The organism is Micromonospora humi (assembly GCF_900090105.1).
In the GTDB taxonomy this organism is placed as follows: domain Bacteria; phylum Actinomycetota; class Actinomycetes; order Mycobacteriales; family Micromonosporaceae; genus Micromonospora; species Micromonospora humi.
Genome location: NZ_FMDM01000005.1, coordinates 279,189 through 334,608, shown reverse-complemented (window position 1 = coordinate 334,608; position 55,420 = coordinate 279,189). Strand labels below are relative to the sequence as shown.

Here is a 55,420-nt window from a genome sequence, read left to right as displayed (position 1 = left end):
TGACGCCACCGACCTTTCTCACCTCCTCCAGTTCGAAGCCCCGCCCGGCACGCCGGGCGGGGCTTCGGCGTTCCGCGTCGTTCGGCACCGGGATTCCACCTCGCCGCACCGCCCGGTACGGTTGGCACGGTCGCCAACCGGCTGCCTCCGGCCCGACGCGGGAAAGCGAAACCCATCGACGTCGACCGGTGACTTTCGGTGACGGCCGAGGCTCCCCCGAGCGCCCCCGGGCGACCACCGGATACGGTGCGGGGAGCCCGCACGGCCGGTACCCGCCGGCGACGCCGGCAGCCATGCCGACGGTCCCCGACCGGCATCGGCGGCCGACCTGTGATGGAGGAGGCGCACCCATGACGTCCGAGGCTCCGCACCGCCCCGGCCAGGAGCCGGGCGAGGTGTCGCCGGGCACCGGCGGACCGGTGCCGTACGGCGATCAGCCGGCGCAGCAGGACAACGGGTATCCCGGCACGCCCGACCTCGGCTGGGCCCCACCCCCGCCGGCCGGCCGGCCCGCCCCGTCGGCTCCGGCCTGGGCCGCGGCCGACGACCAACCCCCCGCCTGGGCTCCGCCCGCGGGTCAGCAGGTCACCGGCCGGGCCAGCGCCCAGGTGCCCCCGCCCGCCGACTCCGGCGGCCGCGGCCAGCAGCCCGCCTGGGGCGCCCCCGAGTCGGGCGCACCCGCCTGGGCCACCCCCGGCCAGGGCGCACCCGCGTGGGCCGCCGAGCAGGCCGGCCCGGAGCGGACCGGTCCGACGCCGCCGTCCTGGGCCGCCGCACCGCCGAACAGCCCCGCCGAGCCGGCGCCACCCGCCTGGGCCGCCGAGCAGAACCGGCCCGCCTGGGGCGGCGGCCAGGCCGGCGAGCAACCCGCCTGGGAGCAGTCCGGGGACGCGGGCACGCGGGGCACCGGTTACGTCCCCGCGCCGGCCACCGTGCCGAACGAGACCTGGGTCACCCCGGTCGCTGCGGACCCCGGTGGATCCGCTCGCGCCGGGCAGCACGGCGACGACGTGAGCCACTCCGGCGGCTGGGCCGTCGGGGCCGGCGCGCAGACGGACGACCCCCACCGCTCCGGCGGCTGGACACCCCGCGACGAGCAGGCCGACGACCCCCACCGTTCCGGCGGCTGGACACCCCGCGACACGCAGCCGGCCTGGGCCCCGCCCGGCCAGCAGAGCGGCGCCACCTGGCCACCGGCCGAGCCGACCGCCCGGGCCGCCGCCAAGGCCTCCGTGCCCGGTGCCGTCCGCCACCCGGAGCAGGCGTGGTCCACTGCGGAGCAGTCCGACCAGGACGGTCGCTCCGAGGACGACCCGCAGCGCTCCGGCGGGTGGAGCCCGGCCGGTGGGCCGCAGCAGGACGACCCGGCGCGCTCCGGCGGCTGGCCGGCCCCGCAGACCGAGAATCGGGCCGGCGGCTGGGACGAGTCCACCCGGGACGACGATCCCGACCGGTCCGGTGGCTGGTCGGCGGGCGGCCGGGCGGCGGCTTCCGCCGAGGCGCCGCAGGCCAACGCCTGGGGCGAGCCGGAGCAGCACCGAGCCACCGGCTGGAACGGCGCCGCGGCGCCGCAGCAGCGCCAGGGCGACGAGCAGGCCGGCGGCTGGAACGCGGCCGGAGCGCTGCCCCGACGTGACTCCGACGAGCAGGCGGGCAACTGGCACGGCGGCGGTGCCGTGCCGTCCCAGCGGGAGCCCGAACGACGGGCGGACGAGCCGGCGCAGCCCGGTTGGGGCGCCACCGGGACGCCGGCCCGGGCCAGCGCGTCCGTACCGACTCCCGACGCGCCGTCCGGCTGGGGCGGCAACCCCGAAGAACGGGCGCCCGAGCGCCCGTCCGTGCCGGACGCCGAGCCGTGGTCCCCCGCCGAGGCGTGGGGTCGGTCCGACGAGGCCGAGTCGGCACCGTCGCGCGGCTGGCAGCCGGCCGAGGACGGCCCGGCCTACCAGCCCGCACCCGCGCCGGGCATCGCCCCCGGCAACGCGGTGCCGCTGCCCGCGCAGGGACAGCGTGTGCCGGGCGCCGCCCTGGCCGCCTCGCCGCCCGCCGACCACCCGGCCGCGCAGTTCGGGCCGGACGAGCGGGAACCCCAGGCGTACGAGTCGGACCGCGGTGACGCCGGCTGGGGCACCGCCCGGTCCGGCCACGAGGAGCCGCAGTCGCCGGCCGGCCCGGTCGTTCCCGGCCCGCGTACCACGCCCGAGGCGGGGGCGGTGTCGGCCAGCGCGTCGGTGCCGGTGGCCAGCCGCGTCGCCCCGCCGTCGGACCAGCCGGTGCACCCGACCGGCACTCCGGCGCCACAGCCCCGGGTGTACGGCCGGCCGGCACGACCGGAGCCCGAGGAGACCGACGACCCGGACGACGCGCCCGGCTATCCCGGCCAGGACGGCCCGGCCGCCTTCGGTGGGCCGCAGTCCCGGCCCGACGACGCGCACGGCTACGACGGGTCCCCGTCCCGGCCGGACGACGGGCACGGCTACGACGGGTCCCCGTCCCGGCCGGACGACGGGCACGGCTACGCCCGGTCGCAGTCCCGGCCGGACGACGGACGTGACCGCCCCGGGCCGCCGTCCCACCCGGACCACGGACGTGACTATCCCGGGCCGCAGTCCCACCCGGACCACGGCGGACATGGCTATCCCGGTCACGACGGCCCGGCCGGCTTCGGTGGGCCGCAGTCGCGGCACGACGACGAGCCGCGGGGATACGCCGAGCCGTCGTCACCGGCCGGCCCGCCCCCGTTCCCGGTCGGCGTGCCCTCCTTCGTCGACCCGCCCGGCAACAACCGGCCGGCCAACGGGGTGCACCCGCACGACGCGGAGCAGTCCGGTGGGCCGCGCGACCCGTTCGGCACGCCGGGCGGCCAGCAGAACCCGTACGGTGGCCCCGGCGGTCACCAGGACGCGTTCCACGGGCCCGCCGGCCGGTCCGACCCGTTCGGTGGCCCCGGTGGTCAGCCGGACCCGTACGGTCCGCCGGCCGGTGGGCGCGCCTCGGTCGCCGTACCCGGTCAGGGTCCGGCGGGTGAGCCGGGCGGCTTCCCGCCCGCGTTCCCGCCGCCGCCGCAGCAGGCGCCGCCGGCCTGGTCGTCCGACGGCCCGTCGGGCGACTCGGACCAGGGCCGCTTCGACGCGTTCAAGCCGGACGCCGAGCCGCAGACCGAGGCGCCCACGCCGAAGGTGCGCAACGGCCGGGTGCTCGCCGCCGTGCTGGTCGCGGCCGTGCTCATCCTCGCCGTTCCGCTCGGCCTGCTGACGCTGCTGGGCAAGATCAACGGCGACGACAAGCCGGCGGGCTTCGACCCGGCGGTCGGCTCGTGCATCAAGCAGTCCGGCACGACCGCCGTGGCCACGAACTGCAACGAGCAGGGCGCGTTCAGCATCGTGTCGAAGGTGGACAACAAGGACAAGTGCGCCGACCTGTCCCAGCCCACTGTCGTCCTCCAGGGTGGTGGCACCAACCGGGTCCTCTGCCTGAAGCCGGCCGGCCAGTAGCACCTCCGCGGAAGCGCCCGTCCCCACCCGGGGCGGGCGCTCCGCGCTGCGGGTGTGCGGCTCTTCACCCGACGGTCCCCGAACCGTGCGACGGGAGGTGCGGCACGATGGGGGGATGAGCGCACGAGTACGGGCACCTGAGCTGCGAGGTCGCGGCTGGCTGAACACCGGCGGCCGGGCCGTCACACTGGCCGACCTGCGCGGCAAGATCGTCTTGCTGGACTTCTGGACCTTCTGCTGCATCAACTGCCTGCACGTGCTCGACGAGCTGCGCCCGCTCGAGGAGAAGTACGGCGACGTGCTGGTGGTGATCGGCGTGCACTCGCCGAAGTTCGAGCACGAGAAGGACCCGGACGCGCTGGCCGCAGCCGTCGAGCGCTACGGCGTGCACCACCCGGTGCTCGACGACCCCGAGATGGACATGTGGCAGCAGTACGCGGCGAAGGCCTGGCCGACGCTCTCGGTCGTCGACCCCGAGGGGTACGTGGTCGCCACCATGGCCGGCGAGGGTCACGCCGAAGGGCTGGCCCGGCTGGTCGACGACCTGATCGCCACGCACGAGGCGAAGGGCACCCTGCACCGGGGCGAGGGCCCGTACGTGCCGCCGCCCGAGCCCGGGACGCCGCTGCGCTTCCCCGGCAAGGCCGTCGCGCTCGACGGCGGCAACCTGCTGGTCTCCGACTCGGCCCGGCACTCCCTGGTCGAGCTGGCCCCGGACGGGGAGACGGTGCTCCGCCGGATCGGTGCGGGCGGGCGTGGCCGGACGGACGGCCCGGCGACCGCCGCCACCTTCGCCGAGCCGCAGGGGCTCTGCCTGCTGCCTCCGCACGTGGCCGAGGTGGCCGGTTACGACGTCGTGGTCGCGGACACGGTCAACCACCTGCTGCGCGGCGTACGGCTGTCCTCCGGCGAGGTGGTCACGGTGGCCGGCACCGGGCGGCAGTGGCGCTCGACCGTCGACGACCACGCGCACGACGCCCGCGCGGTCGACCTCTCCTCCCCCTGGGACGTGGCCTGGTACGACGACCGGGTGGTGGTGGCGATGGCCGGCATCCACCAGCTCTGGTGGTTCGACCCGATCAAGCGGACCGCCGGCATGTACGCCGGCACCACGGTCGAGGCGCTGCGGGACGGTCCGCTGCCGGACGTCTGGATGGCCCAGCCCTCCGGGCTGTCGGTGTCGGCCGACGGTTCCCGGCTCTGGGTGGCCGACAGCGAGACCAGCGCGATCCGGTGGGTCGCCGGCGGCGAGATGCACACCGCCGTCGGGCAGGGCCTGTTCGACTTCGGCCACGTCGACGGTCCGGCCGACCAGGCGTTGCTCCAGCACCCGCTGGGCGTGTGCGCGCTGCCCGACGGCTCGGTGCTGATCGCGGACACGTACAACGGCGCGGTGCGCCGATTCGATCCGGAGACCGGCCAGGTCGGGACCGTGGCCGACGGGTTGGCCGAGCCGAGCGACCTGGTGGTCACCGCCGAGGGTGAGGTGCTGGTGGTCGAGTCGGCCGCGCACCGGCTGACCCGCCTGGCACCGGGCGCGCTGACCGCGGCCGGCGCGAACACGGTGGCCGGGCCGAGGCATCGCCTGGAGCGCAAGCCGACCGACGTGACGGCCGGCGAGCTGACGCTCGATGTGATCTTCACGCCGGCACCGGGGCAGAAGCTGGACGAGACGTACGGGCCGTCGACCCGGCTGGTGGTCTCGGCGTCCCCGCCGGAGCTGCTGGTGGAGGGGGCGGGCACGACCACCGACCTGTCCCGCCGGCTGGTGGTCAGCGGCGACGTGGCGCAGGGCGTGCTCCAGGTGACCGCCCAGGCGGCCACCTGCGACGCCGACGTGGAGCACGCCGCCTGCCACCTGACCCGCCAGGACTGGGGCGTACCGGTCCGGGTGGTCACCGGCGGCGCCACCCGCCTCCCCCTGGTGCTGCGCGGCCTGGACGAGTGATAAGAGGGGCCCCCTGCTATGCAGAATGCGTTAAGCGGGGGCCCCTCCTTTCACGCGAACGGAGTGAGCGTGACCCCCGCGTCGACGAGCGCCGCGCGCACCAGCTCGGCACAGCGCACCGCCCCCGGCGTGTCCCCGTGCAGGCAGATCGACTCCACCGGGCACGGGACCACGCTGCCGTCAACGGCGACCACGGTCCGCGAGACGGCCATCCGGACCGCCCGCACGGCGACCTGGTCCGGGTCGGTGACCAGCGCGTTCGCGGCGCTGCGGGGCATCAGCGTGCCGTTGGGCAGATAGTTGCGGTCGGCGAAGCCCTCGGCGACCACCCGCAGCCCGGCGCCGGCCGCGAGCTGCGCGAGCACGGTGCCGGGCTGGCAGAGCACCGGCAGCTCGTGGTCGTAGCCGCTGATCGCCGCCACCAGCGCGGCCGCCTGCGCCTCGTCGCACGCGGCGGCGTGGTAGAGCGCACCGTGCGGCTTCAGGTAGCGCACCCGGGTGCGGTAGAGCCGGCAGAACGCGTCGAGCGCCCCGAGCTGGTAGATCGTCTCGTCGCGCAGCTCGGCGAAGTCGTAGGCGATGTGCCGGCGGCCGAAGCCGGCGAGGTCCCGGTAGCCGACCTGGGCGCCGACCGCGACGCCGCGCTCGGCGGCGCCGGCACAGACCCGGTGCATGGTGGCCGCGTCACCGGCGTGGAAGCCGCAGGCCACGTTGGCGGAGCTGATCAGCCCGAGCAGCGCCTCGTCGTCGCCGAGCCGCCAGCTGCCGAATCCCTCGCCGAGGTCAGCGTTGAGGTCCATGGAACCTCACCGTAGTCCCCGGGCGGGCCTGGGCGAGCGGCGTCACGTCGTCGACCACCCCGATGACCGGGTAGCCGCCGGTGGTGGGGTGGTCGGCCAGGAAGACCAGCGGCTGGCCGTCCGGCGGCACCTGCACCGCGCCGAGCACCAGGCCCTCGCTCGGCAGTTCGCCGGCCACCGCGCGGGGCAGGGCGGCGCCGGCGAGCCGCGCGCCGACCCGGTTGCTGTCCGTGCCGACGGTGTACGCGGCGCGGCGCAGCCGGTCGAACGCGTCCGGGGCGAACCAGTCCCGCCGGGGGCCGGGTCGCACGACCAGCCGCAGGTCGGTCGGTACCGGCCGGGCGATGACGAGGTCCACCGGCGGCGGGCCGGTCGGGGGGCCCAGGGGCAGCCGATCCCCGTCGCGCAGCGGTGGCGGGCCCAGGCCGGAGAGCGTGTCGGTGGAGCGGCTGCCGAGCACCGGCTCGACCGCGATCCCGCCGCTGACGGCCAGCCAGGTCCGCACCCCGACGTGGGCCGGCCCGATCCGCAGTACCGCTCCGGCCGGCAGCGACAGCGGTCGCCCCACGTCCCCGGGCCGCCGGACGCGCCCGCTGGCTGTCGAGCCTGTGCGGGGTGGATGCTCGACGCGCACGTCGGCCGGGGCGCCGGTGAGCGCGACGGTGACCGCCCGGGTGAGACGCAGCACGCAGCCGGTCACCGTGATCTCCAGCCCGGCGGCGTGCTCCGGGTTGCCGACGAGCCGGTTGGCCAGGCGCAGCGCGGCCGGGTCGAGAGCGCCGGAGCGGGGGACGCCGAGGTGGGCCCAGCCGGGCCGGCCCTGGTCCTGCACGGTGGTGAGCGCGCCGGCCCGCAGCACCTCGATCACGACGCCGGCACCAGCCGGACCCGGGTGCCGGGGGTGAGCCGGGCCGGCGGGTCGGCCCGCACGTCGAAGAGGGTCATCCCGGTCCGCCCGACCAGCAGCCAGCCGCCGGGCGATACGGCGGGGTAGATGCCCGCGTACGGGCCGGCCAGCGCGACCGAGCCGGCCGGCACCCGGGTACGCGGGGTGGTGAGCCGCGGCACGGCCAGCTCCGGCGGCAGCCCGGCGAGGTACGCGAACCCGGGCGCGAAGCCGCAGAACGCGACCCGGAACTCGGTGCGTCGCAGCCGGTCGACCACGGTCGGCACGTCCACGCCCCAGTGGCCGGCGACGGTCGGCAGGTCCGCACCGTCGTACTCGGTGGGCACCCGGACCTCGGCGGTGTCGGCGGTGGCGTCGGTGTCCCCCGGCTGCCAGCCGGCGATCCGGGCGGCGGTCGGCTCCGGGTCGGGCACGCCGTCGAGCAGCACGGTGACCGCGGCCGGGACGATGTCGACGGCGGCCAGGTCGCCGGCCGCGCGGCGGCGCCACAGCTCGGCGCGCCACGCCTCGACCTGGTCGGCGTCGTCGCAGTCGAGCAGCAGGGCGTGCGCCCCGACGGGTCGGATCCGCATCCGGCCATCCTCGCGCCGCGAAGCGTGACGGTCCACACTACTTGCAAGTAACCTACGGTGTCGTAACCTGATGAGGTGACCACCTCCGCACCGCTCCGGCTCCGGCCGGTCGACATCGGAAAGCCGCGCATGCGCGGCTGGCTCCACGCGTACGCGTTCTTCGTCGCGCTCGTCTGCGGCATCGTGCTGTGCTCGATCGCCGCCACCCGACCGGGGTGGGCGCCACTGGTGAGCTGCCTTGTCTACAGCTTCACCGTGTGCGGGCTCTTCGGCACCAGCGCGCTCTACCACCGGCGGGTCTGGTCCGAGCGCGGCTACCAGATCATGCGCCGGATGGACCACTCGATGATCTTCGTGTTCATCGCCGGCACCTACACGCCGTTCTGCGCGCTGCTGCTGGACACCCGGCACGCCACGATCATGCTCGGCCTGGTCTGGGGCGGCGCGCTGGCAGGCGTCGCGGTCAAGATGATCTGGCCGCACGCGCCGCGCTGGGTCTCCGCGCCGCTCTACCTGGCGCTCGGCTGGGTGGCGGTGGCGATGCTGCCGCAGATCCTGCACTCCGGCGGCGTCACCGCGCTGGTGCTGCTGAGCGTCGGCGGCGCGATCTACAGCGTGGGCGCGGTGTTCTACGCCCTCCGCCGGCCGAACCCGTGGCCGACCGTCTTCGGCCACCACGAGTTCTTCCACGCGTGCACGCTGGTCGCGGCGATCTGCCACCACATCGCGATCTACTTCGCGTTGTTCGCCTGACCGCCTCGGCGCCGATCCGACCCCGGACGTGCGCGAGGGCCCCGCGCCGTTGCGGGGCCCTCGGGTCCGGGGGTGGGTCAGGCCGGGTAGCCCGAGCCCGGGCGGCGCACCTCGCGGTACTCCTCGCGCACGACCCGGTCGCCCTGCACCGGCACCACCGGCTCCGCGACGACCTGCTCGCGCACCGGCGCGGCGACCACGCGGCGACGGCTGTTCCAGAAGTAGAGCGTGGTGAGCAGGCCGGCGAGCCCGGCGAGCATGAGCACCCAGCCCACCACGTTGAGGTTCAGCCATCCCAGGTTGGCGTCGACGGCGAACGCGAAGATCGCGCCGACCGCGATGAGGAAGATGCTGGCACCGATGCCCATGACGTCGCCTCCTTGGCGTCCTGCTGGCGTTTCCTGCCCGCCGCGGCCATGGATGAGGTAGCGGCACGCATCGACATACCCAGGCGCTCTGATCGTCAATCAGGCAAGCTGGGCGCATGACGGACGGCAGGAACGGGCAGCGGACGTTGGTGCTGCTGCGACACGCCAAGGCCGAGCAGTCCCGGGAGGGATCCGACGCGGAGCGGCCGCTGACCGCCCGTGGTCACGCCGACGCCGCCGCGGCGGGTGCCTGGCTGGCCCGGCACGAGCTGCTGCCCGACGTGGTGCTCTGCTCGCCGGCCCGGCGTACCCGGCAGACCTGGCACGGCGTGGCGTTGGGCATGACCGGCTCCCCGGCGGAGGGCGGCCCGGCCGGCTCGAAACCGGCCGTGCGCTACGAGCCGACCGCGTACGAGGCGCACCCGGACGAGCTGCTGGAGCTGATCCGGGCCGTCGACCCGGCGGCCGGCACGGTGCTGCTGATCGCCCACAACCCGGGCATCTCGCTGCTCTCGGCGCTGCTCGCCCCGGATCAGGCGGATCCCGACGGCCTGCGCACCACGGACATCGTGGTGCACCACCCCACCACCCCTTGGCCCACCCTCACCCGCGCCCCCCTCACCACCCGCCACACCGCCCGCGGCTGAGGTGCAAGGAGGGGCCCCCGCTTAACGCCTCCGGTAGAGGCGGGGCCCCTTCTTAACACCCACGCGCGGGTACGGCAGCCACCTGCGGGCGGTGTCAGGAGGGTGGGGCCGTGGGCGGGGGCGGGTCGGGTGGCGGCGGCATCATCGCGGTCGGGTGCGAGAGCCGGTTCTCCTCCACGATGAGGGTGCGGGCCCGCTTGCGACGGTCCTGCCAGAACCACAGCGTGGTCAGCAGGACGCCCAGCCCGGCCAGGATGAAGACCCAGCCGACCGCGCGCAGGTCGATCCACCAGACGTTGGCCCGGATGGCGAAGGTCATGATCGCGCCGAGCGCGATGAGAAAGATGGCGCTGCCAATGCCCATGTGCGCTGCACTCCCCCGTGCGGTGGCCCTTGGGCGTGCCCTGTCCTAGCTCCGACCGCCGCTTACCCACCTGCGGCCCGCCTACCCGCCCGGCGTCCCGGGCAGGCAACGCGGGTGAATCCTCGCCATGATGTCGACACCGCCCAACGGCGGGGCCGTGACCGTCAGCGCGAGGCCAGCACCACCGTTCGCACCCCGTCGTGGGTCGCGTCGAGGTCCGGTCGCCGGACCAGGCCAGCCGCCTGCGCCGTCCGGATGGACGGGAGGTTGTCCGCCGTGGTGCGAGCCAGTACGGGCGGGCCGGGCACATGCGTGGCGGCCCACTCGACGGCGTGTCGTGCCGCCTCGGTGGCGTAGCCCCAACCCCAGTGCGGCGGGGCGAAGCGGTAGTACAGGTTGAGCATGGGACGACCGATCCACTGCCCGTGCCGGACGCCGGCGAAGCCGAGCACCTCACCGCTCGACGCGGACTGCACCGCCCAGTAACCGAAGCCGTGCCGGCGCCAGTGGTCGAGCCACTCGTCGAGCAGTTCCCCGCTGGCGTCCACGCCGGTGTGCGGCCCCGCCGGGTTGAACTGGTTGGTCCGGGGATCGCCGTGGATCCGGAAGACGTCCGCCAGGTCGGCGGCCGTGGGCGCGCGCAGCAGCAGCCGCCCGCTGACGGTGTGCTGGGCGCCGGTGGCCGGTGCGGTTGCGCTGTCGTCCACCTGTGGCTCCTACCGCCCGGACCCGGGCGAGCTGTCGACGGCGGCCGGCGAGCGGGTGCTCGCCGGCCGCCGTCGGGGTCGGAACGGGATCAGAAGGCCTCTTCCGGAAGGTCCATGATCTCCAGGTCGGCGCCCTCGATGATCCGCCGGTCCGCGCCGATGCGGGGCAGCACCTCGCGGGCGAAGAACCGGGCGGCGGCCACCTTGCCGGTGTAGAACGCCTTGTCGGTGGCGGAGACCTCGCCGCCCAGCGCCTTCAGGGCCACGTCCGCCTGCTTCTGCAGCAGCCAGCCGACCACCAGGTCGCCGATCGCGAGCAGGAACCGGCGGCTGCTCAGGCCGACCTTGTAGAGCGCGCGGGCGTCGCCGGCCTGGGCCTCGCCCAGCCAGCCGGTCATCACGCCGAGGATGTTCTGGATCTCGGCGAGCGCCTTGCCGAGCGCCTGGCGCTCCTCCTTGAGCTGGCCGTTGCCGGCCTCGGAGGTGATGTGCTCCTGGATCTCGCCGGCGACCGCCATCAGGGCCTTGCCGTTGTCCCGGACGATCTTCCGGAAGATCAGGTCGAGGCTCTGGATGGCCGTGGTGCCCTCGTAGAGGGTGTCGATCTTGGCGTCCCGGACGTACTGCTCCAGCGGGTAGTCCTGGAGGAAGCCGGAGCCGCCGTACGTCTGGAGCGACTCGTGGCCGAGCAGCTCGTACGCCCGCTCCGAGCCGACGCCCTTGACCAGCGGCAGGAGCAGGTCGTTGACCCGCTTGGCCAGCTTGGTGGCCTTCTCGTCACCGGCCGCCTCGGCGATCGCGACCTTGTCCTGCCAGCCGGCGGTGTAGCAGACCAGCGCGCGCAGGCCCTCGGCGTACGACTTCTGCATGAGCAGCGAGCGGCGCACGTCCGGGTGGTGGGTGATGGTGACCCGGGGGGCGGTCTTGTCGGCCTGCTGGACGAGGTCGGCGCCCTGCACCCGGTTCTTGGCGTACTCCAGCGCGTTCAGGTAACCGGTGGAGAGCGTGGCGATGGCCTTGGTGCCAACCATCATCCGGGCGTACTCGATGATCATGAACATCTGGCGGATGCCGTCGTGCTTGTCGCCCAGCAGCCAACCCTTGGCCGGTACGCCGTGCTCGCCGAAGGTCACCTCGCAGGTGTTGGAGACCTTCAGGCCCATCTTGTGCTCGACGTTGGTGGCGTAGACGCCGTTGCGCTCGCCCAGCTCGCCGGTCTCGGCGTCGAAGTGGAACTTCGGCACGACGAAGAGGGACAGGCCCTTGGTGCCGGGGCCGCCGACGCCCTCCACGCCGACCGGGCGGGCCAGCACGTAGTGGACGATGTTGTCGCTGAGGTTGTGCTCACCGGAGGTGATGAAGCGCTTGACGCCCTCGATGTGCCAGGTGCCGTCCGGCTGCTGGACGGCCCGGGTGCGGCCGGCGCCCACGTCCGAGCCGGCGTCCGGCTCGGTCAGCACCATGGTCGAGCCCCACTGCTTCTCGATGAACAGTCGGGCCCACTTCTTCTGCTCCTCGTTGCCCTCGACGTGCAGCACGTGGGCGAAGGACGGGCCGGAGGCGTACATCCAGACCGGGGCGTTGGCGCCGAGCACCAGCTCGGCCAGCGACCACCAGAGGGCGCGCGGGGCGTTCGTGCCGCCGAGCGCCTCGGGCAGGTCGAGGCGCCAGAACTCGGAGTCCATGAACGCCTGGTACGACTTCTTGAACGACTCCGGCAGGGGCGCGGTGTGCGTCGCCGGGTCGAAGACCGGCGGGTTGCGGTCGCTGTCCGTGTAGCTGGCGGCCAGGTCCTCGCGGGACAGGCGGTCGACCTCGGAGAGGAAGCTGCGGGCGGTGTCGACGTCCAGATCCGTGTACGGCTCCTGGCCGAACGTCCGGTCCGCCCCGAATACCTCGAACAGGTTGAACTCGAGGTCCCGAAGGTTGCTCTTGTAGTGGGTCATGCTCGCTGGCCCCGCTTCCGGACAGGTGTTACCGATCAGTAACTCCAGACTGTATTACTCGCCGGTAGGCAACGACAAGCCGATCTCGGAAGTGACAGCGATTACACACTTCCGGTTCACCCGTCGGCGGCGCCGACCTCCCAGCTCGGCACCGGGGCCGCCGCGGCGTTCCGAGGGCCGGCGTACTCCATCAGGACCAGGGCGATGTCGTCGTCGAGGCGACCGTGCACCCACTCGACGAGCGCGGTCTCCAGCGAGGCGAGCCCGTCGCCGACGGTGCCGTGGCCGAGCAGGCGCCAGGCCCGGTCGGCGGTCGGGAAGAACTCCCCGTCCCGCCGGGCCTCGCCCAGCCCGTCGGTGAACAGCAGCAGCCGGTCTCCCGGCTCCAACCGCTCCACCCGGGGCCGGACCACCGGCATGAAGCCGAGCGGCGGCGCGGGTGCCGGCGGCTCCAGCGGGATCACCTGACCGCGGCGCAGCAGCAGCGGCGGCGGATGCCCGCAGTTGACGATGGTGAGCGTGCCGCCGCGCTCCTCGACCAGCGCGGCGGTGACGAAGTCCTCGTCGCCGACGTTGCGGGCCACCGCCCGGTCCAGGTCGGTCACCACCGCGCGCAGGTCGGCCCGTTCGTAGGCCACGTGGCGGTAGGAGCCGAGCACGATGCTGGCGAGCCGGACCGCGTCCAGGCCCTTGCCGCGTACGTCACCGATGATCATGCGGACGCCGTACGGGGTGTCCATCACCTCGTACAGGTCACCGCCGATCTCGGCGGTCGCGGTGGAGGAGATGTAGCGCGCGGCCACCGCCAGCGTGCCGACCTGTGGGCCGAGTGGACGCAGCACCGCCTGCTGGGCCACCGAGGCGAGCCGGGACAGCTCCACGATCCGTTCCGCCTGACGCTGCCGCACCGCGGCCGTGGCGGCGGCGATCACGGTGACCAGCGCGATCGCGGCCACGTTGACCGCGGTCACCAGCGAGGCGCCCCGCTCGCACATCGCGAAGGCGATGCCGGCCGAGGTGGCCAGCGCCCCCACCGCGAGCACCACCCGCCAGTCGGCCAACGCGGCGGCCACGACCGGCGCGGCGGCCATCAGCGCGAGGTAGTGCGCCGGTCGACCGTCGCCGGCCTCCACGGCCGAGACGATCGCGAGCAGCGCGAGGGCCGCGCCGAGGCCGGCGCGGGATCCGGGGCTCAGCGGGCCGTGGCCCGGCTGGAAGGGTCGAGTGCGTACATCGGACAGCATGCCTGATGGATGTGAGACGGAGAATGAACCTGGCCCGTCCGTCGCGGAAGTTCTGCCTGACGGGCCGGTCAGCCGAGCACCTCGTAGCGGACGTCCACCTCACCGAGGCCGGTCGAGGCGATGGCCGCGAACGCGGCGCGGGACAGGTCGATGCACCGGCCGTCGATGTACGGACCGCGGTCGTTGATCCGGACCACCACGGACTTGCCGTTGGCCGGGTTGGTGACCCGGACCTTCGTGTTGAACGGCAGGGTCTTGTGCGCGGCGGTCAGCGCGTCCGGGTTGAACGTCTCCCCGTTCGCGGTCATCTGGCCCTCGTCGTAGAAGGACGCGCCGCAGGAGCCGCTGTCCACCACCTTCGGGGCGGCGGTCTTCTTCTTCGTGGCGGTCGGCTTCGGCGCCGCGGTCCGGGCCTTGCCGCGCGACGCCGGCTGGGTGCGGGTGGGCTTCGCGCTCGGCGTGGCCTTCGGCGACGGACTGAGGGTCGGCGAGGCGGACGCGCTCGGCGACGGCGCGGCCGGGGTGGGGGCGAGCGTGCTGGGCAGCGCCTCGACGGCGGCCGGCCCGGCCGGGGGCTCGGCGGAGGTGAGCTGCACCGCGCCGACGGTGCCGCCGACGGCGAGCGCCACGCCGACCGCCGCGGTGGCGGCGATGCCGGCGGGCGAGGAGAACAACGAACGGGTACGAAGGTGCCTAGCAGCCACCGGGTCGGTCCTCTCGTCAACTCAACAAACCGGCCCGGACCGTAACGAGAGAAGCACTTCCGAAGTCAACGTGATCATGGTGGTATGCCCGCATTTACCCTGGTACGTGTAGCCGATCACGCCATCCTCGCTGGGCCGAACGGTGGAAGGCGTGCAGGATGGAACGCGTGCTGAGCCGTCGCCTGGTCGAGTTGTTCCGCTGGACCGACCCCGGGCCGGCCAGCAGCCACCTGGTCAGCGACCTCTCCGGCTGGTGGCGCGACCCCGACGTGCTCGCCGAGGTCGGGCCCGCGCTGGCCGGCCTGCACCCCGACGCGCGGCCCACCGTGGTGATCGCCCCAGAGGTGACCGGCCTGCTGCTCGGACCGCTGGTCGCGACCGCCGTCGGCGCGGGCTTCCTGCCCGCGTACAAGGCGGGCGGTGAACGGCGGCGGGTCGGGCCGACACGGTGGGCGGAGACCCCGCCCGACCACCGTGGGCAGCGGCTGCGCATCGGCGTGGACGGCCGACGCCTCGGCCCGGCCGACCGGGTGCTGCTGGTGGACGACTGGGTCGACACCGGCGCACAGCTCGACGCGCTGCACCGGCTGGTCCGGGACGCCGCCGCCGAGCCGGTCGGCGCCGTCGCGCTGGTGTCCACCTGCCCGCCCGCCGTGTCCGGACGGCTGCGGCTGCGCGCCCTGCTCACCGGCGACCAACTCCCCGACGCTTGACCTCAAGCAAGCTTGAACCCGGACGATCGACGGATGGACGACATCCTGGACGAGGCGTACCACCGACTGCACCGCACCGGACCCGAGTTCGAAGGCTGGCTCTCCAACCACGGGCCGATGGCCGCCGAGGCGCTGGTCCGGCACGGGCAGGGCGCCGGCGTGCACCGCTGGCTCGACGGCTACCTGCGCCGACTCGACGAGCTGCCCCGCGGGCTGCGGCCGATCGACGACTGGCGCGCCGCGCTCGGTGACCCGAAACGGACCGGCGACTGGCTCCACCACTTCGATCGCGACCTGCGGGAGCGGCCGTGGCGGGACGTCCTCGGCGAGTGGTGGCCCCGGCTGCTGCCCGGCATCGCGGCCGGCGCCACCCACGGTGTGATCCGGGTCGGCCACGCGGTGCGGGTGCTGCGTGTCGACGGGGAGACCCCGGAGCGTCGCACCGAGCTGGGTCAGGCGCTCGGCTACTGGGCGGCCCGCTGGCAGCCGGTGCCCGGCGCCGGCCCGCTCACCGGCCGCTCCGACGTCGCGTCCGCGCTGGCCGGGGTGCCCCGGATCGCCGAGCGGACCGGCGGCATCCGGGAACGGCTGGGTCGGCTGACCGGCGTACCCGGATGGCCCGGCGCGGTGACCGCGCTGCGCGCGCCGGCCGACCCGGAGGAGGCCGCCCGCACGCTCGGCGAGATGGTGCACCGGGCCGCGCTGGACTACCTGCGGTTCGGGCACGGCGAGCCGGTCATGCTGGTGCACGCGGTCACCGCGCCGACCGCGGTGCTGCGTACCCTGCCGGCCCTGGACCCGGCGCTGCGGGCCCCGAGCGTCGCCGCGGCCTGGTCCGCGACGGCGGCCGTGACCTCGGTGTACGCGGCACCGACGCCGGCCGCCTCGGCGCCGGTCGGCGGATCCGCCGATCCGGACGAGGTGTTCGCCCGGGCGGCCCGGCACGGCGACGAACACGTGGTGAAGCTCGCCGACGCGGTGCTGGAGGCCTACGCGACGACAGGTGACCAGCGGGTACTGGCCGCACCCGCCCACGCCGGCCGGCTGATCTGAGTAGCCTCGGCAGGATGTGGCCCCGCATCGGTGGACTGCGCGCGCTCGCCCTCGGCACCCCCGGCGGGCTGCGCGCCGACCTGAACAACCTCGTGCTCGCCGGCGTGAAGACCGCCACCGCCGGTCTGATCGGCGAGTACGCCGAGGAGAACGAGGAACTGGAACACGTCGGCGAACGGCTGGCCCTGGTCGACGACCACGACGCGCTGGTCGGCGTCGTCGAGATCACCGGCGTCGAGGTGGTGCGCTTCGCCGACGTGCCGTGGGAGTTCGCCCGCGCCGAGGGCGAGGGCGACCGGTCGATCGAGGAGTGGCGGGCCGGCCACGGCGCGTACTGGGCCCGGCAGGGCACGCCGGTCACCGACGACAGCCGGATCGTCTGCCTCCGATTCCGGCTCGTCTCCGCCGAGGGCAGCGTCGGCACCTGAGGTGTTAAGCAGGGGCCCCGCCTATGCAGAATGCGTTAAGCGGGGCCCCCTCCTTACACCTGGCGCAACTCCGGCAGCAGCGCGGCCGCCTCGGCCAGCACCGCCTCGTCGCCGGCGTACCAGCTGCTGGCCCGGGGCCAGTGCGTCACCACGTCGGTGAAGCCCAGCCGGGCCGCCCGGGCCACCTGCTCCGCGAACAGGTCGGCGCTGGTCAGCGAGAAGACCGGGGCCGAGTCCAGCGAGAGATAGCGGTCGAGCGTGGCCGGATCGCGGCCCGCCTCCTCCAGCGTCCGGGTCATCCGGTCGGACAGCTCCGCCACGGTGCCCCACCAGGCCTCCAGGTCGTCGCCGTCGAGACCGGTGGTGACCCAGCCCTGCCCGAACCGGGCGACCAGGCGCATCGAGCGCGGCCCGTTCGCGGCCATCACGAACGGCACCCGGGGCCGCTGGACGCAGCCGGGGTTGTTGCGGGCGTCCACCGCGGCGAACCACTCCCCGCGCCAGGTCGTGCCGTCCTCGCGCAGGATCAGGTCGAGCAGCTCGGTGAACTCGGCGAACCGGTCCACCCGCTGCCGGGGCGGCAGCGTCTCCCCGCCGAGCACCGCCGAGTCGAAGCCGATGCCGCCCGCACCGAGCCCGAGCAGCACCCGGCCGTCGGAGACGTCGTCGAGCGCGGTGACCTGGCGGGCGAACGCCGCCGGGTGGCGGAAGTTCGGCGAGGCGACGAGCGTGCCCAGGCGGACCCGGGAGGTGACCGTCGCCGCCGCCGTCAACGTCGTCCACGAGTCGAACCAGGGCCCGTCCACCAGGTCACGCCAGCCCAGGTGGTCGTAGGTCCACGCGTGGTCGAAACCCCACTCGTCCGCCTGCGCCCACCGCCGGCGCGCCTGCGACCAGCGCTGGTCCGGCAGGATCACGATGCCAATTCGCATGATCGCCAGGGTACGACCCGGGCCGGACATGCCGGCCCGGGTCGGTCGATCAGGCCGGCACGTCGGCCACCACGCAGGCGACGTTGTCCGGCGCGCCGGCCGCGTACGCCAGGTCGACCAGCCGCCCGACGGCGGTCTCCGGGTCGTCCGCCTCCGCCAACGCGGTGTGCAGCGCGCCCGGCTCGACCACCGCGGAGAGGCCGTCCGAGCAGAGCAGGTAGCGGTCGCCGGGCAGCGCCGTGCGCAACGCCAGGTCCGCCTCCACCTCGCCGCCCGCGCCCAGCGCCCGGGCCAGCAGCGCCCGCTCCGGGTGCGCACCGGCCTCGGCCAACGTGAGCCGCCCCTGGTCGACGAGCGTCTGGACGTACGTGTGGTCCTGGGTGAGCCGGGACAGCTCGCCGCCGCGCAGCAGGTAGGCCCGGGTGTCGCCGACGTGCACCAGGGCGAGCCGGGTGCCCCGCCGGACGATCGCGGTGAGCGTGCTCGCCGGCCGGTCGTCGCCGGTGCCCTGGGCGCGTACCGCCCGGTCGGCGCGGGAGACCGCGTCGGCGAGCGCGGCGAGCAGGTCGGCGGCCGGTCCGTCGGCCCGTTCCAGCGACCGCAGCGCGTCCACCGCGGCGGCGCTCGCGGCGGCGCCACCCGGCCCGCGTACGCCGTCGGCGACCGCGAGCAGCGTGTCGCTCGCGTACGCGGTGTCCTCGTTGGAGTCCCGGACGGCGCCGGTCTCGCGGCGCGCCGCGTACCGGAAGGTGGTGTTCCCGGACATGGTGGTGCCCCTCTCGGTGAGCTGGTCGACGAGGAGCGCGACGGTCCGGCCGCGGGCCAGGGTGTCCGCGCTGACCCGCCGCCACCAGGCGTCGAGCGCCTCGGCGGCGGCGTCCGGCGGCAGCCCGCACACGGCCCGGATCTCCGCCAGCGGCATGCCGGCCCGGCGCAGCGCGGCGATCAGCCGCGCCCGGTCGAGCTGCTCCGGCGCGTAGTAGCGGTAGCCGGAGTGCGGGTCCACGGCGGCCGGCGGCAGCAGCCCGCAGTCGTCGTACACCCGCAGCGCCTTGGCGGTCAGGCGGGCCGCCCGGGCGAACGCCCCGATGGTCAGCAGCCGCATGTCGCCCTCCTCCTCGCGCCGGCCCCGATGGCCGGCAGGGACCACGCTGGGCCTTGCCGCAGGGTCCGGGTCAAGACGTGGACGCCTCCGGGGGCGGGTTGGCGTCGACCGCCGCGCGGACGAACTCGCGTACCCGGGTGGTGGTGTTGCCGGCCAGCCAGACCGGGCCGCGCCGGATCGGCGGGGCGTCGTGGATCGGCACGTAGGCCAGGTCGGGCCGGGCGTGGTACTGCCGGGTCTGCTCGCCCACCGGCAGCACCCCGCGCCCGAGCGCGACCAGCGCGAGCATCTCGGAGAAGCTGCCGCCCACCGGGCCCTTCGGCACCGGGCGCCCCGCCGGCGTCCGGTCGGGCGTGCGGTCCCGCTTGAACGCCTCCGACGTGACCGCCGGGTACTGGATCACCGGATGGTCGCCGAGCACCTCCAGCGACACCGACTCCGCGCCGGCCAGCGGATGGTCCGCGGCCACCGCGAGCAGCCGGCGTTCGTGCAGCAGCGCCGGGCCGTTCGCCATCCCGTCGAACGGGTACGAGGCGATCAGCACGTCGATCGAACCGTCCACCAGGCTCGACCGGGTGGTGGCCAGCGGGGCCTCGTGGACGTGCACCTCGCACTCCGGGTGGCGTTCGGTGAACCGGGCCACCGCCCGCAGCAGCACCGGCGCGGTCGACTCACCGACGTACGCCACCCGCAGCTCGCCGGTGAGCCCGCGCCCGGCGTCCACGGCCCGGCGGACCGCGTCCTCGATGCCGGCCACCAGCGGGCGCATCTCCTCGGCCAGGCGCTCACCGATCGGGGTGAGCCGGACCACCCGGCTGGTCCGCTCGAACAGCGGCGCGCCGATCCGCCGTTCCAGCTTGCGCACCACGTGACTGATCCGCCCGGTGGTCACCCGCAGCCGCTCGGCGGTGCGCCCGAAGTGCAGCTCCTCGGCCAGGGTCAGGAACGCCTCGATCTCGTACCGCTCCAGCAACCGGCGCTCCCGTCGTTGACTTCCGGTCAACGATGGTAGAGCGATCGCGGCTTGGTCCGACCTCCGCCTCCGACCAGGGTTGACGGTGTTCCCAACCTGGTCAGGAGGACCTGATGACGATGCGTGTGACCGGTTTCGACCACCTGGTGCTGGCGGTGGGCGACGTCGAACGCTCCCTCGACTTCTACTGCGGCACGCTCGGCCTCGCCCCGGTGCGGGTCGACCGCTGGCGCGCCGGCGAGGTGCCGTTCCCGTCGGTACGCGTCGACGCCGGCACCATCATCGACCTGGTGGTGGGCGAGCGGGACGGATCCACCGTGGACCATTTCTGCCTGGTGGTGGCACCCGTCGACTGGCCGTCCGTGGTCGAATCCGGGCGGTTCACGGTGCTGACCGGGCCGGTGCCGCGCTTCGGCGCCCGGGGCACCGGCACCTCGATCTACGTCAGCGACCCGGACGGGAACACGGTGGAACTCCGCACCTACGACTCACTAGCCTGACGCGGTGCCGCACCTCGAACGCCTCGCCGCCCATCACGCGCCCGCGCTGCTGCAGTTCGAGCGGGAGAACCGGGCCTACTTCACCCGGTTCGTCGCCGACCGGGGCGACGCGTACTTCGCCGGGTTCGCGGACCGGCACGCGGCCCTGCTCGACGAGCAGGAGCGCGGCATCTGCCACTTCCACGTGCTGGTGGACGACGACGGGAGTGTGCTCGGCCGGTTCAACCTCTTCGACGTGGCCGACGGCAGCGCCGAACTGGGCTACCGGGTGGCCGAGCACGCCACCGGGCGCGGCGTGGCCCGGCGCGGCGTGCGCGCCGTCTGCGACCTGGCCCGCACCGAGTACGGCCTGCGCCGGCTGGTCGCCTCGGCGGCGCTGGCGAACCCGGCGTCGCTGGCGGTGCTGCGGCGCGCCGGCTTCGTACCGGACGGCGAGGTGGAGCTGGGCGGGAAGCCGGCCGTGCGGCACGTCCTCGACCTGACCGCTCAGACCTCCACCGGCGGCTCCGCCTCGTAGGCCCCGTGCAGTGTGGCCAGGAACGCTGCCGCCTCCGGCATGCGTACCGGACCGATCCGGGACACCGGCACCCCCGGCGTGCGCGAGTTCAGCACCGCCGCCCCGGTGTATCCGGGCAGATCGTCGATCGTGACCGGCCGGGTGCGCTGCGGCACGCCGAGCCGCGCCAGCTGCCGCCGGAGGACACCCATGGTGGTGCCGACCAGCATCGGCGCCTCCGGCCAGACGATCGAGTCACCGTCGGCGAACACCAGGTTCCAGATGGACGCCTCGGTGAGCCGGCCGTTTCGGTCGACGAACGCGGCGTCGTCGAAGCCGTCCCGGACCGCCCGTCGGGCGAGGTGGCTCTTCGCCAGCTCACCGACGTGCTTCACCGCCGGCAGGAACCGCTCGTACTCGTACGCCGCCAGCGCCAGCGGCCCGCCCGGCGGTGATGCGGCGGCCCGGGTCCGGACCAGCAGATCCGGTTCGTCGCCGGGCCCCGGGTACATGGTGGCGGTCAGCGTGACGTCCGGCGGGCCGGCCTCGACCGCCACCCGCATCGCGGCACGCACCCGGTCGTCGGGCAGCGCGACGTCGAACAGTTCCTGGGAGGCTGCACGCAGGCGGGCCAGGTGCAGATCGAGGCCGCGTACCCGGCCGTCGCGCACCTGCATGGCGGTGAAGTGGGCGTTCCCGGCGAAGGCGAGCGGCGCCAGGTCGTCGGCGGTCGCCGGCCGGCCGTTGCGGTGCACGGCGAAGAAGGCCATACCGGAACTCTAGGACGACCTCGCCGGTCACGCGGAAGGCAGAAGGCCCCGACCGGGACTCGCGTCCTGGGCAGGGCCTTCGCGTCGGAGCGGGTGACGGGAATCGAACCCGCACTGTCAGCTTGGGAAGCTGATGTTCTGCCATTGAACTACACCCGCAGGCGGCACCACTGTACCTGAGGTCACCACGCCCGTGCACCCAGGTACCACCGCCGGAGCGGACGAGCCCGTTGATCAAGCAATGTTGCACGCCGGCAACATATGGCCGTTCTCAAATCCGTCGATGGGATGTAACGTCTGCTCCACGTTTCCGACCCGGCGTGACACACCCCCGGTCACGCCGTCAGAAAGAGGTGGGCCCATGGGACTCCGTCCCAACCTGCTGACCCGGCGTACCGCCGGTGTCGCGACGTCGACCCTCGCGCTGCTGGTCAGCACCGCGGCCGTCGGCGTCGTCCCCGCTGCTTCGGCCTTCTCGGCCGCCCCGGCCGGCGTCTGCGCCGAGCCGGCCGACACCCACGCCGACGCCCGCGTCGCCAAGGGCGGCCACGCCAAGCTCGACCCGAACCACCTGACCGCCAAGCAGGTACGCGAGCGCGAGGCCGACCTCGCCACCGCGCAGCGCGAGCGGGCCAACTTCCGGACCGGCGCCGTCGCCCCGCTGGCGACCGTCACCATCCCGGTCGTCGTGCACGTCATCCAGGAGAACAGCACCCGGGCCGGCGGCAACATCCCGGACTCGCTGATCAACCAGCAGATCACCGTGCTCAACCAGGCGTACGCGGGCTCGACCGGCGGCGCGGCGACCGCGTTCTCGTTCCAGCTCACGAAGATCAACCGGGTGACCAACGCGTCGTGGTACCCGATCGTGCAGGGCTCCTCGGCGGAGCGGTCGATGAAGACCTCGCTGCGCACGGGCGGCAAGAACACGCTCAACATGTACCTCGGTGAGCTGAGCGACGGCCTGCTCGGCTGGGCGACGTTCCCGAAGCGGACGCTGGACAAGATGGACGGCGTGGTCGTGCTCAACGAGTCGCTGCCCGGCGGCACGGCGACCAACTACAACCAGGGCGACACCGGCACCCACGAGATCGGCCACTGGCTGAACCTCTACCACACCTTCCAGGGCGGCTGCTCCGGCTCGGGCGACAGCGTCTCGGACACCCCGGCCGAGGCCTCCCCGGCGTACGAGTGCCCGACCGGCCGGGACACCTGCTCCACCGCCGGCAAGGACCCGATCACCAACTTCATGGACTACACCTACGACTCCTGCATGTACCAGTTCACCGCCGGCCAGGCGAGCCGCATGCTCACCGCGTGGAACGCCTACCGCGCGGCCTGACCTGCCGCACCGCGAAACCGGCGCCGGCCCCGTCCATGCGGACAGGGCCGGCGCCGGTCGTTCGCGGGCCCGGCCGAGCCACCGCGACGACCCCGGTCGTCGCCGGGTCAGGCGGCCGGCCGGCGGGTGTCGAACCCGTGCCGGCCGCGCCGAGCCTCCGGGACGGGCGGGTCGCCACGGCGAGCCGGCGCGGCCCTCAGCGGGTCGAGCGGTTCGTGCCGGGAAGCCGGCCCGGATCCACGCGGGTCGAGCCAGAGCCGCACCTGCGGCCCTCCGCCGCCGGACCGGGCCACCGGATCGCGCCGGGTCAACATGGCCACGTCGACAGTGAACTCGAACAGCCGCCAGTCGCCCTGCGGCGTCGCCCGCCCGAGCCGGGCCAGCCGGGCCACCGCGGCCGGGTCGGACACCGGGCGGGCCCGCCCCGCCACGTAGGCCTCGTCGTCGCTCTCCTCCGGCGGGAACGAGTGCAACGCGTAGCGGCCGTCGCGTTCGAGGTCGCGCCGTTTCGGCGAGTCGATGACGAAGCACCAGAGGCCGTCGTCGGTGATCAGCGGGGACACCGGGTGCACCCGGGGGCCGCCGTCGGCGCGGACCGTGGCGAGGTAGCCGAAGCCCGGCCCGTACTGCTGGATCAGAAGGCGGATCTCGGCGGCGAGGCGGGGCTCGTCGGCGGCGAATTCGGACCAGGAAGCCATGCCGACATTCTATCGAACACATGTACGAGAGTGCAGTCCGACACGCAGGTCACCCGTACCGGTCGCTATGGTGTTCCGATGCTGCTCTCCGACCGCGACCTGGTCTCCGAGATCAAGGCGGGCACGCTCGCGCTGGAGCCCTTCGAGCCCACGCTGGTGCAGCCGTCCAGCATCGACGTACGCCTGGACCGGCTGTTCCGGGTCTTCAACAACCATCTCTACACCCACATCGACCCGTCGATGCAGCAGGACGACCTGACATCGATGGTGGAGGTGCCGGAGGGGCAGCCGTTCGTGCTGCACCCGGGCGAGTTCGTGCTCGCGTCCACGCTGGAAGTGATCTCGCTGGGCGAGGAGCTGGCGGGTCGACTGGAGGGCAAGTCGTCGCTGGGGCGGCTCGGCCTGCTGACCCACTCCACCGCCGGCTTCATCGATCCGGGCTTCTCCGGTCACGTCACGCTGGAGCTGTCCAACGTGGCGAACCTGCCGATCACGCTCTGGCCGGGGATGAAGATCGGTCAGCTGTGCATCTTCCGGCTCTCCTCGCCGGCCGAGCACCCGTACGGGTCGGCCGTCTACGGTTCGCGCTACCAGGGCCAGCGCGGCCCCACGCCGAGCCGCTCCTGGCAGAGCTGGCGCACCTGGCCGACCCGCTGACCGAGGTTGTTAATAGGGGCCCCCGCCTATGCGGAATGCGTTAAGCGGGGGCCCCTCCTTACATCTCAGCCGGGGCGGCCGTAGCTGTTGATGTCGCCGTCGTCGACGCGCTTCATGGTGATGGGCTTGCCGGACTGGGAGGCGTGCACCACCCAGCCGTCGCCGACGTACATGCCCACGTGGTGCAGGTCGCCGTAGTAGAAGACCAGGTCACCGGCGCGCAGCTCGGCGCGGCTGACCCGCTGGGTGACGTTGTGCTGCTGGCGGGCGTTGTGCGGCAGCGAGACGCCGGCTTTGGCCCAGGCGGCCATGGTGAGGCCGGAGCAGTCGAAGTGGTCCGGGCCGGCGGCGCCCCAGACGTAGATCTTGCCGATCTGGGCGCAGGCGAACTTGACCGCCACCCCGGCCGCGCCGCCCGGATATCCGGACGGGCAGGGCGCCGGACGCAGCGGACCGCCGCCACCGTTGCCGTACACCTTGAGCCGCAGCTTCTGCAGCTTGGCGATCTCGGCGTCGATCTGCTTCTTCTTCGCCGCGAGCTGCGCCTGGGTGCGGCTCAGGTCGGCCACCATCGCGTCCAGCGGCTTCTTCTTCGCGGCCAGCTCGTCGCGCAGCTCGGCGATGTCGCGCACCTGCTCCTGCTGGTGGTGCGCGAAACGGTCGAGCATCTCCAGCCCGCTGACCAGCTCGCTCGGCGAGCGGCTGCCCAGCAGGGCGTTGACGGTCGAGAGGTTGTCACCCTTGTAGGCGTCGGCGGCGAGCCCGCCGACCTGCCCGAGCGCGGCGTCCACCCGGGCCTGGAGCGGGGCGATCTGCTTGCCGAGCGCATCGGCCTGCCGACGCCGCACCGCGAGCTGCTCGCGTACGGAGTTGACCTGCTCGATGACGGGTTCGAGCTTGTTCCAGTCGCGGTCGATCTGCGCCTCGATCTCGGCGACCGACGGTTCGGCGTGGGCCGCCGTCGCGCCACCGGTCAGGACGACCGCGGCGCCGACCAGGGCGGCGAGTGTGGTGGTGAAGCGGGACCAGCGGGAACGCGGCACGACTGCGGACCGGTCGACGGACCGGTTCGACGTCGGCCGCGGGGCATGGTGTGCCACCGGGCGTCCGTACTCCTTCGTCTGACCGCCTACCGGGTTAGCTGACGGGTTCGGGCGGGAAGGGAGCCGCCCTACCGCAGTGGCTGCGGATTCACCCCAGGTACCTGGGTCCCCGGTTCGCCCGTGGGCGACTCGGCGGTGTCGGACCGTCACCGCCCGGGTTGGACGATGAAACTGGCGGCCGACGATTGACCAGAGTAGGTACCTCTGTTATCGATCCGCAACCCGAACGACCGTGACACTCCGTACCGAATATCCGACGCGAAACACGAGTGAAGCTTTCTTTCACGTCAGATTACCCACCGGAAAGGTATTGACCCTCCCGGGCAACGGAGTGAGGGTGGGGGACGCAGTGACCCCCATCCCTGTCCAGGAGGTTCGATGCACCTCTCACCCCCGCCCTCGGGCGGACGGATACTGCTCGCCGCCGCCGTGGCGACCGCCGCCGCGCTGGCGACCACCGGCCCGGTGATCGCCGCGCCACCGACCGCGCCGTCCGCCGGAGACCGGCAGCAGCAGTACGCCGCCGCGGCGGCCGAGTACGGCGTGCCGCAGAACGTGCTGCTCGGCGTCTCCTACCTGGAGTCCCGCTGGGACGCCCACCCGGGCCGGCCCAGCACCAGTGGCGGCTACGGCCCGATGCACCTGACCGACGCCACCGGAGTGCTCGCCCTGCCCGGCAGCGCGCACGTCGACGAGGACGAGGACCCGCGCGGCGACGACTCGCGCCCGCTCACCCTCGACCCGGCCACCGCCGCCGCGCCGGCCCGGGAGACGCCGCTGCCGACCGCCTCGCTGCAGACGCTCGACACCGCCGCGACGCTCACCGGCCTCGACGCGCAGAAGCTGCGCACCGATCCGGCCGCGAACATCCGTGGCGGCGCGGCGCTGCTCGCCTCGTACCAGAAGGCACTGGGCGGGCCGGTCGGCGCCGGCAGCGACCCGGCGGCCTGGTACGGCGCGGTGGCCCGCTACTCCGGCGCGGACACCGCCGACGCGGCGGCGGCCTTCGCCGACGAGGTCTACGACCAGCTCGGCCAGGGCGCGACCCGCACCACCGACGACGGGCAGCGGGTCACGCTGGCCGCCACCGCCGCGCGCCCGGACCGCGCCGGCCTGACCCGGCTCGGGCTGCGGCACGCCGCGCGGCCGGACGGGCTGGAGTGCCCGGTGCGGCTGGCCTGCGAGTGGGTCCCCGCGCCCTACGAGCAGCTCAGCGCCGACCCGGGTGACTACGGCAACCACGACCTAGGCGACCGGCCGAAGCAGCAGAAGATCGAATACATCGTCATCCACGACACCGAGGGCTACTTCGCCCCCAGCGTCGACCTGGTGAAGCGGGCCGACTACCTGGGCTGGCACTACACGCTGCGCTCGGTCGACGGCTACGTGGCCCAGCACATCAAGGCCAAGGACGTCGGCTGGCACGCCGGCAACTGGTACGTCAACGCCAAGTCCATCGGCCTGGAGCACGAGGGCTTCGCCGGGCAGGGCACCTGGTACACCGAGGCGATGTACCGCAGCTCGGCGAAGCTGGTCCGGTACCTGGCGCAGAAGTTCGGCATCCCGATGGACCGGCAGCACATCATCGGTCACGACAACGTGCCCGGCACCACCGCCGGCACGGTCGGCGGCATGCACTGGGACCCGGGCCCCTACTGGGACTGGTCGCACTACTTCGACCTGATGAAGGCGCCGTTCCGGACCACCGGCACGTCGCGCACCGGGTTGGTCACCATCGACCCGGACTTCGCCACCAACCGGCCGGCGTTCGTCGGCTGCAACCAGCAGCCGCCGGGCGTCCCGACGCCCACCCCGCCGGCCGAGACCTGCCCGTCGCGCGGCTCCTCGGCGGTGCTCCTGCGGACCGCGCCGAGCGCGGACGCCCCGCTGGTCAACGACCTCGGGCTGCGCCCGGACGGCACGCCGGACACGATGTACATCTCGGACCACGGCGCCCGCGCCTCCGCCGGGCAGACCTACGCGGTGGCCGGCCGGCAGGGCGACTGGACGGCGATCTGGTATCTCGGCCAGAAGGCGTGGTTCCGTAACCCGGCCTCGGCGCCCACTGCCAAGTGGGCGACCGGCTTCGTGGTGACGCCGCGGCCCGGCAAGGCCACGATCCCGGTGTACGGCCGCGCCTACCCGGAGCAGGCCGCCTACCCGGACACCATCCCCTACCAGACCATCTCCCCGCTCCAGTACACGCTCGCCGCCGGCCAGCGGTACGCGGTCGGTGGCGTGCTGCCGGGCGAGTACTACCGGGCCGTCTCGTTCGACGGCACGGCACCCGGCGACCGGACCGTGGTCCGCGGGAAGAACCGGTACGTGCAGGTCCAGTTCGGCCACCGGATCATGTTCGTCAACCTCGCCGACGTGCTGATCCTGCCGTCGCCGATCGGCGCGCCGAGGTAGCGCCACCGCACCCACGAAGGCCCCCGGTCCAGGCGGACCGGGGGCCTTCGTCGTGCCGTTCGGGGCGGGTCAGGCGACCCGGACGAAACCGGCGAGGGGCTGTGTGCTGATGCTCGACACCTGGACCGGTTTGCCCGTCCGGGGCGCGTGCACCATCACCCCGTTGCCGAGATAGAGCCCGACGTGGTGCAGGTCGCTGCCGAAGAAGACCAGGTCGCCCGGTCTGGCCTCGGAGCGCGAGACCTTGCGGCCCTCGTTCCACTGGGCCCCGGTGAAGTGGGTGAGCGAGATGCCCGCCGCCTTGTAGGCGTACTGCGTCAGGCCGGAGCAGTCGAACGAGTTCGGACCGGTGGCGCCCCACACGTACGGGTCGCCGACCTGGGCGCACGCCGTCTTGATCGCGGTGCGCGCGGCGCTGCTCACCACGCCGTCGACCGCCGGGCAGCCGGCCGGCCGGATCGAGGTCACCGGCAGCATCGCGGTCAGCCGCTTGATCTCCGAGTCGATCTGCTTCTTCTGCGAGGCCATCTGGGCCTCCTGCTTCTGCTCGGTCGCGATCAGCGCGTCGAGCTTCTGCTTCTCCCGGTTGTACTTGTCGCGGGTCGCGAGCACACCGGCGATCTGCCTGCGCTGGTCGTCGGCGAGCCGGTCCAGCATGACCAGCTGCTCGGCCAGGGTGCCCGGCTTGGTGCTCACCAGCAGCGCGCCCATCTCCTGCGACGGGCCCCGCATGTAGTAGCGGGCGGCGATGTCGCCGACCTTGTTCATGGCCAGCGTCGAGGCCAGCTCCAGCGGGACCATCTTGTCCCGCAGGGCCGCGGACTTCTTCTGGTTGACCTTGCGCTGGGCGCGGATCTTGTTGTACTGCTCGATGGTGGGTTCGAGCTTCTCCCACTGCTTGTCGATCTGCGCGTCGATCTCGTCCACCGAGGGCGCCGCATGCACGGGGGCGGCCAGCATCCCGGCGCCGACCGCTACGGCCGCGACCAGGGTGACCAGACGGCGTACCACCCGGTGGAACCCGGCCGGCCGGCCGGGTGGAGCGCTCGGGGCGTGACGTTCAGGGGGCATGGTTGCCACCGGCACGGACTCCTTTGCAACCGACCGGCGGGCGCCTCGCGAGAGGGAAGATCGAGGCGGACGACCCACAACGGTCGGTGCATCACATTAGGGAAGGCACCCGGGTGGAATCAAGGCGGCCCGTTGTTCAATCACGTGTCCGCAATCAGTTGCACACCAAGGGTATTCATTCACCTGCCGACGATAGCCGTCAATACGTCGTCGAGCGTCACCACGCCGAGGGGCCGGCGACCGTCGCTGACCAGCACCATGTGCCGGCGCTCGCGGCGCATCGCCAGCAGCAGGTCGGCCAGCGTACGGTCCGGCGGCACCACGGCCAGCGGCCGGTAGACCTCCGCCGGCACCGGGCCCCGCCGGCTCGCGCCGGCGTACCCGAGCACGTCCTTGACGTGCACGAAGCCGAGCACCCGCCGGGTGGCGCGCTGCACCACCGGGAAGCGGGACCGGCCGGTGCGGGTCGCCAGCACCTCCAGCGAGGCCGGTGAGACGTCCTCGGCCACGGTGGTCACCGTGGACCAGGGTTGCAGGGCGTCGGCGGCGGTCCGGGTGTGCAGCGCCAGCGCGCCGGTGATCCGGGCGTGCTCCTCGGCGTCCAGCAGCCCCTCGGTGCGCGCCTGCGAGACCAGCCCGGCCAGCTCCTCGGCGGTGAACACCGTCTTCACCGCGTCCGTCGCCTCCACCCGCCACCACCGCAGCACCTGCCGGGCCGACCACTTCATCGCCAGCAGCAGCGGCTTGGTGGCCAGGCAGAACGCGAGCATCGCGGGGCCGAGCCACAGCGCCGACGGCTCCGGGCCGGCGAGCGTGATGTTCTTCGGCACCATCTCGCCGACCACGGTGTGCAGGAACACCACCACCGCCAGCGCGATCACGAACGCCACCGGGTGCACCGCGGACGCCGGTAGCCCGACCGCGGTGAACGGCGCCTCCAACAGGTGGGCCAGCGCCGGCTCGGCGATCGCGCCCAGACCCAGCGAGCAGACCGTGATGCCGAGCTGCGCACCGGCGATCATCAGCGGGATCTGGTTCATCGCGGCGAGCGCCCACCGAGCCCGCTTCGACGTCACCGCGAGCGGTTCGATCACGGTACGGCGGGACGCGATCAACGCGAACTCGCTGCCCACGAAGAAGGCGTTGCCGAGCAGCAGCACCAGGGCGACAAGCAGTTCAGGCACCGTCGTCGGGCTCCTCGGGGCGCACCACCCGGACCTGCTCGATCCGGTGCCGGTCGACCTCCACCACGGTGAACTCGTAACCGGCCTCGTCGACCGACTCGCCGGGGACCGGGATGTGGCCGAGCCGGGCCATCAGGAAGCCGCCCAGCGTCTCGTACGGGCCCTCGGGCAGCCGGAAACCGGTCTGCTCGACCAACTCGTCGGCGCGCAGCACGCCGTCGACCAGGACGGTCCGTTCCCCGCCGGGCACGGTCAGCTCCGCCGGCCCGAGGTCGTCCACCGCGGCCGGGTCGAACTCGTCGGCGATCTCCCCGACCAGCTCCTCGACCAGGTCCTCCACGGTCACCACGCCGTCGGTGCCGCCGTACTCGTCGACCACGATGGCCAGGTCCGCGCCGGCGTCCTTGAGCGCCGCCAGCACCCCGTCCAGGTCCAGGCTCTCCGGGACGTACACCGGTTCCCGGGCGACCGAGGCGACGGTGGTGGCGGAACGGCGGGCCAGCGGCACGCCGAGCGCGTCGGGCACCCCGGCGACGCCGGTGACCAGGTCGAGCGTCTCCTCGTAGACCGGGAACCGGGTCCGGCCGGTCTGCCGGGACAGGTCCAGCAACTCGGCGACCGAGGCGGTGGCGCGCAGCGCGATCACGTCCACCCGTGGGGTCATCGCCTCGGCGGCCCGCTTGTCGCCGAAGCGGATGGTGCGCCGCAGCAGCATCGCGGTGTCCGGCCGCAGCGCGCCGGCCCGCGCCGAGATCGCCGCCAGCAACCCCAACTCCTCCGGGGAACGGGCGCTCGCGAGTTCCTCCTGCGGCTCCACGCCGAGCCGGCGGACCAGTCGGTTGGCCGAGTCGTTGAGCAGCCGGATCAGCCAGCCGAAGGTGCGGGAGAAGGCACGCATCGGCGCGGCGGTGGCCAGCGCGGCCGGCATCGGGCGGGCCAGCGCCAGGTTCTTCGGCACCAGCTCACCGAAGAGCATCGAGACGAGCGTGGCCACGGCCAGGGCGAGCAGGCCGGTGAACCGGTCCGCCCCGCCGACCGGGCGCAGCAGCGGCGCCACGAGCCGGGCCAGCGCGGGCTCGGCCAGATAGCCGGTGAGCAGCGCGGTGATGGTGATGCCGAGCTGGGCGCCGGAGAGCTGGAAGGAGAGGTCCCGCAGCGCGCGGCGGACCGTGACGGCCCGGCCGTCCCCCTCGCCGGCCCGCCTGTCGATCTCCGCCCGGTCCACGGTGACCAGGGCGAACTCGGCCGCGACGAAGAAGGCGTTGCCGGCGGTCAGCAGCACGAAGCCGACCAGGGGCAACAGCGTCAGAACCAGCAGGCCGTCGATGGGCGTGATTGTGGCACGCGGGCGCCGGTGGCGGCTCACCCGTAGCGTGGGGACATGGACGGCCTGCTGCTCACCGACGAACTGGTCCTGCTCGCGTACGACGACGGCGGCGCCAACCGGCTCGGCCGCCCGCACCTCGACTACGGCCTCGCCGGGGCGGTGCTGCTGGAGCTGGCCCTCGCCCGCCGGGTGGAGGTGGCGGACAAGCGACTGGTGGTGACCGACCCGAGCCCGACCGGCGTGCCGCTGCTCGACGAGGCGCTCGCCACCGTGGGGTCCGGCCGGCCGCGCAAGCCGAAGGACTGGATCGGCAAGCTGGCGAAGGGCCTGCCGGACCGGGTGCTCGACGGGCTGGTCGACGCCGGGGTGCTGCGCCGGGAGTCGGACCGGGTGTTGCTCGTCTTCCCGCGTACCCGCTATCCCTCGCCGACCGGCGCGGAGCCGGCGGCGGAGACCGCGGCCCGGCAGCGGATGGTGGGCGCGCTGGTCGGCGACGGGCCGGTCGACGCGCGGACCGCCGCGCTGCTCACCCTGACCCGGGCCGTGGGCCTGGACCGCAAGCTCTTCCGCGAGCTGCCGAAGGAGCGGGTCAAGGCCCGGCTGACCGAGATCGCCGCCGGCGACTGGGCCTCCGTCGCGGTGAAGAAGGCGATCGACGAGTTGCAGGCCGCGATGATGGTCGCCACCACTGTCGCCACCACGGCGGCGATCTCCGCCGGAAACTGAGACGACGGCGGCGGCACCGCGCGGGTGCCGCCGCCGTCGTGGTCCGGCCCTCGCCGGGGTACGCCTCAGCCGGCCGCCGGAGCGGTCTCCTTCTCGCCGGCCGGCGCGTCCGGCTTGACCGAGCGCAGCAGCACGCTGGCCACGTCGATCACCTCGACGTCCTCGCCGGCGCCCTTGCCGTTCACCCCGTCGTTGAGCATCGTCGAGCAGAACGGACAGCCGACCGCGATGGTCTTCGCGCCGGTGGAGATGGCCTCCTCGACCCGGTCCACGTTGATCCGCTTGCCGATCTTCTCCTCCATCCACATCCGGGCGCCGCCCGCGCCGCAGCAGAAGGAGCGCTCGCTGTTGCGCGGCATCTCGGTCAGCTCGCCCTGGATGGAGTCGCCGAGCACCTCGCGGGGGGCGGCGAAGACCCGGTTGTGCCGGCCCAGGTAGCAGGGGTCGTGGTAGGTCACGCCGCCGTCGACCGGCTGCACCGGGGTGAGCTTTCCGGCGCTGACCAGGTGGGCCAGCAACTGGGTGTGGTGCACGACCTCGAACTCGCCGCCCAGCTGGCCGTACTCGTTGCCCAGGGTGTTGAAGCAGTGCGGGCAGGTGGCCACGATCTTCCGCTTGGCCTTCTCCCGACCCTCGAACGCCTCGTTCAGCGTCTCGACGTTCTGCTGGGCGAGCATCTGGAAGACGAACTCGTTGCCGATCCGACGGGCCGGGTCACCGGAGCAGGTCTCGCCCTCGCCGAGGATGGCGAAGCTGACGCCGGCCTCGTTGAGCAGCGTGGCGACCGCCCGGGTGGTCTTCTTGGCCTTGTCCTCGAAGGCACCGGCGCAGCCGACCCAGAACAGGTACTCGAAGTCCTCGACCTCGCCGACCTTGGGCACCTCGAAGTCGAGGCCCTTGGTCCAGTCCTCACGGGTGTTCTGCGGCGCGCCCCACGGGTTGCCCTTGTTCTCCAGGTTGCGCAGCATCACGCCGGCCTCCGAGGGGAAGCTCGACTCGATCAGCACCTGGTAGCGGCGCATGTCGACGATGTGGTCGACGTGCTCGATGTCCACCGGGCACTGCTCGACGCAGGCGCCGCAGGTGGTGCAGGACCAGAGCACGTCCGGGTCGATGACGCCGCCCTCCTCGGCGGTGCCGATCAGCGGCCGCTCGGCCTCGGCCAGGGCCAGCACGTCCATGTGGGCGAGCTGCGCCTCGGTGGCCTTCTCCTCACCGGTCAGGTCCTTGCCGCCGCCGGCCAGCAGGTAGGGCGCCTTCGCGTACGCGTGGTCGCGCAGGCTCAGCACCAGCAGCTTCGGCGACAGCGGCTTGCCGGTGTTCCAGGCCGGGCACTGCGACTGGCAGCGACCGCACTCGGTGCAGGTACTGAAGTCGAGCAGGCCCTTCCAGGTGAACTGCTCGACCTGGGCGACACCGAACTGGTCCTTCTCGGGGTCGGCCTCCTCGAAGTCGAGCGGCTTGCCCTCGCTGGTCATCGGGCGCAGCGGGCCCAGGCCGGAGCCGGCCGGCTTCTCCGGGTCACGCTTGAAGAAGATGTTGGGGAAGGCCAGGAAGCGGTGCCAGGCCACGCCCATGGTGACGTTCAGCGAGATCACGATGAGCCAGGTCATCGAAATCATGATCTTGATGAGGGCGGCCACGCTGACGCCGGCCGACCAGTCCGGCAGCACCGCGCCGACCGCGTGGCTCAGCGGGGTGGCCCAGACCGGGTACTCGAAGTGGTCGGTGGCGACCTTGAAGCCGCGGATGACGAACCCGAAGATCAGGACCAGCAGCACGACCCACTCGACGAAGTAGCCCTGCCACATGGTGGAGCCGGTGAACCGCGAGCGGTTCTCCGGCCGGTTCGGGCGGTTGCGCAGCCGGATCGCCATCAGCACCAGGATGCCGACCAGACCCAGGATGCCGATCCACTCGGTGACCAGGCCGAAGACCGTCCAGTGCCCGACGATCGGCAGCCCGCCGCCGGGCGTGACCACCTCGAAGTACGCCTCCAGCACCAGCAGCGACAGCACGACGAAGCCGACCATCACGAACCAGTGCGCGGCCCCGACCACGCTCCACTTCAGCATGCGGGTGTGACCGGCGGTCTCCACCAGCATCTTCGTCGTACGCGCGCCCTTGTCGCCGAAGCGCTCCGGCGCGGGCTGGCCGAGCCGGATGACGGCGGTCATCTTCATGACCGCGCGTACCGCGAGCCACACCGCAACGGCGGTGATGGCGGCCGCGAGGATCGTGGTGACGATCTGGACGCTGCCCATCGAGTTGGCCTCCCGGTCTGCTGCTTGTCAGTGCAGCCTACGCGGAAGGTTACTCAGCAGTAACGTGAGTCTTCTCGCATCGGCCACGCCGCCCTGCGGACACCTTAGGTGGACCGGCGCCGGTGCGCCGGGCAGGGGCGGCGTGGCGTGACGTGGACCGGGGCGGAGCCCGCCCCGCTCAGCGCCAGCGGGAGAGCAGGATCAGCGAGGAGACCATCGCGCCGAAGCCCACCGCGAGGTTCCAGTAGCCCCAGGAGGCGACCGGGTACGCCTGCTCGGAGAGGTAGTAGATCACCAGCCAGCCGATGCCGACCACGATCAGCGCGACGGCCGTGACCGGCAGCCAGATCGGGCTAGGCTTGCGCGTCGACGCCGTCGCCGTCGGACGCACGTCCGTCGGCGGGGTGTACACCTTCTTCTTGCGGACCTGAGACTTGGGCACGACGCTCTCCAGAGGGGGGTACGACCTCGTCCGGCCTGACAACCGGGCGCGGGGGCGACGGTCCATGGCCAATAATGTTCGACAGTTAGCGTAGTCCGGAAGGACCGTCCAGGCCACGAATGGGGTCGGGCCGGTGCACCGAGTTACCGAAAAGAGCGGACTTTTCGGGTCGAGCAGGGTGGTTCGCATCGGTGCGGGCCGAGACGACAGGAAAGGGAACGCCCGGTGGAGTACACGTCCGGCGCCGCCTCCTGGCAGAAGGCTCTCCGCCGCGCGGCGGCCGGCCTGCTGCCCCGGCGAGCGCGCCAGCGCCGGCCGGGCTGGTCGATCGGCGTGCCCCTGATCGCCGCCGCGGCCGGGCTCCTGTTCACCACCACCGCGACCACCGCCGGTGGCACCTCGCTGCGCGAGGACCGGCGCCCCCAGCTCACCCAGTTGATCGAGGACCGCCGCGAGCAGGTGGCGGCCAGCGAGGCGAAGGCCGCCCGGCTGCGCGACGAGGTGGAGGAACAGACCGAGGCCCTGGCCGGCACCGACGGGCCGGTGAAGACGCAGCGGGACCGGGCCGCCGCGATCCGGCAGGCCGCCGGGTTCACGGCGCTCACCGGCACCGGGATCACGATCGAGCTGAACGACGCCGACTGGGGAGCCGGCCAGCCGCTGCCCAAGGGCGCCAGCAACGACGACCTGGTCGTGCACCAGGGCGACGTGCAGGCGGTGGTGAACGCGCTCTGGGCCGGCGGCGCCGAGGCCATGTCAATCATGAACGTCCGCGTACTCAGCACCAGCGCGGTACGCTGCGTCGGTAACACCCTGCTGCTGCACGGCCGGGTTTACTCCCCTCCTTTCAAGATCGTGGCCATCGGCGATCCCGCCGAGTTCCAGCGGGCGCTCGCCGCCTCTGAGGGAGTCCGGGTGTTCAAGGAAGTGGCCGACCACTACCAGCTCGGCTACACCGAGCAGGTCTCCACCGTCACCGTGCCGGCGTTCGAGGACTCCACCGCGTTGCAGTCCGCGACGGTGCCCAGGTGAACGGCGACGACCCCCGCGAGCGCGGCGGTCACGGCCGGGCCCGTCCGGAGGAGCAGACCGAGTTCCTCCCGAAGGTCGAGCGCCCGGCGTCACCGAAGGTCGAACGTCCGCCGCCCCCGATCGACCTGCCCTGGCCGGACGCCGGCCCGGCCCACGCCGCGCCGGCGCGACGCGGCCCCGCCCGACCGGCCGCCCCGGCACCGCCCGCCTGGCCGGGCAACCAGCCTCGCCCGCCGGGCGCCGCGTCCCGCGCGGAGGCGTACCCGCCGTCCCGCCATCCCGGCCGGCCGGTGGCCGGCCCGGAACGCCGGGCCGCCGAGAGCCGGGCCGCCGAGAGCCGGGCCGCCGAGAGCCGGGCCATGCCCGGCACCCGGCCATCCGCCGGGCCGCCCGGACCCGCCCCCGGGCCGCCGGACCGACTCGGTGCCCGACCCGCCGGGCCGCCGGACCGACTCGCCGCCGGACCGCCCGCCGCCGAGCCCCGGTGGTCCGCCGGCCCGCCCGGTCCCGCCGCCGGCCGGCGGTTCGACTCCCCCGATCGGGGTGCACACTTCCGCCCGGTCGACGCCGGCACGTCCGACCGCCGCTCCGGCCCGGACCGCGCCGCCGCAGCCCCCGGCCACCCCCCCACCACGCCGGACCGCCCACTCGCCGCCCCGGGCCGGCCCGGGGCCGCCCCGGGCCGAGCCGGCGACGTGCGCGCAGCCGGCGTGCGACCGGCCGCGCCGGGTGACGGACCAACCCATTTCATCCCGCCGGTAGCCGAGCGGGCCCAGCGGCGCGCCGAGGACACCGAGCGACGTGCCGGCGTACCCCGATCGGGTGGCCCGACCGGCCGCGGACCGGAGGTGCCCGCGCCGGCCGACCCCGGCGCGACCGCGGTGCTGCCCCCCGTCACGCGCCCGCCGGCCGATCCGCGGCTCGACGCCACCGGGCTGATGGGCGCGGTGCCCCCGGTGCCCGACACCGGCGACGACGACGGCGCCGAGTCGCCCGGCGAGCCGCCGCGACCGCGGCGCGGCGAGCGGGTGGTGCAGCTCCGGCCCGAGCAGACCGGTGAGGGCTACAAGAGCGTCTACTCCGAACTGACCCGCCCCACCACCGGCTCCCGCGTGCGCACCCTCGTCCGGGGCGCGGGGGAACTGCTGATCACGTTCGGTCTGGTGGTGCTCCTCTTCGCTGGCTACGAGATCTGGGGCAAGTCGGTCATCGTCGACGCCCACCAGAACGACCTGAACGGCCAGCTCGCCCAGGAATGGGCGGCCGACCCGACGGTCGGCCCGACGCCCGGCCCGAGCACGAAGCCGAAGCCGCCGGCCGAGGGAAAGCCCGTCGCCGGCCTCTACATCCCCAAGCTCGACAAGCACTGGGTCGTGGTCGAGGGCGTCACCCCCGACGACATCCGGTACGCCCCGGGCCACTACCCGGACAGCGCCATGCCCGGCCAGGTCGGCAACTTCTCCGTCGCCGGGCACCGCATCCGATCCACGTTCTGGCGGCTGGACGAGCTGAAGACGGACGACACGATCGTGGTCGAGACCAAGACCGAATGGCTCGTCTACCGGGTCTACCAGCAGCGCATCGTCAAGCCGTCCCAGGTCGAGGTGGTCGCGCCGGTGCCGGGAAAGCCCGGTAGCCGGGCCACCGAGAAGCTGCTCACGCTGACCACCTGCAACCCCAAGTTCGACAACTACCAGCGGCTGATCATCCACGCCCGCTTCGACCACGCCCAGGCGAAGTCGGCGGGCCGACCGGCCGAACTGGAGGGCTGAGCCGTGTACTCGTGGATCTGGCGGAAACTGCCCCTCGGGCTGCCCGGCAAGCTGATCGGTTCGGTGCTGCTGGCCACCGCCACTGTCGCCCTGCTCTGGCTCGTGGTCTTCCCGTGGGCCGAGCCGCTGCTGCCCTTCGACGACGTACAGGTCGAGCAGCCCGCCGGTGAGCCGGGCGGCCGCTCCGGAGAGCTCACCGACCCGACCGGGCAGCCGGCCGAGGACGAGGAACTGCCCTACAGCACCGAGACGAACAACGCCCCGCCCTCCGCCCCGAACAGGTGACCCGATGCGCGTCCTGGTGATCGACAACTACGACTCGTTCGTCTTCAACCTGGTGCAATATCTCGGCCAGCTCGGCGTGGACTGCGAGGTCCGCCGCAACGACGAGATCGACGTGGCCGAGGTCGGCCGGGTCGGCGCGGCCGGGGTGCTGCTCTCACCCGGTCCGGGCAGCCCGGACCGCGCCGGCATCTGCCTGGACGTGATCCGCGAGTACGCCGGCACGCTCCCCCTCTTCGGCGTCTGCCTCGGCCACCAGGCCATCGGCGAGGCGTTCGGCGCCACCGTCACCCGGGCGCCGGAGCTGCTGCACGGCAAGACCTCCGAGGTACGCCACCAGGGCGTCGGCGTGCTGGCCGGCCTGCCCGACCCGTTCACCGCCACCCGCTACCACTCGCTCGCAGTGCTCCCCGAGACGCTCCCGGACGAGCTGGAGGTCACCGGCCGGACCGCCTCCGGCGTGGTGATGGCGATGCGGCACCGGACGCTGCCGATCGAGGGCGTCCAGTTCCACCCCGAGTCGGTGCTGACCGAGGGCGGTCACCTGATGCTGGCGAACTGGCTCGCCACCTGTGGCTTCCCGGCGGCGCTGGAGCGTGCGCCGGAGCTGGCCGCCGAGGTCGACGCGCGCCGCCGGGCCGCCTTCGCCACGGCCTGACCACCCGGAAACGCCACGTGGCGGCACCCCGGTGGGGGCACCGCCACGTTCGCGTCCGCGTCGAGGGCGGTCAGCCGTTGCTGCGCGCCGGCGGGACGGTCGGGAACGGGAAGCCGCCACCGCCGCCGCCGGGCGTGGTCGGCGTCGCGCTGGGGGTGCCGCTCGGCGTCTCGCTGGGCGTCTCCTCGGGCAGCGGTACGTCGACCTCGATGGTCACGGTCTCACCCTTGGCCAGCTTCTTCCCGGCCGACGGCGACTGGCCGCTCACCTTGCCCGCCTGGGCCGGCTCGACCTCTTCGCCGTCGATTACCCGGACGTTGTAGCCGGCGTTCTTGAGCTGCTTCTTCGCCTGGTCCTCGGTGAAGCCGCGCACGTCCGGCACCTCGGTGAGATTGCCCTTGGAGACCTCGAGGGTCACCTTCGTCTTCGGGGCCACCGTGCTGCCCTCCTTGGGCGACACGTTGACCACCTGGCCCTCCGGGGCCCCGCTGGTGACGTCCTTGCGATCGACGTCGAGCCCGAGGTTCTCCAGTTGCGCCTTCACGCTGGTGTAGGTGCCGCCGGTCAGGTTCGGCGGGATGGTGACGTCGTCCGGGCCGGCGCAGACCTGGACCGTGACCGCGGTGTTCTTCTCCACCCGCTGGCCGAACGGCGGGTTCTGCCCGACGACAGTCCCCTTCTTGCACTCGGTGTCCTTGACCGGGGCACCGGCGGCGAAGCGCAGGCCGGCCTGGGTGAGCGCGGTCTGCGCGTCGGCCTGCGTACGGTCCACCAGCTGCGGCACGGAGACCTTCTCGGCCCCGGACTGGTTGAGCCAGAGCGCCGTGCCCAACGCGATCACCGCGAGCACGCCGAGCGCGGCGAACGTGGCGATGACCCAGGAGGAGGTCCGGCGCTTGCGCGGGTCACCGACCCGGGCCGGCGCCTGCTGCCGGGTCTGCGGGCCCATCATCTGGGTCTGCTGCGCCGCCTGGTAGCCGCCCGCGGCGGCCGCCATCGGCATGGTCTCCTCGGTGGGCAGCACCGGGGTGGCCAGCACCGGCCGGCCGGCGGCGGCGCGGAGCAGGTCCGCCCGCATCTCACCGGCGCTCTGGTAGCGGTTGAGCGGGTTCTTGGAGAGCGCCTTCAACACGATCGCGTCGACCGCGGCGTTGACGTCCGGGTTGATCGTGCTCGGCGTCGGCGGCTGCTCCCGCACGTGCTGGTAGGCGACGCTGACCGGGCTGTCCCCGACGAACGGCGGGTGCCCGCAGAGCAACTCGAACAGCACGCACCCGGCCGCGTAGACGTCGGACCGGGCGTCGACCGCCTCGCCACGCGCCTGCTCCGGGGAGAGGTATTGCGCCGTGCCGATGACCGCGCTGGTCTGCGTCATCGTGGTGGCGCCGCTGGCCAGCGCCCGGGCGATGCCGAAGTCCATCACCTTGACCTGGCCGGTCTGGGTGAGCATCACGTTGCCGGGCTTGATGTCCCGGTGGATGATGCCGTGCCGGTGGCTGAACTCCAGCGCCGCGCACATGTCGGCGCAGATCTCCAACGCCCGGCGCGGCTGGAGCCGCCCCTCGACGCCGAGGACCTCCTTCAGGGTCCGCCCGTTGACGAACTCCATCACGATGAACGGCAGCGTCTCGCCGGTCGGGGCGGTCTCCTCGCCGGTGTCGTAGACGGCGACGATGGCCGGGTGGTTGAGCGAGGCGGCGTTCTGCGCCTCCCGGCGGAACCGCATCTGGAAGGTGGCGTCGCGGGCCAGGTCGGCACGGAGCATCTTGATCGCGACGTCCCGCCCGAGCCGGAGATCGCGACCGCGGTGCACCTCCGCCATGCCGCCGTAGCCCAGCAGCTCGCCGACCTGGTACCTGCCACCGAGCAGGCGGGCCTGCGCTGTCATCGCGTCTCTCGTCCTTCGCTCGTCGTCATACCGCCGTCGGCCGGCTGGAGGCGTACCTCACGACGGTACGACGTGCGGACCGGATAGTCGCCCCCGTACGCCCGCACCGCGCCGGAGGTCACGCTCACACTCCCGGAACCGGGTGCGCCCGCGGCGTCGGCCACGTACTTCCGGTACCAGAACGAGATCACGCCCGAGCAGAGGATGACCAGCACGGCCACCAGGATCGCGGTGGTCCAGAGCCCGGAACGCGAGCGGCGGGGCGGTGCCGGCGGTGGCGCGGCCGGCGGGCGAGCGTACCCCAGGGGGTTGTGCGGGGGGCGCGGTTGCGGAACCGGCGCCGCGCCGCGCGGGGCCACCGGTGGGCGGGCCTGCGGGGCGGGATGCGCGACCATGGTCGGGCGCGGCCCGACCGGCGGGCGGGCCGGCGTCACCGGCGGTCGCGGCGGCTGTGGGCGGGGCGCCGCGGTCGGCACCTGCGCCCGCGCGGCGGGCGCGGCCGGGGAGGCGGGTACGCCGGAGATCGGGCGGCCACCGCGCGCCTGCTGGGAGAGGACGAGCTTCGCCTGCCGGGCCACGCTCGCCAACGCGGCGGCGCTGGGCCAGCGGGCCTTCGGGTCCTTCGCCATGGCCCGTTCGACGATCGCCCGCACCTGCGGCGGGATGTCGGCGGGCAGCGCCCGGGGATTGTCCCGCACGTGCTTCATGGCGATCTCGAGGGGATTGTCGCCCTCGAAGGGGCGCCGGCCGGCGAGGCACTGGTAGGCGACCACGCCGAGGGCGTAGACGTCCGAGGCGGGGGTGGCGACCGCGCCGGTGGCCTGCTCGGGAGAGATGTACGAGGCGGTGCCGAGCACCGAGCCGGCGGCGGTGAGCTGGCCGACCAGCTCCGAGCGGGCGATGCCGAAGTCGGTGAGCACCAGCGTGCCGTTCGGCCGGACCAGCAGGTTGCCGGGCTTCACGTCGCGGTGCACGATGCCCTTCTCGTGCGCCGCGTGCAACGCGTCGGCGGCCTGGGCCAGCAGCGCCATGGTGCGGGCCGGGGTGAGCCGGCCGACCCGGCCGAGGGTGGCGGAGAGCGCGTCGCCCTCCACGTATTCCATGACCAGGAACGCGATCTGCTGGTCGCTGCCGAAGTCGTAGACGTCGACCACGCCCGGGTGGTTGATGGTGGCCATCGTCCGGGCCTCACCGCGGAACCGCTCGGCGAAGCCCGGCTCGTCGAGCAGCGCCGGCAGCAGGCTCTTGACCGCGACCGTACGGCCCAGCACCTGGTCGGTGCCGCGCCACACGTCGCCCATGCCACCGCTGGCGATCCGTTCGTCGAGCCGGTAGCGGTTGCCGAGCTGCACCCCCGGGCTGAGCACGTCAGCGCCTCCCGGAGTCCGCGATGGCCGCCGCCATGATCCGGCCGGCGATCCGGGCCGCCTCGGCGCTGCCGCCGCTGCCGGCCTGCTCCAACTCCACACAGACGGCGGAGAGCGGGGTGCCGTCCTTGTCCATGGCGAAGCCGATGAACCAGCCGTGGTCCGGCGTGTCCGGGCCGGACTGGGCGGTGCCGGTCTTGCCACCGACCACGAAGCCGTCGATGTCGGCTCGGCGGCCGGTGCCCTCCTTCACCACGTTCTGCATCATGGAGCGCAGGTCCGCGGCGACCTGGCCGCTGACCGGCCGCCGCAGCTCACGCGGCTTGGCGGCGTCGTAGACCGTGGTCCGGTCCGGCCCGAGGAGCTGCTTCACGAGGTACGGGCGCATCTGGCTGCCGCCGTTGGCGACCGCGGCGGCGATCAGCGCGCCCTGCAACGGCGTCATCCGCACGTTGTTCTGCCCGATCGACGACTGCGCCAGCGCGGCCGGGTCGGTGCTGCCGTCCGGGTTCTGCATGTCGCCGGTCCGGCTGGCCGCCACCGGCAGGCCACCGTCGCCGGTCTGGCCGACCGTGAGGTCCTCCTGCTCGAAGCCGAACTGCCGCGCCTTCTCCTTCACCTTGTCCGCGCCGAGTCGCACGCCGAGCTGCGCGAAGCCGGTGTTGCAGGACTCGGTCACCGCCTCCCGCAGGGTCACCTGCGACTCGGGGCAGATCGACGGCGCCGCGTTCTTGATCGGCGACCCGGAGGTCGGCGGGGTGTAGCTCGCCCCGGCCGGGATCTGGGTCTGCTGGCCGATGCCGTTCTCCAGTGCGGCGGCAGCCATGACGATCTTGAAGGTGGAGCCCGGCGGCAGCGTCTCGGCGAGCGCCCGGTTGGCCAGCGGTCGGTCCTTGTCCTTCTCCAACGCGTTGTAGGCCCGGTCGGCCTCCGCGCTGGAGTGGCTGGCCAGCGGATTCGGGTCGAAGCTCGGCATCGAGACCAGCGCCTGGACCGCGCCGGTCCGCGGGTCGATCGCGATCGCCGCGCCCTTCTTCGCCCCGACCTGGTTGTCGTTGAGCTGCTTGTACGCCGCCTCCTGCGCCCGCTTGGAGAGCGTCAGCAGCACGTTGCCGCCACCGGTCTCGTCACCGGTGAACATGTCCTTGATGCGGTTGGCGATGAGCGCGTCGCTGGTGCCGGCGAGGAAGTCGTTCTCCACCCGCTCGATGCCGCTCGCGCTGCCGTTGACCGGCTTCCAGCCGAGCACGTGCGCGTACATCTCCCCCTCGGGGTAGGTACGCAGGTACTTCAGCTCCCCGCCGGTCTCCTTGCTCAACGCGTACGCGGTGCCGCCGACCTCGATGTTGCCGCGCTTGCGGTCGTACTCGGCGACCTGGACCCGACCGTTGTAGTCGCTGGTGCGGTATTCGTCGGCCTTGTAGGCCTGGATCCAGTTGAGGTTCGCGAAGAGCAACCCGAACAGGATCATCACGACCACACCGACGCGGCGCAGGGGTGCGTTCACGGCCGGATCACCTCCGTGGGGGCGCCGTGCAACTGCTCGGGCGGACCCCCGGCGGGCCGGGCCGCCGGGCCGCGACCGCCGGTCACCGGCCGGCGGGCACCGTCGGAGACCCGCAGCAGCACCGCGATCAGCAGCCAGTTCGCCATCAGCGAGGAGCCACCGGCGGAGAGGAACGGAGTGGTCTGGCCGGTCAGCGGAATGAGCTTGCTGATGCCGCCGACGATGACGAAGACCTGGAGCCCCAGGGTGAACGCCAGACCGCCGGCGAGCAGCTTGCCGAACGAGTCCCGCACCGCCAGCGCGGCGCGCAGGCCCCGCTCGACGATCAGCAGATAGACCACCAGCAGCGCGGAGAGACCGAACAGGCCGATCTCCTCACCGATGCCGGCGAAGATGAAGTCGGTCTGCACCTCGGGCAGCAGCGTCGGCTGGCCGCCGCCCGGCCCGGCGCCGAAGAGGCCGCCGGTGCCCAACGTCAGCAGACCCTGGACGAGTTGGTAACCCCGGTCGTACGGCTCGGCGAACGGGTCGAGCCAGATCTGCGCCCGGTCGTAGAAGTTGGCGAACGGTCCACCCACCGTGCTGCCCAGCACATAGGCGAGGTAGGCGCCGCCGAAGAACAGGAGCAGACCGATGAGCAGCCAGCTGACCCGCTCGGTGGCGATGTAGAGCGTCACCACGAACATGCCGAAGTAGAGCAGCGACGTGCCCAGGTCCTTCTCGAAGACCAGCACCATGAGGCTGATCAGCCAGACCACCAGGACCGGGCCGAGATCCCGCCCACGCGGGAAGTCGATCCCGAGCACCCGCCGGCTGGCCAGCGAGAGCACCTCACGCTTGCGCACCAGGTAGTAGGCGAAGAACGTGAGCAGGGCCAGCTTCGCGAACTCACCCGGCTGGATCTGCCCCAGCCCGGGCACGATGATCCAGAGCTTGGCGCCGTTGATCTCGGAGAAGCGGCCGGGCAGGATCGCCGGGATCATCACCAGCACGATGCCGGCCAGCCCCAGCGTGTACGCGTAGCGGGAGAGCGTGCGGTGGTCGCGCAGGACCGCCAGCAGCCCGGCGGCGAGCACCACCGAGGCGAGCGTCCAGGCCAGCTGGCGGCCACCGGTGCCGGCGAAGATGGCCAGGTCCTCCCGCTCCGCCGGCGCGGCCTGGGCCAGGTCGAAGCGACGCAGGAAGCCGACCCCGATGCCGTTGAGCAGCGCCACCGCCGGCAGCAGCGCCGGGTCGGCGAACGGCGCCAGCCACCGGATCACCAGGTGCAGGCCGAGGAAGACCAGCCCCAGCGCGGCGGCGGGGATCCAGAAATCCCCGGTGATCGTGTCGAGCGCCTTCGCCTCGATCATCGCCGAGTAGGCCGCCACCAGCACCATGGCCAGCAGGAGCAGGGACAACTCGGCGTTACGCCGGGACCGGGCCAGGCGTACGCCGGACTGCTCGCCCGTCGAGGCGGGCGAGGCTGCCGGTACGGCGGCTGCGGTCACGGATGCGTCCTCGGGATCGAGCCGGCGCTCACTCCGGCGACCGGCAACCGGCGGGATCGGCCGGCGGAACGGTGTCGGAGGGTACGGCGTCGGGCGTGATGGTCAACGTCGGCGCGGGCGTCGGCGTGCCCGCCGCCGGGGTCGGCGACCCGGGCGTGCCGGTGGCCGCCGGGCTCAGCGCGCCGGCGGTCGCCACCGGGGTGGGACCGGGCGTGCCGGGCGTCGGGCCGGGCGGGCAGAGCGGCTTGAGGTTCGGGTTGGCCGGGTCGTCGCTGGTCAGCTCGGCCAGCCGGCGCTCGGCGTCCGGTTCGCTCTTGGCCTGGATGCCCTGCTTCACCCGCTCCTGGGCGGCCAGGGTGAGATCGTCGAGCCGGGACCCGCTGCGTTCGTGCACGTCCGACAGGTCGAGCCCGGCGACCTGGCCGGGCACGCCGCGGAAGACCGCGAGCTGACCGTCGTCGGTGGCGCCGACGTAGTACTGCCGCTGGGTGTAGGTCCAGCCGCCGAAGACGCCGCCACCGACGATCACCGCCAGCGCGAGCACCATCGCCACCGTCCGCAGCGGCCGGCGTCGACGCTGGTCGGGCTCGTCGTCCCGGTTGTCGGCCGGCTCCTCGGGAGCGGGCGGACGCGGGGCGGACAGCGCCGAGGCGCGGGCCGCCGGGGTGGAGTCGTCGGCCGACGTGGCCATGCCCCGGTCACGGGCGGCGGCGCCGCCGACGATCGGGGACGCCTCGACGATGTCCTGGTCGGTCGCGTCGGCGATGATCACGGTGATGTTGTCCGGGCCGCCGCCGCGCAGCGCGAGCTGCACCAGCCGCTCCACGCACTGCTGCGGGTCGGGGTATTCCCGCATGGTGTCGCCGATGGTGTCCGCGCTGACCACGCCGGAGAGGCCGTCGGAGCAGATCAGGTAGCGGTCGCCGGGCAGCACCTGGCGGACGCTGTACTCCGGGTCGACGTCGCGGCCGTCGAGCGCGCGGGTGAGCAGCGAGCGCTGGGGGTGGCTGCTCGCCTCCTCCGCGCTGATCCGACCCTCGTCGACGAGCATCTGGACGTAGGTGTCGTCCTTGGTGATCTGCGCGAACTCACCGTTGCGCAGGAGGTAGGCCCGGGAGTCACCGATGTGGACCATGCCGAGCTTGCTGCCGGAGAAGAGGGTCGCGGTGAGCGTGGTGCCCATCCCCTCCAGCTGCGGGTTGGCGTCCACGGTGTCGCGGAGCTGCTGGTTGGCGGTGCCGACGGCGGATCGGAGCGCGTCGACCAGGGCGTCACCGGGGACGTCCTCGTCGAGCGGCGCCATGGCACCGATGACGATGTTGCTGGCGACGTCACCGGCGGCCATGCCGCCCATGCCGTCGGCAACGGCGAGCAGCCGCGGTCCGGCGTAGACGGAATCCTGGTTGCCGTCTCGGATCAGACCGCGGTCGCTGTGGGCCGCGTAGCGCAGGGTCAGAGTCATGGCCGTAATTCGAGGGAAGTGCGGCCGATCCGGATCGGCACGCCGAGGGGGACGGGGGTTGGTCCGGTGACCTTAGCGCGATCGAGGTAGGTGCCGTTAGTCGATCCGAGGTCCTCCACGTACCACTGCCCGTCGCGCGGGACCAGCCGGGCGTGTCGGGCCGAGGCGTAGTCGTCGGTGATCACCAGGGTGGAGTCCTCCGCCCGACCGATGGTGATCTGGGCCTCCCCGAGGGTGATCCGGGTGCCGGCCAACTGACCGGCGGTGACCACCATCTGGTGGGCGGCGCGACCTCGCTTGACCTTCGCCGGCTTGCCGCTCGGCGGCTGGCTGGTCGACGCGCCGACCCCCCGTGGCGCGGCCACCAGCCGACCCGACCGGGCCCCCGCGAAGAGGTCCCGGCGGATCACGCCGACCACCGTGAAGACGAAGATCCACAGCAGGATCAGGAACCCGAACCGGGCGACGGTGATGACGAGCTCCGGCAACGGGGATCAGCCGTCCACGCGGAAGGTCAGCGTCGTGGTGCCGAGCTGGATCATGTCGCCGGGGTTGAGGGCCACCGCCGAGACCCGCTGGCCGTTGACCATCGTGCCGTTGGTGGACCCCAGGTCGGTCAGCACGACCTGGCCGCCGTCGAAGTCGAGCCGGGCGTGCCGCCGGGAGATCCCGACGTCGGGCAGGCGCAGGTTGGCCTGGTCACCGCGGCCGATCACGGTCGAGCCCATCTGCAACGGGTAGGTGCGGCCGTCGCCGGAGACCAGCCGCACGTTGCGACCGCCGCCGTGCCCGGGCGGGGGGCCGTAGCCGCCGCCCTGGTCGTAGGACGGGTAGGCCGGGCCGGCGTCGTAACCGCCGCCCTGGTCGTAGCCGCCGGGCGCGGAGACCGGCGCGACGTCGCCGCCGGTGTAGACCTCGGCGGTCACCCGGAACATGCCGGTGTCCAGCCCCTCACCACGCTCGACCTCGACGATCACGTCGCCGTAGACCGTCCAGGCCTGCTCGCCGATGAACTCCGCCTGCGACTGGGCCAGTTCCTGGGCCAGCGCGGCGGCGTACGGCGCCAACCGACTGTGGTCGTAGGGCGAGAGATCGATCACGTAGCGGTTGGGCACCAACGTGCGCCCACCGGCCAGGATCGCCTTGTGCGCCTCGGCCTCCCGCTGCATGGCGTTGAGGATCTCCACGGGGTGGACCACCCCTTTGAAGACCTTGGCGAAGGCCCCCTCGACCAGGCCTTCCAGACGCTTCTCGAAGCGTTGCAGCACGCTCACCGGCTCCTCCTCGGGTCCCGAGGCAATGATGGTATCCGGACACCGCCTCCGCAGCTCACACGCCGCTCGGCCGGCTGCCGTCGGCCCGTTCGTGACCAGGCCCGCGAGCGTGCTACAGTTTCGCCCGCCACGAGCGGTGACCGTTCGTGGCGTGACCAGTGGACAGCGTAATAGGTCCCGACACCGGCCGCAGAGGGCGGGCGAGGGATGCGATATGGTGTTCCGGGTCGTGCCACGGGGATGTGGCGGAATGGCAGACGCGCACGGTTCAGGTCCGTGTGTCCGAAAGGACGTGGGGGTTCAACTCCCCCCATCCCCACCAGAACGAGGGCTCCGCGGGATGCGGGGCCCTCGCGCCGTATCGGGGCGTACCGGACGTCACGCTATGCTCCGAGAGTTTCCCTGCCTCCCATGGACCAGGAGTGGCGTGTGAGTGTCGCGTTGGTGACCGGTTCCGGCGGTCTGATCGGCTCCGAGGCGGCCCGGCACTTCGCCGCCCTCGGCCTCGACGTGGTCGGCATCGACAACGACATGCGCCGGTACTTCTTCGGTGAGGACGGCTCGACCGCCTGGAGCCTGGACCGGCTCGCCGCCGACCTCGGGCCGGCCTACACCCACCACCCGGTGGACATCCGGGACCGCGACGGCCTGGAGAAGGTGTTCGCCCGCTACGGCCGGGACATCGCCGTGGTGATCCACAGCGCCGCCCAGCCGAGTCACGACTGGGCCGCCAAGGAGCCCTACACCGACTTCGACGTCAACGCCGGCGGCACGCTCAACGTGCTGGAGAACACCCGGCGACACGCGATCGACGCGCCGTTCATCCACTGTTCCACCAACAAGGTCTACGGCGACCGGCCGAACACGCTGCCGCTGATCGAGCTGGAGACCCGCTACGAGCTGCCCGAGGACCACCACTGGTACGGCGGCATCACCGAGGACATGTCGATCGACGAGTCGCTGCACTCGATCTTCGGCGCCTCGAAGGTCGCCGCCGACGTGATGGTCCAGGAGTACGGCCGCTACTTCGACATGAAGACCGCCTGCTTCCGGGGCGGCACGCTGACCGGCCCGGCGCACTCCGCCGCCGAACTGCACGGCTTCCTGGCGTACCTGATGCGGTGCGTGATGGAGGGCCGGACGTACAACCTCTTCGGCTACAAGGGGAAGATGGTCCGGGACGCGATCCACTCCCACGACGTGCTCACCGCGTTCGAGGCGTTCTTCCGGGAGCCGCGCTCCGCCCAGGTCTACAACCTCGGCGGCGGCCGGCACTCGAACACCTCGCACATCGAGGCGTTCCGGATCGCCCAGGAGATCACCGGTCGCGAGGCGCAGATCAACTACGTCGAGCAGGCCCGCACCGGCGACCACCAGTGGTACGTCAGCAGCATGGCCCGGTTCGAGGAGCACTACCCGGCCTGGAAGATCACCTACGACGTGCCGATGATCCTCCGCGAGATCCACGAGGCGAACGTCGACAAGTGGGTGCCGAAGGCATGACCGGCGACACCAAGCGCAACGTGCTCGGCGTCGGGGTCGACGCCACCGACTACGCCCGGGCCACCGAGGCGGTGGTCGACGCCGCCCGCGAGCGCCGCCCGCTGGCACTGACCGCGCTGGCCGTGCACGGCGTGATGACCGGCGTGCTCGACCCGGCGCACAACGCCCGGCTCAACGCGTTCGACGTGGTCACCCCGGACGGGCAGCCGGTGCGCTGGGCGCTCAACCTGCTGCACGGCGCCGGCCTCACCGACCGCGTCTACGGCCCGGAGCTGACCCTGCGGGTGCTGGCCCGGTTCGCCGACGAGGGGCTGCCCGTCTACCTCTACGGCTCCACCGAGGAGACCCTGGCCCGGCTGATCCCGGCGCTGGAGCGCAAGTTCCCCGCGCTGAAGATCGCCGGCGTCGAGCCGTCCAAGTTCCGGGCCGCCACCCCGGGGGAGGACGCCGAGATCGCCGACCGGATCCGTGGCAGCGGCGCCCGCCTCGTCCTGGTCGGGCTGGGCTGCCCCCGGCAGGAGGTCTTCGCGTACGCGATGCGGCCCCTGCTGGACATGCCGCTGATGGCCGTCGGGGCGGCGTTCGACTACCACGCCGGGCTGCTGCGCAACCCGCCACCGTGGATGCAGCGGGCCGGGCTGGAGTGGTTCTGGCGGCTCGGCCTGGAGCCGAAGCGGCTGTGGCGTCGGTACGTCATCCTCAACCCGGCCTACCTCGCCCGGCTGGCGGCGCAGAAGACCGGCCTGTGGAGGGCCACCCCACCGCCGCCGGCCACCGAGCGGCCCGCCACGTTCGACGTCTGACGACGTCCCCTACGGGAGAACGTTCCGGGTCGATCCGGGTGCCGTCCCGGATTCGGCGGACGCCGAACTGGGCAAGGCTGGGCCCATGGATGACCGTCTCGCCGTGCTGCTCCCCGTCGCCGCCGTCTGGCTGGCCGCCGCCCTGACGGCGGAGGGCCTGCCCGGGCTGGACCGCGCCCGGGCGCTGCGCCGGCGTACCGGATGGTTGTCCGCCCTGGTGCTGACCGGCCTCGCGCTCACCGCGGCGGCCCTGGGTGCGGGCCTGCAGAGCGCCGGCGACACGGCGCTGGACCGGGCCGCCGCCGGGCTCGCCGTCGCGGCGGTCCCGGCCGCGCTCGTGGCCGCCTGCACGGTACGCCGGGTCCGGCGGCTGCGGACCGGTGCCGGCGCCTTCACCACCGCGCCGGGCACCCCGGCGCCGCACGGGCTGCGGGCGGCCGCCGCACATCCGCTGATCGCGCTGCCGCTCCACGCGACAGCGCTCGCGGTGCTCGCGGCGGTGCTTCCGGCCGTCGGGCTCGACCTGTTCGCCGCGCCGGGCGTGGCCGGGCCGGCGATCACCGTCGCGGTGCTCGGTGTCGCCGCGATCGGGGTACGCCACGCGCTGCGGCACAACCGGCTCGCCGAGCGGGCGATGCCGCCGGCCGGCGCGGTGTCAGCGCGTCCGGCTCGCGCCCTGCACGTATAGCAGTTCCAGGATCGCCCGGGTCGCCTCGAACCACCGGTCCAGCCAGCCGGGCGGGGGCACGCTGCCCTTCGGGGGCAACTCCAGCAGCAGCCCGCGCAGCAGCGGATGGTCCACCAGGGACTCCTGCTGCTCCACGGGCCACCCGCTGGGCGGGAAGGACGGCTCGGTGAGCGGGTTCGGGTCGAGCGACGGCAGGGACAGCGCCGGGGCGGGCTGCTCCGGTGCGCCCGCGTCCCGGCCGGCGAGTTCCTCGCCGTCACCGGAGACCACCTCGGTCAGGACGGTGTCCCGGCGCGCGCCGCGGTACTTGCCACCGAACCGCTCCGGCTTGCCCGGGCCGTTGGTGAGATTCTCTGAACCGATCGTCGTCATCCGTCTCGCCTGCCTCGTTCGGTTGCCGATCCGTGCGGTTCAACGAGGCGGAGCGGAACTGGCGACGGGTGACGGCCTCCGGCGGTGCGGGCGGACGAAACGGTCCCGCCCGGCGACGCTGCCGGGCGGGACCTTGCTCGGGTGGTGCCGATCAGCTCCGGCCGAAGCCCTCGCCCCTGGCGCCGGCGACGAAGGCGTGCCAGTCACCCGGGGCGAAGACCAGGGCCGGGCCGGCCTTGTCCTTCGAGTCCCGGACGCCGACCGCCCCGGTCACGTAAGCGACCTCCACGCAGTTGTCGCAGTTCGGCCCGCTCTTCGAGCTCTTGAACCACGTCGCCTGCGTCAGGTCCACGGGGAACTCCTTGGTCGCCATTTCCACAGCGGCTCCTCTGCCAGTTTCGCGATGTGTGCGACGGACTCCTCCGGTCGTATGGCCGCTGCTCGAATGTGATCGAAGATGAAGCTGTACTTCTGCAGTTCGTCGCTCTTCTCCAGGAAGAGCCCACCCGTGGCGTTCTCCGCGTACACGACATCCGGATCACTAGGTTCGGGGAAGCTGAGAATCGTGAAGGTCCCGTCCATGCCGGCGTGCGCGCCCACCTCGAAGGGCAGGACCTGCACCGTCACGTTCGGCAGTTCGGCCACCTCCACCAACCGCTTGAGCTGACCACGCATGACCGCGTCGCCGCCAACCGGCCGGCTCAGCACCGCCTCATCGAGCACCACCCACAGATCGACCGGATCGTCCTGCGTCAACAACGACTGACGGCCCAGTCGGACACGCACCCGTTGTTCGATCTGATCGGCGGTGAAGTCCGGCCGGGCGGCGCGGATCATCGCCCCGGCGTACTCCTCGGTCTCCAGCAGGCCCGGCACGACCTGCTGTTCGTACGCCCGGATCGAGCTGGCGGCGGCCTCCAGCCCGACGTACGCGCCGACGAGCACCGTGCTGTAGGGGTGCCACCAGCCCTTCTGCCGCGCCTCCCGGGCGATCTGCACCAGCTCGTCGCTCTCCGCGCCGACCACCCCGTAGATGCGGAGCATGTCCCGCACGTCGCGGGGCGTCGCGGTGGTGTGCCCGGTCTCGATGCGAGAGACCTTCGACGCCGAGCACTCCAGTTGCTCGGCGACCGCCTCTATGGTGATGCCGGCCGCCTCCCGTTGCCGGCGGAGTTCGGCCCCGAGACGGCGCCGGCGGATGGTCGGGCTGCGCCGTTCGCTCACGAGCACTCCTCGGTACGCGGCTGCGGGGGCCGGCGGGCAAGCGTTCGCGGCGGGGGTGGTGCCGGTCGTCGACCGGCCGCGACGGGCGGAACCGGCGTCCAGTGTGCCGCCCCGACACCTGAGGCTTCAAGCGTCCCGTTCACGTGTCCCGCTCACCTATCGGCAAAAGTCGACGTGCAACTTGCATGACGCACGTCGCTGATGCACTCTGTCCGTATGGCACGGGTTACTCACCGTCTTCGGTTGATCTCCGGGCGTGGTGACACCACGGTTCGCGGGACGGCCGGAGGGGAGCCGTCCCGCGCCGTGAGACCTGCACCGGAATGAAGACCCCGCCGCTGCACGCCGGCTCGGCTGCGGCGGCGGGAGCGGTAACCGGGAGCAGCCGGGTGATGGTCGGGTGGCGGTCCGCCACCGCGGGTACGGCCCGACCAGCACCGACCCACCGACCGTCGGTCCACGAGGCAGAACCCCCGTCACCGGACCGCACCCGACCCCCGTTCAGCCTCGCCGGCCCCGCCGCCGGCCGAACCTTCCCAGGAGCCCATGTGCTTCCCCGCTCCGGTGACGTACTGCACGTGACGCGCGCGGCGAGTGTCCAGTTCCTCCGACCGATCATGTTCCGGGTGATCCGGGTACTCGACTGGCCGACCTACGACGGTTGGCTCTGGCTCGACGGCTACGAGTTGAACGCGGCGGGGGACGCGGTCAACCGACGGTCGATCTTCGTACAGCAGGAGGGGCTGCGGCAGGTCCAGGCCGCACCGGTCCCTCGGCAGCACACCGTCCGCACCGCCCGGCGGCCGATCGCACGGACTCCGGTCCGGGTGGGCTGACCTCACGATTCCCGGCCGGGTGGGCGTGCCGTCGCCATAGAATCGGTACGCCCACCCCGGCACGTTCCACCCCGCGCGCCCCGGACCCTGAACCAGGGATGGTCATGGTCAAACTGCCCGCCGCGCGGCGGCACCGTCGGTCCCGCATCGGCTACGCCCTCGGGCTCCTCGTATTCCTCGGGGTCGCCACCGCGCTCGCGCTCGTGGTCCGCCACCCGGCCTTCTCCGCCACCCAGCAGTTGGCCGAACCCGTGCCCGCCCCGGAGATCACCGTGGCCGGGGACGACGCCCGCGCGGGCGTCGGAACCGCACCGGACGAATCCGGACCGGGTGAGGACGAGGACGAGCCGGTGGCAGGCGCCGCCGAGGCCGCGCCCCCGACCGGTACGGCAGGCGTCGGCGCCGGGGACGGCTCGCTCGCCGAGCCGGCCGGCGACCCGATCGAACCCGGCCGGTCGCTCTTCTACACCGGGCTGCTCGGACTCGCCATCTCGCTGGCCGGGCTCGGCCTGGTCGGCACCCGCCGACGCCAGTGGTGACCGTCAGGGGGTCGCGGTGGTGGTCGGCGTGGAGCCCGAGGTGGTCCGCGCGGTCGTCGGCGCCCCGGTGGTGGGTGCCGCCGGCTCGGCCACCACGAGGGTGACCCGCTCCCCCTCACCCACGGAGTAACCGGCCTCCGGATCCGTGGCGACCACCGTGCCGGCCGGCCGGTCCGACGGCCGGCGCTGCACCCGGTAGTCGATACCGAGCCGGTCCAGTGCCGCCCGGGCGGCCGACTCCGGGAGCCCCACCAGTGGCGGCATCGGCACCTCGGCCGCCGCCGTCGTGGTCGGCGGCGTGCTCGGCGGCGAACTGCTCGGCGACGCGCTCGTCGGCGCGGCGCTCGTCGGCGCGGAGGTGCTCGGCACCGCCGACGGCGACGTGCCCGGCCCGGAGTCGCGGTCCGCGGCCCGCAGCGCCAGCCAGACCCCGAGCGCGATCAACCCGATCAGGACCAGGGCGAGGACGCCCAGCAGGATCGGCATCCACCAGCGGCGGCCGGCCTGCTCGTCGCCGTACCATTCGGCGCCCGGCTCCGGGTAGCCGGCCGGCCGCGGCGGCGGCACCCCGGCCCGCCCCGACCAGGCCCCACCGCCGACCGGCTCCTGCCGGCTGGTGGCGTCGAGGGGCCGCGAGGTGCCACCGGGCAGCGGCCGGGTGGCGTCGTCGCCCGCCCCGCCGGGCTGGACCCCCGTCGCGTCCCCGCCACGGTCACCCGGCATCGCCCTCGTGGCGTCCGCGTCGCGGGGCATCGCCCTCGTGGCGTCCGCGTCCTCTCCACCGGCCGCGCCGCGCGGCATCGCCCGGGTGGCGTCCGCGTCGTTCCCGCCGCCGGCCGCATCACGGGGGATGGCCCTCGTCGCGTCCGGGTCGGCGGCACGGTCGGGCGGCACGGCTCGGGTGGTGTCGGCACTCCGATCCGGCGGCACCGCCCCGGTCGGGTCCGCGTCGCCGGCTGGTGGCTCCCGACGGTCGTCGCTCATGACACACGTCCTTCCCCACCCGGGACGGGGCACACGGCCCTCGAACGTCCACGGTAACGGGCCCCGACCACGCCGGCCGGGATCAGCACGCCGGCCCGGCCGGTCGGCCGTACCGTCAGGGGGTCGGCGACTCGACGGCGGTCGGCGGGTCGGAGGGCGCGGTGCCGCACGTCAGCGTGACCTGGTCGTTCCAGCGGGCGGCGCCCCCGGCGGCCGGTTCCTGTGCGGTGACCGCCCCCTGGCGACCGGGGCGGTAGCGGGGATAGAGCCCCGCCTCCACCAGGTCGTCGGCCGCGTCGGAACAGGACCGGCCACCCAGGTCGGGCACGGTGACGGCCGGCGCCGGCCCGGCGACCCAGACGGTGACGGTGACGCCGCGCCGGACCGGCGCGCCGGACCGCGGTGACGTCCGTTCCACGTCCCGGCCCGAGCCGCCACCGAACACCAGCCGCCAGCCGAGCTTACGGTCCCGCAACTCCTGCCGGGCCCGCTCGAAGTCGGTGCCCACCAGCTCCGGCACCGTGAGCCCGGCCGGGGCGGTCGACCGCGTACCGGTCGGGCGGTCCTCGCCGGACCGGTCGGCGCTGGGCGTCACCGCGGTGGGCGGGGAGGACGGGGCGGCCGGCGGTGGCGCGACCTCCGACGACGCGGTCGGTCGGTCCGGCTCACCGGCCAACACCCAACCCACGCTGGCACCGATCACCGCCAGCAGGGCCACCGCCAGGCCGCCGCCGACCATCAGCCGGCTCCGACCCGGGCCGGCCTCCTCGCGCACCGGCTGCTGATCGTCCGTCATCGCGTCCACCGCCTCAGTCATCGGCGACCGTAGCCGGTGCCGCCAAGCCACTCACGCCCGGCCTGCGGTTCCCACGACTCGCCGGGCCGACCTCGGGACGCTACGCTGCCCCGCATGGCCAGACGGGGCTGGGGAGGATCGACCGCCGCCGCGCTCGGCGTGGCTGCCGGCGCGGGCGCCGCGCAGCTCGGCTTCGGCTACGGGCTCGGCATCATCAACTGGACGCCCACCGGCACCGTCCGGGTCGAATCGGCCTGGGTGGCGAGCCTCGCCTGGGCCACCTGGATCGCCGC

The 55,420-nt window shown here is 73.3% G+C and carries 56 protein-coding genes, 2 tRNA genes and 1 riboswitch (2 of these 59 only partly in view); of the genes, 25 read left to right on the top strand and 33 right to left on the bottom strand.

Annotated features, from left to right (window positions below; translation table 11 throughout):
- The 3 genes from GA0070213_RS31500 to GA0070213_RS12300 form a co-directional block, all read left to right on the top strand.
- A protein-coding gene (locus GA0070213_RS31500) for a hypothetical protein (RefSeq protein ID WP_175441309.1) crosses the window boundary here: on the top strand, positions 1-3 show its final stretch. 135 nt of this gene lie to the left of the window's left edge; 3 of the gene's 138 nt are visible here — the last part of the coding sequence; the start codon falls outside the window, past its left edge; the stop codon is at positions 1-3.
- Positions 4-350: 347 nt separating this feature from the next.
- Positions 351-3,494, top strand: coding sequence for a hypothetical protein (locus GA0070213_RS12305; RefSeq protein ID WP_091062089.1), 3,144 nt, complete (start codon positions 351-353; stop codon positions 3,492-3,494).
- A gap of 115 nt (positions 3,495-3,609) precedes the next feature.
- The gene (locus GA0070213_RS12300; RefSeq protein WP_091062087.1) at positions 3,610-5,442 is read left to right on the top strand and encodes an NHL domain-containing thioredoxin family protein; all 1,833 of its coding nucleotides are present in this window, start codon (positions 3,610-3,612) and stop codon (positions 5,440-5,442) included.
- Positions 5,443-5,492: 50 nt separating this feature from the next.
- Here GA0070213_RS12300 and GA0070213_RS12295 read toward each other — a convergent pair whose 3' ends face one another.
- From GA0070213_RS12295 to GA0070213_RS12285, 3 genes are read right to left on the bottom strand one after another with little or no spacing between them, the layout of a single operon-like run.
- A complete protein-coding gene (locus GA0070213_RS12295; RefSeq protein WP_091062085.1) occupies positions 5,493-6,242 on the bottom strand; it encodes a LamB/YcsF family protein in 750 nt (249 codons plus the stop codon).
- A complete protein-coding gene (locus GA0070213_RS12290; RefSeq protein WP_425412821.1) occupies positions 6,226-7,212 on the bottom strand; it encodes a 5-oxoprolinase subunit C family protein in 987 nt (328 codons plus the stop codon). Before GA0070213_RS12290 ends, GA0070213_RS12295 begins: the two co-directional genes overlap by 17 nt.
- Positions 7,107-7,721 carry a 5-oxoprolinase subunit B family protein gene (locus tag GA0070213_RS12285; protein WP_091062081.1) on the bottom strand — a complete coding sequence of 205 codons (615 nt, stop codon included), beginning with the start codon at positions 7,719-7,721 and terminating at the stop codon, positions 7,107-7,109. Before GA0070213_RS12285 ends, GA0070213_RS12290 begins: the two co-directional genes overlap by 106 nt.
- 75 nt (positions 7,722-7,796) lie before the next feature.
- On the opposite strand from GA0070213_RS12285, the gene trhA reads away from it, so the two are divergent.
- Positions 7,797-8,474 carry a PAQR family membrane homeostasis protein TrhA gene (trhA, locus tag GA0070213_RS12280; protein WP_091062079.1) on the top strand — a complete coding sequence of 226 codons (678 nt, stop codon included), beginning with the start codon at positions 7,797-7,799 and terminating at the stop codon, positions 8,472-8,474.
- A gap of 77 nt (positions 8,475-8,551) precedes the next feature.
- Here the strand turns inward: trhA and GA0070213_RS12275 are convergent, their stop codons facing one another.
- Positions 8,552-8,842, bottom strand: coding sequence for a DUF6458 family protein (locus GA0070213_RS12275; RefSeq protein ID WP_091062077.1), 291 nt, complete (start codon positions 8,840-8,842; stop codon positions 8,552-8,554).
- A 116-nt stretch (positions 8,843-8,958) separates the two neighbouring features.
- Here GA0070213_RS12275 and GA0070213_RS12270 point away from each other — a divergent pair, with 116 nt between their 5' ends.
- Complete coding sequence (locus GA0070213_RS12270; RefSeq protein ID WP_091062074.1) at positions 8,959-9,489, top strand: SixA phosphatase family protein; 531 nt, start codon at positions 8,959-8,961, stop codon at positions 9,487-9,489.
- A gap of 94 nt (positions 9,490-9,583) precedes the next feature.
- Here the strand turns inward: GA0070213_RS12270 and GA0070213_RS12265 are convergent, their stop codons facing one another.
- The 5 genes from GA0070213_RS12265 to GA0070213_RS12245 all read right to left on the bottom strand — a co-directional run bounded on the left by GA0070213_RS12265 (position 9,584) and on the right by GA0070213_RS12245 (position 14,454).
- Complete coding sequence (locus GA0070213_RS12265) at positions 9,584-9,853, bottom strand: DUF6458 family protein (RefSeq protein ID WP_013283345.1); 270 nt, start codon at positions 9,851-9,853, stop codon at positions 9,584-9,586.
- Positions 9,854-10,017: 164 nt separating this feature from the next.
- On the bottom strand, positions 10,018-10,560 hold the full coding sequence (locus GA0070213_RS12260; RefSeq protein WP_091062072.1) for a GNAT family N-acetyltransferase: 543 nt from the start codon (positions 10,558-10,560) through the stop codon (positions 10,018-10,020).
- Positions 10,561-10,649: 89 nt separating this feature from the next.
- Positions 10,650-12,506 (bottom strand): acyl-CoA dehydrogenase, encoded by a 1,857-nt coding sequence (locus GA0070213_RS12255; RefSeq protein WP_091062070.1) that lies wholly within the window; start codon positions 12,504-12,506, stop codon positions 10,650-10,652.
- Between the two features lie 116 nt (positions 12,507-12,622).
- Complete coding sequence (locus GA0070213_RS12250; RefSeq protein WP_091062068.1) at positions 12,623-13,750, bottom strand: PP2C family protein-serine/threonine phosphatase; 1,128 nt, start codon at positions 13,748-13,750, stop codon at positions 12,623-12,625.
- Between the two features lie 68 nt (positions 13,751-13,818).
- Positions 13,819-14,454 (bottom strand): septal ring lytic transglycosylase RlpA family protein, encoded by a 636-nt coding sequence (locus tag GA0070213_RS12245; protein ID WP_091062066.1) that lies wholly within the window; start codon positions 14,452-14,454, stop codon positions 13,819-13,821.
- Between the two features lie 158 nt (positions 14,455-14,612).
- Between GA0070213_RS12245 and GA0070213_RS12240 the strand changes: the two genes are divergently transcribed.
- From GA0070213_RS12240 to GA0070213_RS12230, 3 genes are read left to right on the top strand one after another with little or no spacing between them, the layout of a single operon-like run.
- A complete protein-coding gene (locus tag GA0070213_RS12240; protein ID WP_175441308.1) occupies positions 14,613-15,167 on the top strand; it encodes a phosphoribosyltransferase in 555 nt (184 codons plus the stop codon).
- A gap of 33 nt (positions 15,168-15,200) precedes the next feature.
- Positions 15,201-16,220, top strand: a complete 1,020-nt coding sequence (locus tag GA0070213_RS12235; protein WP_091062063.1) for a questin oxidase family protein — start codon at positions 15,201-15,203, stop codon at positions 16,218-16,220.
- Positions 16,221-16,234: 14 nt separating this feature from the next.
- A complete protein-coding gene (locus GA0070213_RS12230) occupies positions 16,235-16,648 on the top strand; it encodes an ASCH domain-containing protein (protein WP_091062061.1) in 414 nt (137 codons plus the stop codon).
- A gap of 53 nt (positions 16,649-16,701) precedes the next feature.
- Here the strand turns inward: GA0070213_RS12230 and GA0070213_RS12225 are convergent, their stop codons facing one another.
- The 3 genes from GA0070213_RS12225 to GA0070213_RS12215 form a co-directional block, all read right to left on the bottom strand.
- A complete protein-coding gene (locus GA0070213_RS12225; protein WP_091062059.1) occupies positions 16,702-17,610 on the bottom strand; it encodes an LLM class flavin-dependent oxidoreductase in 909 nt (302 codons plus the stop codon).
- Positions 17,611-17,629: 19 nt separating this feature from the next.
- Positions 17,630-18,685 (bottom strand): MerR family transcriptional regulator, encoded by a 1,056-nt coding sequence (locus GA0070213_RS12220; protein ID WP_091062058.1) that lies wholly within the window; start codon positions 18,683-18,685, stop codon positions 17,630-17,632.
- Positions 18,686-18,755: 70 nt separating this feature from the next.
- Positions 18,756-19,658 (bottom strand): LysR family transcriptional regulator, encoded by a 903-nt coding sequence (locus GA0070213_RS12215; protein ID WP_091062056.1) that lies wholly within the window; start codon positions 19,656-19,658, stop codon positions 18,756-18,758.
- 113 nt (positions 19,659-19,771) lie between these two features.
- Between GA0070213_RS12215 and GA0070213_RS12210 the strand changes: the two genes are divergently transcribed.
- Together GA0070213_RS12210 and GA0070213_RS12205 are read left to right on the top strand one after the other, a co-directional pair.
- Positions 19,772-20,158 carry a VOC family protein gene (locus GA0070213_RS12210; RefSeq protein WP_217628612.1) on the top strand — a complete coding sequence of 129 codons (387 nt, stop codon included), beginning with the start codon at positions 19,772-19,774 and terminating at the stop codon, positions 20,156-20,158.
- 4 nt (positions 20,159-20,162) lie between these two features.
- Positions 20,163-20,675 (top strand): GNAT family N-acetyltransferase, encoded by a 513-nt coding sequence (locus tag GA0070213_RS12205; RefSeq protein ID WP_091062054.1) that lies wholly within the window; start codon positions 20,163-20,165, stop codon positions 20,673-20,675.
- Here GA0070213_RS12205 and GA0070213_RS12200 read toward each other — a convergent pair.
- Both GA0070213_RS12200 and GA0070213_RS12195 read right to left on the bottom strand, forming a co-directional pair.
- Positions 20,645-21,424: an aminotransferase class IV family protein gene (locus GA0070213_RS12200; protein ID WP_091062052.1), complete on the bottom strand. Its 780-nt coding sequence runs from the start codon at positions 21,422-21,424 to the stop codon at positions 20,645-20,647. The two genes, GA0070213_RS12205 and GA0070213_RS12200, sit on opposite strands and share 31 nt — an antisense overlap.
- Before the next feature lie 88 nt (positions 21,425-21,512).
- Positions 21,513-21,583, bottom strand: a tRNA-Gly gene (locus GA0070213_RS12195).
- A 202-nt stretch (positions 21,584-21,785) separates the two neighbouring features.
- Between GA0070213_RS12195 and GA0070213_RS12190 the strand changes: the two genes are divergently transcribed.
- Positions 21,786-22,766: a zinc metalloprotease gene (locus GA0070213_RS12190; RefSeq protein WP_091062050.1), complete on the top strand. Its 981-nt coding sequence runs from the start codon at positions 21,786-21,788 to the stop codon at positions 22,764-22,766.
- 107 nt (positions 22,767-22,873) lie between these two features.
- Here GA0070213_RS12190 and GA0070213_RS12185 read toward each other — a convergent pair whose 3' ends face one another.
- Positions 22,874-23,464, bottom strand: coding sequence for a pyridoxamine 5'-phosphate oxidase family protein (locus GA0070213_RS12185; RefSeq protein WP_091062048.1), 591 nt, complete (start codon positions 23,462-23,464; stop codon positions 22,874-22,876).
- Between the two features lie 78 nt (positions 23,465-23,542).
- Between GA0070213_RS12185 and dcd the strand changes: the two genes are divergently transcribed.
- Entirely contained in the window at positions 23,543-24,121 is a 579-nt protein-coding gene (gene dcd, locus GA0070213_RS12180) for a dCTP deaminase (RefSeq protein ID WP_091062417.1), read from the top strand.
- A gap of 65 nt (positions 24,122-24,186) precedes the next feature.
- Here the strand turns inward: dcd and GA0070213_RS12175 are convergent, their stop codons facing one another.
- Entirely contained in the window at positions 24,187-25,164 is a 978-nt protein-coding gene (locus GA0070213_RS12175; RefSeq protein WP_245716362.1) for a C40 family peptidase, read from the bottom strand.
- Between the two features lie 67 nt (positions 25,165-25,231).
- A riboswitch (cyclic di-AMP (ydaO/yuaA leader) is annotated at positions 25,232-25,369 on the bottom strand.
- A 233-nt stretch (positions 25,370-25,602) separates the two neighbouring features.
- Here GA0070213_RS12175 and GA0070213_RS12170 point away from each other — a divergent pair.
- Entirely contained in the window at positions 25,603-27,636 is a 2,034-nt protein-coding gene (locus GA0070213_RS12170; RefSeq protein ID WP_091062045.1) for an N-acetylmuramoyl-L-alanine amidase, read from the top strand.
- 69 nt (positions 27,637-27,705) lie between these two features.
- Here GA0070213_RS12170 and GA0070213_RS12165 read toward each other — a convergent pair whose 3' ends face one another.
- The 3 genes from GA0070213_RS12165 to GA0070213_RS12155 form a co-directional block, all read right to left on the bottom strand.
- Positions 27,706-28,707 (bottom strand): C40 family peptidase, encoded by a 1,002-nt coding sequence (locus GA0070213_RS12165; RefSeq protein ID WP_175441307.1) that lies wholly within the window; start codon positions 28,705-28,707, stop codon positions 27,706-27,708.
- A gap of 179 nt (positions 28,708-28,886) precedes the next feature.
- Complete coding sequence (locus GA0070213_RS12160) at positions 28,887-29,891, bottom strand: hemolysin family protein (RefSeq protein WP_091062043.1); 1,005 nt, start codon at positions 29,889-29,891, stop codon at positions 28,887-28,889.
- The gene (locus tag GA0070213_RS12155; protein WP_091062413.1) at positions 29,884-31,191 is read right to left on the bottom strand and encodes a hemolysin family protein; all 1,308 of its coding nucleotides are present in this window, start codon (positions 31,189-31,191) and stop codon (positions 29,884-29,886) included. The genes GA0070213_RS12160 and GA0070213_RS12155 overlap by 8 nt, the downstream gene beginning before the upstream one ends.
- A gap of 81 nt (positions 31,192-31,272) precedes the next feature.
- Between GA0070213_RS12155 and GA0070213_RS12150 the strand changes: the two genes are divergently transcribed.
- Positions 31,273-31,944, top strand: coding sequence for a GOLPH3/VPS74 family protein (locus GA0070213_RS12150; RefSeq protein ID WP_091062041.1), 672 nt, complete (start codon positions 31,273-31,275; stop codon positions 31,942-31,944).
- 65 nt (positions 31,945-32,009) lie between these two features.
- Here the strand turns inward: GA0070213_RS12150 and GA0070213_RS12145 are convergent, their stop codons facing one another.
- Positions 32,010-34,208 carry a (Fe-S)-binding protein gene (locus tag GA0070213_RS12145; protein ID WP_091062039.1) on the bottom strand — a complete coding sequence of 733 codons (2,199 nt, stop codon included), beginning with the start codon at positions 34,206-34,208 and terminating at the stop codon, positions 32,010-32,012.
- Between the two features lie 178 nt (positions 34,209-34,386).
- Positions 34,387-34,650, bottom strand: coding sequence for a cell division protein CrgA (locus tag GA0070213_RS12140; RefSeq protein ID WP_091062038.1), 264 nt, complete (start codon positions 34,648-34,650; stop codon positions 34,387-34,389).
- A 225-nt stretch (positions 34,651-34,875) separates the two neighbouring features.
- Here GA0070213_RS12140 and GA0070213_RS12135 point away from each other — a divergent pair, with 225 nt between their 5' ends.
- The 4 genes from GA0070213_RS12135 to GA0070213_RS12120 are packed head-to-tail and all read left to right on the top strand — an operon-like array spanning position 34,876 to position 38,394.
- Positions 34,876-35,682 carry a DUF881 domain-containing protein gene (locus tag GA0070213_RS12135; RefSeq protein WP_091062036.1) on the top strand — a complete coding sequence of 269 codons (807 nt, stop codon included), beginning with the start codon at positions 34,876-34,878 and terminating at the stop codon, positions 35,680-35,682.
- Entirely contained in the window at positions 35,679-37,454 is a 1,776-nt protein-coding gene (locus GA0070213_RS32185) for a class E sortase (protein WP_245716360.1), read from the top strand. Before GA0070213_RS12135 ends, GA0070213_RS32185 begins: the two co-directional genes overlap by 4 nt.
- A gap of 3 nt (positions 37,455-37,457) precedes the next feature.
- Complete coding sequence (locus GA0070213_RS12125) at positions 37,458-37,739, top strand: hypothetical protein (RefSeq protein ID WP_091062034.1); 282 nt, start codon at positions 37,458-37,460, stop codon at positions 37,737-37,739.
- 4 nt (positions 37,740-37,743) lie between these two features.
- Positions 37,744-38,394 (top strand): aminodeoxychorismate/anthranilate synthase component II, encoded by a 651-nt coding sequence (locus GA0070213_RS12120; RefSeq protein ID WP_091062032.1) that lies wholly within the window; start codon positions 37,744-37,746, stop codon positions 38,392-38,394.
- A gap of 70 nt (positions 38,395-38,464) precedes the next feature.
- Here GA0070213_RS12120 and pknB read toward each other — a convergent pair whose 3' ends face one another.
- The 7 genes from pknB to GA0070213_RS12085 are packed head-to-tail and all read right to left on the bottom strand — an operon-like array spanning position 38,465 to position 47,409.
- The gene (gene pknB / locus GA0070213_RS12115; protein ID WP_091062029.1) at positions 38,465-40,282 is read right to left on the bottom strand and encodes a Stk1 family PASTA domain-containing Ser/Thr kinase; all 1,818 of its coding nucleotides are present in this window, start codon (positions 40,280-40,282) and stop codon (positions 38,465-38,467) included.
- Positions 40,279-41,649 carry a serine/threonine-protein kinase gene (locus tag GA0070213_RS12110; protein ID WP_091062027.1) on the bottom strand — a complete coding sequence of 457 codons (1,371 nt, stop codon included), beginning with the start codon at positions 41,647-41,649 and terminating at the stop codon, positions 40,279-40,281. Before GA0070213_RS12110 ends, pknB begins: the two co-directional genes overlap by 4 nt.
- 1 nt (position 41,650) lies before the next feature.
- Positions 41,651-43,156, bottom strand: a complete 1,506-nt coding sequence (locus tag GA0070213_RS12105) for a peptidoglycan D,D-transpeptidase FtsI family protein (protein WP_091062025.1) — start codon at positions 43,154-43,156, stop codon at positions 41,651-41,653.
- The gene (locus GA0070213_RS12100; protein WP_091062023.1) at positions 43,153-44,646 is read right to left on the bottom strand and encodes an FtsW/RodA/SpoVE family cell cycle protein; all 1,494 of its coding nucleotides are present in this window, start codon (positions 44,644-44,646) and stop codon (positions 43,153-43,155) included. Before GA0070213_RS12100 ends, GA0070213_RS12105 begins: the two co-directional genes overlap by 4 nt.
- A 28-nt stretch (positions 44,647-44,674) precedes the next feature.
- Entirely contained in the window at positions 44,675-46,108 is a 1,434-nt protein-coding gene (locus tag GA0070213_RS12095) for a PP2C family protein-serine/threonine phosphatase (RefSeq protein ID WP_091062021.1), read from the bottom strand.
- Positions 46,105-46,596, bottom strand: coding sequence for an FHA domain-containing protein FhaB/FipA (locus tag GA0070213_RS12090; RefSeq protein WP_091062019.1), 492 nt, complete (start codon positions 46,594-46,596; stop codon positions 46,105-46,107). The genes GA0070213_RS12095 and GA0070213_RS12090 overlap by 4 nt, the downstream gene beginning before the upstream one ends.
- Before the next feature lie 6 nt (positions 46,597-46,602).
- A complete protein-coding gene (locus tag GA0070213_RS12085) occupies positions 46,603-47,409 on the bottom strand; it encodes an FHA domain-containing protein (protein ID WP_091062017.1) in 807 nt (268 codons plus the stop codon).
- A 209-nt stretch (positions 47,410-47,618) separates the two neighbouring features.
- On the opposite strand from GA0070213_RS12085, the gene GA0070213_RS12080 reads away from it, so the two are divergent.
- The 4 genes from GA0070213_RS12080 (at position 47,619) to GA0070213_RS12065 (ending at position 50,376) form a co-directional block, all read left to right on the top strand.
- Positions 47,619-47,704 (top strand) — tRNA-Leu (locus tag GA0070213_RS12080).
- Between the two features lie 89 nt (positions 47,705-47,793).
- Positions 47,794-48,885 carry an NAD-dependent epimerase/dehydratase family protein gene (locus GA0070213_RS12075; protein WP_175441306.1) on the top strand — a complete coding sequence of 364 codons (1,092 nt, stop codon included), beginning with the start codon at positions 47,794-47,796 and terminating at the stop codon, positions 48,883-48,885.
- A complete protein-coding gene (locus GA0070213_RS12070) occupies positions 48,882-49,688 on the top strand; it encodes a WecB/TagA/CpsF family glycosyltransferase (RefSeq protein WP_091062014.1) in 807 nt (268 codons plus the stop codon). The genes GA0070213_RS12075 and GA0070213_RS12070 overlap by 4 nt, the downstream gene beginning before the upstream one ends.
- An 85-nt stretch (positions 49,689-49,773) precedes the next feature.
- A complete protein-coding gene (locus tag GA0070213_RS12065) occupies positions 49,774-50,376 on the top strand; it encodes a hypothetical protein (RefSeq protein ID WP_091062011.1) in 603 nt (200 codons plus the stop codon).
- On the opposite strand, the gene GA0070213_RS12060 is transcribed toward GA0070213_RS12065, so the two are convergent.
- The 3 genes from GA0070213_RS12060 to GA0070213_RS12050 all read right to left on the bottom strand — a co-directional run bounded on the left by GA0070213_RS12060 (position 50,344) and on the right by GA0070213_RS12050 (position 51,972).
- Positions 50,344-50,748: a hypothetical protein gene (locus GA0070213_RS12060; RefSeq protein WP_091062009.1), complete on the bottom strand. Its 405-nt coding sequence runs from the start codon at positions 50,746-50,748 to the stop codon at positions 50,344-50,346. The genes GA0070213_RS12065 and GA0070213_RS12060 overlap by 33 nt on opposite strands.
- Positions 50,749-50,899: 151 nt before the next feature.
- Positions 50,900-51,121, bottom strand: a complete 222-nt coding sequence (locus tag GA0070213_RS12055) for a DUF397 domain-containing protein (RefSeq protein WP_091062008.1) — start codon at positions 51,119-51,121, stop codon at positions 50,900-50,902.
- Positions 51,091-51,972, bottom strand: coding sequence for a helix-turn-helix domain-containing protein (locus GA0070213_RS12050; RefSeq protein WP_091062407.1), 882 nt, complete (start codon positions 51,970-51,972; stop codon positions 51,091-51,093). Before GA0070213_RS12050 ends, GA0070213_RS12055 begins: the two co-directional genes overlap by 31 nt.
- 548 nt (positions 51,973-52,520) lie before the next feature.
- Between GA0070213_RS12050 and GA0070213_RS12045 the strand changes: the two genes are divergently transcribed.
- A complete protein-coding gene (locus GA0070213_RS12045) occupies positions 52,521-52,808 on the top strand; it encodes a hypothetical protein (RefSeq protein ID WP_091062006.1) in 288 nt (95 codons plus the stop codon).
- A 98-nt stretch (positions 52,809-52,906) separates the two neighbouring features.
- Positions 52,907-53,347 (top strand): hypothetical protein, encoded by a 441-nt coding sequence (locus tag GA0070213_RS12040; RefSeq protein ID WP_175441305.1) that lies wholly within the window; start codon positions 52,907-52,909, stop codon positions 53,345-53,347.
- Positions 53,348-53,350: 3 nt separating this feature from the next.
- On the opposite strand, the gene GA0070213_RS12035 is transcribed toward GA0070213_RS12040, so the two are convergent.
- Positions 53,351-54,331 carry a PASTA domain-containing protein gene (locus tag GA0070213_RS12035; protein ID WP_091062005.1) on the bottom strand — a complete coding sequence of 327 codons (981 nt, stop codon included), beginning with the start codon at positions 54,329-54,331 and terminating at the stop codon, positions 53,351-53,353.
- A 115-nt stretch (positions 54,332-54,446) separates the two neighbouring features.
- Entirely contained in the window at positions 54,447-55,148 is a 702-nt protein-coding gene (locus GA0070213_RS12030) for a PASTA domain-containing protein (RefSeq protein WP_091062003.1), read from the bottom strand.
- A 93-nt stretch (positions 55,149-55,241) separates the two neighbouring features.
- On the opposite strand from GA0070213_RS12030, the gene GA0070213_RS32750 reads away from it, so the two are divergent.
- A protein-coding gene (locus GA0070213_RS32750; protein ID WP_425412816.1) for a hypothetical protein crosses the window boundary here: on the top strand, positions 55,242-55,420 show its beginning. Its footprint extends 1,558 nt past the window's final position; 179 of the gene's 1,737 nt are visible here — the first part of the coding sequence; its start codon is at positions 55,242-55,244; its stop codon lies beyond the right edge, outside the window.

Coding starts and splice junctions, on each gene's coding strand:
- GA0070213_RS12305 (WP_091062089.1), top strand. CDS start 351: ATGACGTCCGAGGCTCCGCACCGCCCCGGCCAGGAGCCGGGCGAGGTG.
- GA0070213_RS12300 (WP_091062087.1), top strand. CDS start 3,610: ATGAGCGCACGAGTACGGGCACCTGAGCTGCGAGGTCGCGGCTGGCTG.
- GA0070213_RS12295 (WP_091062085.1), bottom strand. CDS start 6,242: ATGGACCTCAACGCTGACCTCGGCGAGGGATTCGGCAGCTGGCGGCTC.
- GA0070213_RS12285 (WP_091062081.1), bottom strand. CDS start 7,721: ATGCGGATCCGACCCGTCGGGGCGCACGCCCTGCTGCTCGACTGCGAC.
- GA0070213_RS12275 (WP_091062077.1), bottom strand. CDS start 8,842: ATGGGCATCGGTGCCAGCATCTTCCTCATCGCGGTCGGCGCGATCTTC.
- GA0070213_RS12270 (WP_091062074.1), top strand. CDS start 8,959: ATGACGGACGGCAGGAACGGGCAGCGGACGTTGGTGCTGCTGCGACAC.
- GA0070213_RS12265 (WP_013283345.1), bottom strand. CDS start 9,853: ATGGGCATTGGCAGCGCCATCTTTCTCATCGCGCTCGGCGCGATCATG.
- GA0070213_RS12255 (WP_091062070.1), bottom strand. CDS start 12,506: ATGACCCACTACAAGAGCAACCTTCGGGACCTCGAGTTCAACCTGTTC.
- GA0070213_RS12250 (WP_091062068.1), bottom strand. CDS start 13,750: ATGCTGTCCGATGTACGCACTCGACCCTTCCAGCCGGGCCACGGCCCG.
- GA0070213_RS12240 (WP_175441308.1), top strand. CDS start 14,613: ATGGAACGCGTGCTGAGCCGTCGCCTGGTCGAGTTGTTCCGCTGGACC.
- GA0070213_RS12235 (WP_091062063.1), top strand. CDS start 15,201: ATGGACGACATCCTGGACGAGGCGTACCACCGACTGCACCGCACCGGA.
- GA0070213_RS12230 (WP_091062061.1), top strand. CDS start 16,235: ATGTGGCCCCGCATCGGTGGACTGCGCGCGCTCGCCCTCGGCACCCCC.
- GA0070213_RS12225 (WP_091062059.1), bottom strand. CDS start 17,610: ATGTCCGGCCCGGGTCGTACCCTGGCGATCATGCGAATTGGCATCGTG.
- GA0070213_RS12220 (WP_091062058.1), bottom strand. CDS start 18,685: ATGCGGCTGCTGACCATCGGGGCGTTCGCCCGGGCGGCCCGCCTGACC.
- GA0070213_RS12210 (WP_217628612.1), top strand. CDS start 19,772: ATGACGATGCGTGTGACCGGTTTCGACCACCTGGTGCTGGCGGTGGGC.
- GA0070213_RS12200 (WP_091062052.1), bottom strand. CDS start 21,424: ATGGCCTTCTTCGCCGTGCACCGCAACGGCCGGCCGGCGACCGCCGAC.
- GA0070213_RS12190 (WP_091062050.1), top strand. CDS start 21,786: ATGGGACTCCGTCCCAACCTGCTGACCCGGCGTACCGCCGGTGTCGCG.
- GA0070213_RS12185 (WP_091062048.1), bottom strand. CDS start 23,464: ATGGCTTCCTGGTCCGAATTCGCCGCCGACGAGCCCCGCCTCGCCGCC.
- dcd (WP_091062417.1), top strand. CDS start 23,543: ATGCTGCTCTCCGACCGCGACCTGGTCTCCGAGATCAAGGCGGGCACG.
- GA0070213_RS12170 (WP_091062045.1), top strand. CDS start 25,603: ATGCACCTCTCACCCCCGCCCTCGGGCGGACGGATACTGCTCGCCGCC.
- GA0070213_RS12165 (WP_175441307.1), bottom strand. CDS start 28,707: ATGCCCCCTGAACGTCACGCCCCGAGCGCTCCACCCGGCCGGCCGGCC.
- GA0070213_RS12150 (WP_091062041.1), top strand. CDS start 31,273: ATGGACGGCCTGCTGCTCACCGACGAACTGGTCCTGCTCGCGTACGAC.
- GA0070213_RS12145 (WP_091062039.1), bottom strand. CDS start 34,208: ATGGGCAGCGTCCAGATCGTCACCACGATCCTCGCGGCCGCCATCACC.
- GA0070213_RS12120 (WP_091062032.1), top strand. CDS start 37,744: ATGCGCGTCCTGGTGATCGACAACTACGACTCGTTCGTCTTCAACCTG.
- pknB (WP_091062029.1), bottom strand. CDS start 40,282: ATGACAGCGCAGGCCCGCCTGCTCGGTGGCAGGTACCAGGTCGGCGAG.
- GA0070213_RS12095 (WP_091062021.1), bottom strand. CDS start 46,108: ATGACTCTGACCCTGCGCTACGCGGCCCACAGCGACCGCGGTCTGATC.
- GA0070213_RS12075 (WP_175441306.1), top strand. CDS start 47,794: ATGGACCAGGAGTGGCGTGTGAGTGTCGCGTTGGTGACCGGTTCCGGC.
- GA0070213_RS12070 (WP_091062014.1), top strand. CDS start 48,882: ATGACCGGCGACACCAAGCGCAACGTGCTCGGCGTCGGGGTCGACGCC.
- GA0070213_RS12065 (WP_091062011.1), top strand. CDS start 49,774: ATGGATGACCGTCTCGCCGTGCTGCTCCCCGTCGCCGCCGTCTGGCTG.
- GA0070213_RS12060 (WP_091062009.1), bottom strand. CDS start 50,748: ATGACGACGATCGGTTCAGAGAATCTCACCAACGGCCCGGGCAAGCCG.
- GA0070213_RS12055 (WP_091062008.1), bottom strand. CDS start 51,121: ATGGCGACCAAGGAGTTCCCCGTGGACCTGACGCAGGCGACGTGGTTC.
- GA0070213_RS12040 (WP_175441305.1), top strand. CDS start 52,907: ATGGTCATGGTCAAACTGCCCGCCGCGCGGCGGCACCGTCGGTCCCGC.
- GA0070213_RS12035 (WP_091062005.1), bottom strand. CDS start 54,331: ATGAGCGACGACCGTCGGGAGCCACCAGCCGGCGACGCGGACCCGACC.
- GA0070213_RS12030 (WP_091062003.1), bottom strand. CDS start 55,148: ATGACTGAGGCGGTGGACGCGATGACGGACGATCAGCAGCCGGTGCGC.